This is a genomic window from Azospirillum sp. ST 5-10 (assembly GCF_051225715.1).
Classification (GTDB): Bacteria; Pseudomonadota; Alphaproteobacteria; order Azospirillales; family Azospirillaceae; genus Azospirillum.
This window is the reverse complement of sequence record NZ_JBPJSP010000012.1, coordinates 1-56,383: the sequence shown is the minus strand read 5'-3', so window position 1 is coordinate 56,383 and position 56,383 is coordinate 1. Positions and strand designations below refer to the sequence as shown.

Here is a 56,383-nt window from a genome sequence, read left to right as displayed (position 1 = left end):
CGAGGAACAGCCCGGCCATGGAGTAGGCGAACACCAGCTTGCCGCCGGACAACGCCTGGGTGAGGTCGCCGATCAGCCCCTGGCGCCCGGCCAGCATGATCACCATGAAGCCGATCACCACCCCGGGGAAGGCCAGCGGGAAGGTCAGCATGGCGACCACGAGCGCGTGCCCGGGAAAGCGGTGGCGCACCAGGAACCGGCCGGCGACGGTGGAGACCGCCAGGGTGACGGCGGTGACGCCCGCCGACAGCAGCACCGTGGCGACCAGCCCGTCGCGGTGCGCGGGATCGGTGAGGACCGTCGCGTAGGCCGCCCAGCCCTCCGCGCCGTTGCCGCCGATGACGAAGAGGCGGGCCAGCGGCACCAGGAAGAAGGCGGCGAACACCGCGGCGGCCGGGGCGATCAGCCCGGCCAGCAGCAGCGTGTCGGAGGCGCCGGGCGACCGTCCCCCGCGCTGCGGGGGACGGAGGCGGCGGGCCGGGAGCGCGCTCACCGCACCTCGGCCTGGTAGCGGGCCATGAAGCCCTTCTGGGCCTCGGCCATCTTCGCCAGGTCGACCGCCTTGACGCGGGCGTAGTCGGCGGCCGGCAGGAACTTGGCGGCCATGTCGGGGGACATGGCGTCGGCGCGCACCGGGCGCATGAAGGCGTCGGCCCACAGCGCCTGGCCCTTGTCGGACAGCACGTAGTCCAGGACCTTCCTGCCGTTGTCCGGGTTCGGCCCGTTCTTCACCAGGCTCATGACGTAGGGGACGGAGACCGAGCCCTCGGCCGGGATGACGAAGGCGGCCGGCGCCTTGTCGGTGTGCTTGGCGCGGTAGGCGTTGAAGTCGTAGTCGATGAGGATCGGGATCTCGCCCGACAGGACGCGGGCGTAGGAGGTCTGCTTGGGCACGATGGGCTGGTTCTTCTGGAGCGCCTGGAACCAGCCGATGGCCTTGCCGAAGTCGGCGTAGTCACCGCCCAGCGCCTGGTTGACCGCCACCGCGCCGACGTAGCCGACGGCGGCGCTGGTCGGGTCGAGGTAGCCAACCATGCCGGCGTAGTCCGGCTTCAGCAGGTCGGCCCAGGACCGCGGCACCGGCTTGCCGCCCAGCGCCGCGGTGTTGACGAAGAAGCCGAGCGTGCCGGAGTGGATGGTGAACCAGGCCCCGTCGGGGTCCTTCATGTCGGCCGGGATGTCGTCCCAGTTGGCCGGCTTGTAGGGGGCGACGACGCCGGCCGCCTTGGCCTGGATGCCGACCGGGCCGCCGAGATAGACGACGTCGGCCACCGGGTTGTCCTTCTCGGCGATCAGCGCCGACAGGGACTGGCCCGAGTTCTTGTTGTCGAACGGCACGGCGATGCCGAGGTCGTCCTTGATGGCCTTGAGCTGCGAGGCCCAGTCGGCCCATTCCGGCGGGCAGTTGTAGCAGATGGCCGTCGGCTGCGCGGCGGCCGGCGCCACGACACTGACGGTGGCGGCGACGGTGGCGGCGACCAGGGCGGCGGCGCCCAGGACGAACGGTTTCAACATGGCGGTCTCATCCTCCGGTGTGCGTGGGCTGGCGGGTGTGCGGCGCGGGGCCGAGGGATTCGCCCGCGCGGAGCGTGAAGGGCAGGGTGGTGCGCGTCGCGTGCGCCTCGCCGGCGAGCCGGGCGAGCAGGGTGGCGAAGGCGGTGCGGCCCATGGCCGCCGCCGGCTGCGCCAGGGTGGCGAGGCTGGGGGAAACCAGCGCGCCGACCTCGATTCCGTCGAAACCGGCGACCGACACCGCGTCCGGCACCGACAGGCCGAGGTCGCGCACGGCGCGGATGGTGGCGAGCGCCAGCAGGTCGTTGGAGCTGAACAGCGCGGTGGGGCGTCCGGCGCCCGTCATGTGCGGGGCGAGATGCTGGGCGAGCCGCGTGTCGGCGAAGTCGACCTCGATCAGCGGCCCGGCCGCCAGCCCGGCGGCCCGGAGCGCCGCCGCGTAGCCGGCGTGGCGGCGGCGCGAGCGGTCGGACTGGCGGAAGCGTCCCGCCACCATGCCGATGCGGCGGTGGCCCAGCGCGATCATGCGCTCCACCACGGCGCGGGCCGCGGCGACGTTGTCGACCGACACGAAGGGACGGCCGTCGCGCTCGGGCTCGTTGTAGACGAGCACGTAGGGCATCGCCGCCGCGTCGAGCGTGTCGAGCGCGGCGCTGCGGTCGGCGTCGGCGACGGTCAGCACCAGCCCGTCCACCTGGTTGGACAGCAGCCCGTCGATGGCCTGGGCCTCGCGCTCCGGGCTGTAGTCGGTGGAGGCGATCAGCACGTGGTAGCCGGCCTCGGCCGCCGCCTCCTGGATGCCGACGACGCTGCCGGCGAACACCGGGTTCGCCAGGGTCGGGATGAGCACGCCGACGGTCCGCGTGCGCGCCGCCTTCAGGCTGCGGCCGATGGTGTTGGGCCGGAAGTCCAGCTCGGCGATGGCCGAGCGCACCCGTTCCGCCGTCTCCGGGGCGGCGAGGCCGGAGCCGTTGAGGACGCGCGACACCGTCGCGATGGACACGCGCGCCCGCGCCGCCACGTCCCGGATGGTCGCCCCCTTGGCCATGCCACGCCCTTGCCGTCGATTGAACCCGGCGCAGGGTGCGGGGCGAGCGTTGCAGTCCCGTGACGTCCTGGAAACGTTTTCATGAACTTTGGAAACGTTTCCATCGGCGGTGGGGCGGTGATGGTCGGGCCGGACGCCGGACACGCCGGCGTCGGTGCGGATGCAGGGATCGGATCGAGAATTGACAGCATACTGTCGATATGGCGGTATACACCCATGACAACCGCTTCCGAACGTGTTTTCGCGCACCCCGCCAGCCGCCTCGCCCTTGAGGTCTTCCGGCTGAACGGTGCCCTCACCGCCGCGGGCGACACGTTGGTCGGGCCGCTCGGGCTGACCAGCGCGCGCTGGCAGGTCATGGGGGCCGTCGCGGAGGCCCGTGGAGGGCTGCCGGTCGCCGGCATCGCCCGCAACATGGGTCTCGTGCGCCAGTCCGTGCAGCGGATCGCCAACGAGCTCGAGGCCGAGGGGATCCTGCGTTTCGCGCCCAACCCGCACCACCGCCGCGCCAAGCTGGTTCAGCTCACGGCACGCGGCGACGCGCTCTTCGAGAGCGCAAGCGCGGTGTGGTTGGCCCTTGCCGATACGTTGGTGGCGGGCATCGCCCCGGCCGACATCGAGCAGGTCGCCGATCTGATGCGGTCCTTCCGCAACCGCCTGCGACCGCCACCGGACCAAGGAGGAACGCCATGACCCGGGCTCTGCACGCCGTCGCCGCCGCAACCGGCATGGTGACGGTCGCCGTCTTCTGGATCTCGACGGTCGCGGCCGAGGCGCTCGGCACCGAAGGCGCGGTGTTCGCCGTGAAGACCGCGATCCTCTGGGGTTTGCTCCTGCTGGTGCCGGCGCTGGCGATCACCGGAATGACGGGGTTCCGCATGGCCGGCGGTTCCGGTGCTCCACGCGTCGCCCGCAAGCGTCGCCGCATGCCGCTGATCGCGCTCAACGGGCTGCTGGTCCTCGTGCCCTGCGCCGTCTTTCTTCAGGCCCGTGCCGCGGTGGGCGTGCACGACGGCGCCTTCGCCGTCGTGCAGGCGATAGAGCTGTTGGCGGGAGCCGCGAACCTGACGCTCATGGCACTCAATCTGCGTGACGGACTCGCCCTGACGAGGCGCATCGCTGCGGGATGAGAGCCGCGACCGCCCGGGCGCCGACGTCCGTGCCGCCGCTCGGGCGACAGCGCCCGGGCGCAGGCCGCGTCCGGCAGGGTGGCCCCGGCGGGCCGGGGATCCGGCGCGTCAGGTGGCGCAGAGGCCGCCCCAGAAGACGGAGACGGTGTTGGCGGCGATCGCCAGGAAGAACAGCACGCTGCTCCACAGGCCCCAGATGGCCAGCACGCGCGTCCGCCCCTCGCCCGCGTCCATCACGCCGCCCGAGCGGTGCGCCTCCTCGCCGTGGGTGAGGCGCAGGCTGCGCAACGCGACCAGGAACGCCACGCCGGCGGCGACGAGCGCCACGAGGTTGACGGCGACGATCACGGGATCGGCCCAGGCCCAGCGGGCGACGTCGGCCCGGGCGCCGGTGCCGGTGAGGCAGGCCAGGCCGGCGATGCTGGAATTGACCAGGAGCTGCAGGGTCCAGGCCAGCGGCGCGCCGAACAGCGTGACGAACAGCAGCCACGGGCCGGCCTTGTGGCGCTCGGGTGCGGGATGGCCGATGTCGAACCGGGCACCGTGCTGGGCCATCGTCTCACCTCATCAGATAGGGCGTGACGTAGAAGGTGAAGAACACCGCCAGCCAGACGGCGTCGACGAAGTGCCAGTAGATGGCGCCGATCGAAACGGGGGCGTGGCGTTCGCGGTCGAACAGGCCCAACGCCGACCACACGGCCAGCGCCGCCAGGATCAGCAACCCGGCCACCACGTGCGCCACGTGGAAGCCGGTGACGGTGAAGTAGAGGGAGCCGTAGGAGCTGGTGGCGAGCGTGAAGGGCTTGTCCGCCCACTCCGTCCACTGCACCAGCACGAAGACGGCGCCCATCGCGACCCCCGCCGCCAGGCCGCCGGCGAGCTGCCAGCGCCTGCCCCGGCGCGCCCCGCGCTCGCCGAACCAGACGGCGACGCTGCTCAGCAGCAGCAGCACCGTGTTGGGGCCGGAGAGCCGGAACGACGGCGGGTCCGGCGGCAGCCAGTGGCGTCCCGCCTGGCCCGCCACGTAGTAGTAGCTGAACAGCAGGTTGGCGAAGAGGAACGCCTCCGTCGCGATCAGGGTCAGCATGCCCCACCAGCCGGACGCCCGCGTGCCGACGGACCCGACGGGCAGCCGGGCGATGGTGACGGTGCGGTCGGCCTCGCGGCGGGGGCCGGGACCGAGGTCGGACGGGGTCGCATCAACCATGGGCCGGCCTCGCGGTCTGTTCGAGGCTCCGCCTGGGCCACAGCCACGCCAGCAGGCACAGCAGGGTCGCCACGCCGCCGCCGGCCGCCCACCACCAGCCGTGCAGCAGCAGGCCGGCGAAGCCGACGGTCATGGCGAGGGTGGTGACGAAGGGCCAGGGGGTGTCCTCGGGCATCTTCAGGATCACGTCGGGCTCGGCGTCGAGCACCGACGTGGCGACGATCTCCTTGCCGTCGTCCAGCACCATGCCGCGCCAGGGCGAGGAGCGGCCGGTCCCCTCGTCGAGGCGCTCCTCCCACAGGGGGTGGCGGCTGGCGACCACGGGCACGACGGCGAAGTTGTAGGGCGGCGGCGGCGACGAGGTGGCCCATTCCAGGGTCGGCGCGTCCCACGGGTTGTCGCCGGCCGGCCGGCCGCGCTTCAGGCTGTGGACGACGTTGACGAACAGCAGGAGGATGCCGGCGGCCAGCACGAAGGCGCCGACGGACGTCAGCATGTTGACGGTGTTCCAGCCGAGGTCGCCGGGATAGGTGTAGACGCGCCGCGGCATGCCGAGCAGACCCGTCCAGTGCATGGGCAGGAAGGCCAGGTTGAAGCCGACGAGGGTGATCCAGAAGTTCCAGCGGCCGAGCCGCTCGCTCAGCATGCGGCCGGTGAACTTGGGGAACCAGAAATAGAGGCCGCCCAGCACGCCGAAGAGATTGATGCCGATCAGCACGTAGTGGAGATGGGCGACGACGAAATAGGTGTCGTGGAGCTGCAGGTCCGCCGGCACCGACGCGGTCATCACCCCCGAGACGCCGCCGATCACGAACATGGAGATGAAGGCGGCGAAGTAGAGGAAGGCCGTGGTGACCACCGGCCGCCCGTTCCAGATCGTCGCCACCCAGGCGAACACCGCCACCGCGCTGGGGATGGTGATGATGAAGGAGGCGCCGCTGAAGAAGGACAGGGAGAGGAAGGGGATGCCCGTCGCGAACATGTGGTGCACCCACACCCCGAACCCCAGGACCATGGTGGTGATGGTGCCCAGCACCACCAGCGTGTAGCCCACCAGCGGCCGGCGGCAGAACACCGGCAGCCCGTCCGACACCATGCCCATGGCCGGCAGCACGATGATGTAGACCCAGGGGTGGGCGAAGATCCAGAACAGGTGCTGCCACAGGAGCGGCCGCCCGCCGCCCGTGGTCTCGTAGAAATGGGTGCCGAACTGGCGGTCCATCCACAGGAGGAAGAAGGCGAGGCTGACCGAGGGCACCGCCGCCAGGATGCCGAAGGAGATGGTCGTCGTGCCCCAGACGATGATCGGCATGCGGTTGATCGACATGCCGGGCGCGCGGGTGCGCATCACCGTCACCACGAAGTTGGCCGCCCCCACCGTGGTGGAGATGTCGAGGAAGATCATGCCCAGCGCGTAGAAATCCATGTTCGGGCCGGGGTTGAACGCGCGCAGGGAGTAGGGGGCGTAGTTGAACCAGCCGTCGTTGGGCGCCGCGCCGATCAGGAAGCTGGAGTACATGAACAGGCCCGACGCCAGGTACACCCAGTAGGAGAAGGCGTTGAGCCGCGGGAACGCCATGTCGCGGGCGCCCAGCACCAGGGGGAAGAGATAGTTGCTGAAGCCCGACAGGACGGGCAGGGCGTAGAGGAAGATCATGGTGATGCCGTGCATCGAGAAGAGCTGGTCGTAGACCTCCGGCGGCACCACGGCGGTGTCCGGCCCGGCCAGCTGGATGCGCATGATCAGCGCCTCGACGCCGCCCGCCACCAGGAAGGCGAAGGCGGTGACGATGTAGCGCAGGCCGATCTCCTTGTGGTCGACGGTGGCGATCCAGCCGTAGAGGCCGGGCTTGGTTTCCCATGTCTTGTGGAGCTTGTCCGACAGCGCGCGGTTGACCACGTCGACCTTGGGCATCCGCTCGTATTTTGCGACGGCCACGGCGGGGTCCTCAGTTGAGTGTCAGCAGATAGCTGCGGATGGCGGTCAGCTCCGGCGGGGGGAGGTCGATGTTGGGCATCCGCGTCCCCGGCTTGACGACCCGCGGGTTGGCGATCCAGCCCGAGAGATAGCCGACGGTGTTGGGCAGCATGCCGGCGGCGATGGTGGTGCGGCTCATCAGATGGGTGAGGTCCGGCCCCATGGCGCCGCCGGCCGGCGTGCCGCGCACGGTGTGGCAGGCGCCGCAGCGCAGCACGAACTGCCGGCGTCCGGCGGTCAGCAGCGGCGTCCGCGGTTCCGGCGCGCTGCGCACCTGGCCGTCCCACCACGCCTGGAAGACCTCCGGCGGGTCGGCGAACAGGCGCAGGATCATGTGGGCGTGCTGCTTGCCGCAGTACTCCACGCACTGGCCGCGGTAGACGCCGGCTTGGTCGGCCTGCAGCCAGGTCTCGTTGGTCTGGCCCGGGATGAGGTCGGTCTTGCCGCCCAGCTTGGGCACCCAGAAGGAATGGATGACGTCGGCCGAGCGCAGCTTGAAGCGCACCGGCACGCCGACCGGTATGTGGATCTCGTTGGCGGTCTCGAAGACACGCGAGGCGTCCCGGCTGGTGTAGCGCACCTCCCACCACCACTGGTGGCCGGTGACCTCGATGGTCACCGTGGGCTCGGCCGGCGGCTCGTGGATGGCGGCCAGGGTGGACATGGTCCAGACGACCGAGGCCAGCAGGGCCACGGTGGTCAGCGCCAGGCCGATGTACATCCAGCGCAGGCCGGTCCGTCCGCCCGACCGTTCCACCGGCAGCGGCTCGCCCGGCACCACGCCGCGGCGCAGGCGGCGCCGGAACACGCCGGCCACGACGAGCGCGCTGATGATGGCGACGACGACGACGGACTGGACGATCAGTCCCCAGGTCAGGGCGGCGATCTCGTGGCCGCGGGGGCCGAACGTCTCCAGATAGCCCATGGGCGCGTCGGCGCGGGCGCCCCGGGACAGGAGGCCCAGGACCACTGCGGCGGCGGCGGCATGCCGCATCGGTTTCCGTGCGTTCACCATCGCGCGTACGGTGCCGGGATAGACCCCGGTGACCGGCACGTGCACCAGGGTCGCGGCGGACGCGGTCGGTGACCTCCGTTTCGGCATGGTTCCAGGCTCCGTCTCCCCTGCGTCCACGGCGTTCACAGCACCGGCGCCCCGTACTCCGCCAGAATGGTGATCCGGTCGAGTCCGCTGAAGCGGGTGCTGGTGTGGTTCTTCGCCGGCATCACCCACTCCGCGGGATTCCGGCTCAGCGTGGCGAGGTCCTCTGCGGCCGCCGGCACGGCGAGCGGGAGGAAGGCCTGGAGGACGGGCGTGCGGAAGCGATGGTGGCGCGCTGGGGGCATGACGGACGTCTTCCCGTTGGTCGTCGCAGGGCGGGGTTGCCGGGCGCATGGGGAGGTGCTGCAACCCTCAACGCCGTTCCGGACGCACGGTTCCGGGGCTTTCCCATCGGTGAAGCCCGTGCCTGCACGAACGGTCAGCGGGTCGGCACGGGGCAGGGAATCGTCGGGGGACCGGCGCGCACACCTCCGGGTGGGCCCCGGCGTTCCGACACATCGCGCCGGAGGACCGGCCGCTCCTTTGCCGGAGGCGCGGTCGCCCCATCGCCGGACGAGGGCCTAGGACGGGACGGCGGCGGCGGCGATGTCGACCAGCGCCGCCGGCTCGACCAGGCCGTAGCGGTCGGCCCCGGCCGAGGCCAGGATCAGCACGCCGCAGGCCAGCGCCGCCCCGTCGGCGAGGTCGAACTTCAGCCGCGTGCGCCGGGCGTTGGTGTTGCCGGAGAACGAGAAGCCGCGCATGTCGAGGGCCGACATCATCGCCTGCGCGCGGCGGACCACGGTGAACAGCGCCGGGATCATCAGGTGGGGGATGTTGACCAGCAGGCGCAGCGGCCGGCGCCGGCTGAGCCCCAGCCCCTTGAGGCGCATGGCGTCGGCGATGCGCAGGATGTCGTTGATGCTGAGGTACAGCAGCAGGAACACGTAGCCGACGACGAAGGCGAATCCCTTGGGCAGGCCGACGCCGCGCAGCCCGTCCATCAGCTCGTCGACGTCCATGGTGCACAGCAGGCTGACGCCGATCAGGATCGCGGCGATCCACGCCAGCCCGAGGCGCAGCCCGAACGCCAGCTCCTCGGTCATGGCGAAGGAGCCGGAGGTGAGCGGGCCGAAGGCGGGGATGAGGACGAGGCCGACGACGTTCGGGATCTGCAGCGCCAGCAGGACGGCGAGCCACCGCCAGGGCGCCCGGGCGGCCACCGCGAGGCCGACGCCGACCGCCGTCATGCCGAGCATCCACGGCCAGCTCGGCGCGAGATAGAGGAAGACGACGAGCAGGACGAACAGGCCGATCTTCACCCGCGGGTCGCGGCGATGCAGGAACGAATCGCGGTCGGTGTGCAGGACGGGCACGGCGGTCATGGCGTGGCTCCCCGGATCTGGCCGATCAGCTCGTCGGCGGTGAAGGCGTCGAGGCCGAGGCGGTGCGACAGGCGCGCGGCGCGCGGCGGGGCCAGCGCGGCCTCCTTGAGGCGCTCCCAGGCGGGGCGGGCGAAGACCTCGCGCGGCGGGCCCTCGGCCATCGTCCGGCCGCCCGACAGCGCCAGCACCCGGTCGGCGACGTCGGCGACGAGGTCGGCGTTGTGGTCGAGCACGAGCACCGCCGTGCCCGAGCGCCGCAGGCGTGCCACGACGCCGCGCAGGTGGCGCTGCCCGGCGCCGTCGAGGCCGACCATCGGCTCGTCGAGGATCAGCAGGTCCGGCGCGCGCGCCAGCGCCGTGGCGATCGTCACCAGCTTGCGCTGCCCGAAGGACAGGGCGGTGGGGTCGCAGGCCAGCAGCCGCCGGTCGAGGCGCACGGTCTCGGCCACCTCCTCGACGCGCCGCCGCCGGGCGTCCTCGTCGGCGGCATCGCCGTCGCGGCTCCGGCGCAGCGGAAAGGCGATCTCGTCGGCCACCGTCCGTTCGCTGATGGACTCGTCGGGGTTCTGCACGGCGTAGCCGATCACCGCCGCGCGGTCGCTCACCCCCAGGGCGGCGGCGTCGCGGCCGGCGATGCGGACACAGCCGCGGTCCGGCCGCAACAGGCCGACGGCGAGGCGGGCCAGGGTCGTCTTGCCGGCGCCGTTGGCGCCGAGCAGGCCCACCGTCTGGCGCGCCGCCACCGTCAGGCTGACGCCGTCGATGGTCGGCACGCCGCCGCCGTAGGAGAACGTCACGTCCGCCATGGCCAGCACGGGCGGGGCCTCGGCCGCCTGTCCAACCCCCGCCCGTCCGTCGGCCGGCGGCGCGTCGGCGCCGGGCCGCGCCGCGGCCGCCGGCGGACGGGCGGCGATGCGGGCGCGCAGGGCGTCGAGATCGGCGGTCCCGGCGGCCAGGCCGGCCGCGGCGGCGGCGCGCAGGCGCAGCGGCGCCGCGAAGCCGGCCCGCTCCATCAGGGCCCGGTCGGCGAGGATCTCCGCCGCCGGGCCGATGCCGCACAGCCGGCCGTCCACCATCACCGCCACCCGGTCGGCCAGGTCGAGCAGCAGGTCGGGGTCGTTCTCGGCCAGCAGCACCGCGCGGTTCTCCGCCGCCTCGCGCACCAGCCGGCGCAGATGGTCGCGCGCCTGCGGATCGAAGCCGCCGGCGACGCCGTCCAGAAGCAGCACGTCCGGGCTGCCGGCCAGGGCGGCGGCCAGCACGACCCGGCGCTGCTCGCCGTCCGACAGCTCCCAGACGCGCCGCCGCTCCAGGTCGCCGGTGTCCGCGACGCCGACGCTGCGCAGCACCTCGCGCGCCCTGGCCCGCGCCTCGTCGCGCGCCATGCCGCGGTTCATCAGCGGCGCCGCGACCTCGTCGAGCGCGCGCACCTGGGTGAGCTGGGCGGAGACGTTCTCGGCGACGAAGGTCATCCGCCCCGCCACCGCGTCGCGCGGCGCCGTCTGCGGGTCGATGCCGTCGAGGCGGACGCTGCCGGCGAGGTCGCCGCCGGTGGCGCGCGGCGCCAGCCCGGTCAGGCACAGGCACAGGCTGGTCTTGCCCGCCCCCGCCGGGCCGAGCAGGCCGAGCACCTCGCCCCGCTTCAGGGCGAAGCGGACGCCGTCCACCGCCGGCCGCCCGGTCGCGGGGTAGCGGAAGGTCAGCCCGTCGGCGCACAGGATGCCGTCGAGCGGCTCGCCGGCGGAGGCCTCGCGGGCGCGCTCCCGCAGCGGCTGCGGGTCGTGCGAGCGCGCGCCCTTCGGTGCGAACCCGAGGAGACGCTCGAAGCGCCCGTGCAGGAGCGGCGCCGTCAGGGCCAGCGGCACGGCGCCCCAGAGGACGCCGTGGGTGAGCGTGTTGCCGAGGCCGCTGTAGAGCGCCACGCTGGCGGCCTCGCTGCCGAACAGCAGCAGGGTCGACGCTTCGAACGCCGACTGGACGGCGGCGCCGACGACCGCCGAGAGGGCCGGCCAGGCACGGTTCAGCGGCCGCAGGGCGGCCATGTGGCCGAAGATCAGGACGCCGGCGATGTAGCCGACGAAGCCGAAGGGATCGTCCAGCTCGTAGCCCTCCATCAGGTCGCGGATGCCCTCGCCGAGCGCCATGCCCAGGCCGACGGCGAGCGTCGCCCGGCCGACCGGCAGGAGGGCCGCCAGGAGGAAGGGGATGAAGAACGCCTTCTGGTCGATGTCGACCGGGATTTCCGGAATCACCTCGAGCGGGATCAGCGACAGGAAGAACAGGACGGCGGTGACGCCGAGGATGCCGATGAACTGTGCCGAGGATAGGGTCTGACGGCTTCGCATGTGGCCCCCCGCCCCTTGTCGTCGTGGTTATTACCGACGGGCAAGACAGGCGGCGCGGCCGTGCGTTGCGTGATGGTTCGGTGAATGTTTCGTGTCGCCCCGGCGGCGCGGCGCCGTCACGACGGCGCCAGCCAGCTCACCACGCGGGTGTCGAAGCCCTGCTCCGCGGCGCTCTGGGCCAGCCGCCCGGCCTGGGCGGCGTCGTCCTGCGGGCCGAGCGTGACGGTCAGCCAGCCCGTCGGGTCGGGCGGGTCGGCGACGACGATCACCGGCTGGAAGCCCTTCGCCTGCGCCTCGGCGACGCGGCGCGCGGCCAGGGCCTCCAGCAGGAAGCGGCCGACCGAGACGGAAAAGACGTAGGCCGGCGGCGCCGGTTCCTTGGCCGCCGGCGCCGCCGCCGGGGCGGCCGGGGCGGTGCCGTCCGCCGGCGGCGGGGTGGCCGGCGGCGCGGCCGCCGCCTGGAACAGGGCGCCGCGCAGCGCCGAGGCGGGCGGCAGGTCCAGCGGCGCCCCGAAGGCGAACCCCTTCACCTTGACCGGGGGGACGGCCGCCGCGGCCTTGCCGTCGCCGGACCCGTCGGTCTTGGCGGGCGGTGCGGCGGGCGGTGGGGCGGCCGGCGCGCCCTCCGCCGGCTTGTCCGGGGCGGCCGGAGCGTCCGCCGGAGCAGCGCCCCCCGGAGCGCCCCCCGGAGCGCCCCCCGGAGCGCCCTGCGCGGCCGCGTCGTCCGCCGGCGGCGGCGCCGGATCGGCCGGGGCGGGGCTGGGGGGAGCGTCGGCCACGGGGCCGGACGGCCGCTCCAGGTTGGCGCCGACGACGAGGCCGAGCAGGAACAGCAGCGCGCCGAACACCAGGGCACCGCCGATGACCACCGGCAGGGAGCTGCGGGGAATCGCCATTCAGCGGTCCTTCCCCTCGGGGCCCGGCCGCTTGGCCGCCTCCGGGGCCGGAGGCCGGGCGGCGGGCGGGTGCGTGGCCGCCGGCCTTCCCGGTTCCTCCTTCTTGGCCGGCGCCTCCGCCGCCGCCTGGGCACGGGCGGCGGGCCGGGCCGGCGCGCCGGCGGCGCGCTGGTCGGTCAGCATGCCGCGCTGCATGCCGATGCCCCCCATCTGCAGCTTCTGCCAGGGAACGAACAGCTCGCCGGGAAGCTGCGCCTGGCGGTTCAGGGCGGCGACCGGCTGGTAGGTGCCGGAATAGTTGCTCCACCATTCGAGGCGGCCGCTGTCGAAGCGCGCGGTGCCGGCGTACAGCACCGGCTTGCCGCCGGCCAGCCCGGCGTGGCCGCTGCGCGCCGAGACGTAGGTGTGCGCGTCGTTGCGCGTGGTGCCCTGCACCCGCACGAAGTTGTAGGTGCCGTTGGGCTTGACCCGCAGGCCGCGGTCGGCGGTCTTCAGCAGGAAGTCGTCGCCCTGGATGCGCACCAGCTCGTCGCCGGCCCGGGCGCGCTCGGGCCGGCCGCTGCGCAGGGCGCCGAAGGTGGCCTGGGGCTGCGCCACCGGACGGGCGGCCGGCGCATGGGCGGGCGGGGCGCCGGGGCCGGGCTTCGCCTGCGCGGCTCCCGCCGGCGGGCGGCCGGGCCAGTGGGGCGGCGGCGGGGCGAAGCGTTTGGCCGGGTCGGACATGCGGCGGCGTGCACGGAGCCTGCGGGGAGCGCTGCGCCGACCTTATCGCGGATAACGCCGCGCCCGCAACCGGGATGCGAGAAAGAGGCGGCGCCGCCTCACCGCCCCGTATCGAGGTCCTCCGCCACCGCCTTCAGCAGGTCGTACTGCTCGACGACGATGCTCTGCCGGCCCACCGCGATCAGGCCGCGCTTCTGGAACTTGTCGAGGGTCATGGTGACCCACTGCCGGGTGGCGCCGACGATGGCGGCGAGCTGGTCGTGGGTGACCTTGCGCTCGATCACCAGCCGGTTGCCCTCCGCCCGCCCGTAGGTGTCGGCGAAGATCAGCAGGAGGTGGGCCAGCCGCTCGGTCACCGAGCGGGTGCCCAGCATCTGGATGAGGGCGGAGTAGCACTTGCCCTTCGCCACCAGCCCGTCGATCAGGCAGATGGCGAAGCCCGGCACGGTCTCGATCAGGCGGCGGATGCCGCGGCCGTCGAGGTAGAGCAGGACGGCGTCCTCCTGGACGTCGGCCGACCACATGTGGCTGCCGCCGCCGAAGATCTCCGGCCCGCCGACGAAGTGGCCGGACGTCCAGAAGGCGAGCGTGATCTCGCGGCCCGAGGGGCCGACGTAGAAGGTCCGCACGCTGCCGCTCTCGATCAGCCAGATGCCGTTGTGGGTGTCGCCCTGGAAGAACACGCCCTCGCCGCGCCGGAAGGTGCGGGCGCTGCCGGACGCCCGCACCCGCGCCAGCTCGCGCGGGTCGAGGCGGCCGAGGAAGCCGGCCCCCTCGTCGAGGTGGCCCACCCCCTCGCTGAGGAAGACGGCGGACATCCGGGCGGACTCCGCCTCGCGCGGGCCGGCGCCGGCGCCGGGGGCGGTCCGGGCTGGCGCGCCCATCACCGGCCCTGCGTCTCGAAGGCCTTCAGGCTCTCCGCGCGGATGCGCTCCAGGCAGAGCTTCTTCAGGCGGACGAACTCCTCGCCGGTCGCCATGTCGGGATGGCGCGGCCGCGGCAGGCCGACGGCCAGGTCGTCGATGATGGAGCCGGGGCTGGCGCTCATGATCAGCACCCGGTCGGCGAGGAAGATCGCCTCGTCGACGTCGTGGGTGACGAAGACCACGGTGGTGCCGAACTCGCTCCAGATCCCCAGCAGGCTCTCCTGCATCATCAGCCGGGTCTGCGCGTCGAGGGCGCCGAACGGCTCGTCCATCAGCAGCACGCTGGGGTAGTTGGCGAGCGCCCGGGCGATGCCGACGCGCTGCTGCATGCCGCCCGACAGCTCGGCCGGGTAGGCGTTGGCGAACCGGGTCAGGCCGACCATCTCCAGGAAGGTGTTGGCCGTGGATTCGCACTCGACGGGCCCGAGCCCGGCGACCTTGGGGCCGAAGGCGATGTTCTGGCGGATCGTCTTCCACGGGAACAGCGAATATTGCTGGAACACCATGCCGCGGTCGGGGCCGGGGCCGGTCACCGGCTCGCCGTCGACCCGCACCGCGCCGCCCGACGGGGCGACGTAGCCGGCGATGGCGTTGAGCAGGGTCGACTTGCCGCAGCCGGACGGCCCGAGGATGCAGACGAACTCGCCGGGCCGGATCTCCAGGTCGGTCTCCATGACCGCCGGGCGGGCCTTGGCGCCCGTGCCGAAGGTGATGGAGACGCGGTCGATGGCGATGTGGCCGCGGCCGGGGCCCTTGCGCGGCGGCTGCCGCGGCCGGACGCGGTCCCTGAGGGCGACGACGTTGAGGTTCATGTCCTGGCCTCCCGAAACGGGGCGATGAGGGGGCGGCGGCTGCCGGTCAGCGCGTGCGGCGCTGCCACGCCAGGAAGGGGCGGGTGGCGAGCCTGACCGCGTAGGTGGACAAGGTGCCGAGCGCGCCGATCACCAGCATGCCGACGACGATGTCGGGATAGTTGATCAGCGAGTAGGCGTTCCAGGTGAAGTAGCCGATGCCGTACTGGCCGGAGATGATCTCGCCGGCCAGCAGCGAGAACCAGCTCACCCCCATGCCGATGGCGAGGCCGGCGGCGATCGAGGGCAGGGCGGCCGGCAGGATGACGTTCCAGAAGATCTGCATGCGCGAGGCGCCGAGCGACTTGGCGGCGCGCACCAGGATCTCCGGCGTCTGCTCCACCCCGTGCAGCGTGTTGAGGATGATGGGGAAGAGGGCGCCGAGGAAGGTGATGAAGATGATCGACGCCTCCTCGGTCGGCCACATCAGGATGGCCAGCGGGATCCACGCCACCGCCGGGATCGGCCGCAGGATCTCGATGTAGGGGACGACCATGGCGCGCACCAGGCGCGAGCGCCCCATCAGGGTGCCCAGCACGATCCCCAGCACCGCCGCCGACAGGAAGGCGCTGAAGGTGCGCTGCAGCGACACCAGGATGTGCAGGTAGAACTCGCCGCCGGCGAGGTGGCCGGCCAGCGCCGCGGCCACCGCCGTCGGCGTCGGCACGTTGCGGAAGCTGACGAAGGCCTCGACCCGGTAGAGGGTCGCGAGGTGCCAGATCAGGATGCCGACGAGGATCGAGCCGAGGCTGACGGCGACGTGGCGCAGGTTGCCGGCGGCCCAGGCCCCCGCCGCCTCGCGCAGCGCGCGCAGGGGGGCGGGGCCGCCCGGTGCCGCGACCGGTGCCGCGGCCGGCGCGGCGGTGGTTGCCGCCGGGGGCGTCGCCGGGGCGGCGGCGCCGTCCGGATGCGTCATGGCCAGATGATTGGTGGCCAGATGAGTCGGGGAAGGCGTGCTCATGGAAAACTCCTGCCAAACCGCGGAGGCTGCCGAGGGCGCGGGACGCCGGCGGGGGCGGAGGGCCCCGCCGGGTTGCCCGCGCGTCACGACACCAGCTCGCTCCACCCCGCCAAGGTGCCCTTGTGGGCGGCGGCGTAGGCTTCGGCGTCGCCCTTCTTCATGAAGGGGGTGAGCGCGCCGTCGGCGGTCTTGACGAAGAAGGCGACCTTGCCGAACAGCTTGAGGCCCGTCGCCTTGTCGTAGACGTAGGTGGCGAGCACCGGCTTGCCGGCCTTCTGCGCCGCCAGGTAGGCCTCGGTCATGGCGAGCGGGCTGTCGAAGGTGGTGACACCCTCGCCGTCGACCCACATCTCCGCCGCGGGCAGGCCGGGCGTGTCCGGGGCGGAGGCGACGACCGTCTTCACCGCGGCGTCGTAGTCCAGGCCGCGGGCGGCGAAGGCGGCCTTGACGAAGGTCGGGTCGACCCAGCGGTCGAAGTCGAGCGCGGTGAGGCCGGTCTCCTTGGCCAGCAGCTCGTGGTCGTACTTCAGGGCCTTGAGCCACTCCGGCTTCAGCGACGGCTCGAAGGTGGAGATGCCGCCCTTGGAGAAGTAGAGATAGAGCACCTCCTTCTCCACGCCGGTCCACTCCGCCACCTTGGTGGCGGCGCGCACCGGGTCCTCGGCGATCCATGCCTGGGCCTCCATGGTGGCGTCGAGGTAGGCCTGGACGATCTCCGGGTAGCGCTCGGCGAAGGCCTTGGTGACGACGGTGCCGTGGAAGGTCGGGATGTTCGCTTCGCTGCCGTCGAAGATCTTGCGGCCGGTGCCGCGGAACTCCATGACCTCCGACCAGGGGCAGAAGTCGGCGTGGGCGTCGATCTTGCCCTGGGCGATGTTGACGACGCCGACCGGCGGCGCCTGGTTCTGGATCTTCACCGTGTCGATCAGCCCGGCGTCGCGCAGCGCCTTCAGGGTCATCCCCCAGGCGGCGCTGCCGACGGGGGTGGAGATCGACTTGCCGGCGAGCTGGTCCAGGGCGTAGACGTCGGAGCCCACCGGCACGACGATGCCGTTGCCCGTTCCCTTGAGGTTGTAGCCGGTGACGGCGATCAGCCGCGTCTCGCCGCCGCCCGAGGCCTGGAACTTGGCGCCGTTGACGATCAGCGGATAGTCGCCCATCACGCCGAAGGCCAGCTTGCCCGCCAGCATCTGGTTGGTGATCGGCGGGCCCGACGTGTAGTCCTGGTAGACGACCTCGTAGGTCGCGCCGGCGTACTTGCCGTCCTTGGGCAGGTGCTTCTGGAGAAGGCCGAGCTTCTCCAGGATGATGCCGCCGGGCACGGTGTTGGTCACCGTGCTCTGGTGGCCGATGCCGATCTCGATGGTCTCCGCCGACGCCGCACCGGCCGGCGCCAGCGCCAGCCCGAGAGCGAGAAGGATCGTACAGTGCTTCATGCTTGTACCCTCCCGTGATCGCCGCATGTCCTAGGGATGGGTGCTACGAAGCAAGGCTTGTGCCACTATGCCGCATGTGGCGGAACGCCGCGGGTTCCGGCGAACGGGGGAGGCCGGAGGTGGCGCCTTGTTCGGCATTCGCGGCGGATGCGGGGCGGCCGGGATGCCCGTGTGCGGTGCACATGCCATGGCCGTGGCCCGGTGCCGCGGGGCGGATCTAATACAAGTTGGCGGGGGTGGTGGGGGCGCCTCACCAGCCGACGGCGTGGGCGAGGTGGGGGACCATCCGCCGGACGGTTGCACGGTCCCGATCGGACACGCCGTAGTGATCGAGCCACTCCGGCAGGGCGGCCGCAGCCCCTTCGATGCGCTTCAGGCAGTCCTCGGCCTCGTCCCGCGTCAGGCCGAACCGGTCGTGGGCCGCCATCGCCGTCTGCGGGTCCGCCACCGCGGAGACGCCGCGGGCCGGTCGGAGGACGAGCGCCCTGGGGGCGTGGGGCAGCACGTCGAACACCGGGGAGAGGCGCCACCCCGTACCGTCGTCGATGAAGCCGTGGTTGTGCAGGTGGTCGTCGGTGTTGTTCAGGAAGGCGTTGAGCAACAGCCGCTCGAACAGCAGCTTCGCGCAATCGGCGATTCCCTCCCGCCGTGCCCGGATCGCCAGATCGGCGTAGGAGGCGTTCTCCGGGCGGTAGGTGCCCGGCGGGTGCCCAAGGACGGTGGCCGCGCTGGAATAGGCGAGCCGGCGGCGCCCGGCTCGGTCGAACCGTTTCACCAGCAGGGCCGTGCGGTCCCCGATCTCGATGACCCGGTGTTCCGGCGTCTCGATGCCGGCCTGCCGGGCCACGGACAGGCAGGCCGCCTCGACCCTTTGGTTGTCGAAGGCGTCGTCGCGGCCGCGCAGCTTGGCGATCCATGCCTCGCCATCGATCCGGATGCGCGTCTTCGGCCGTGCGCCACCGATGTCCGCGGCGCTGTCGAGCAGCCGTGTCAGGTGCGACCGGTTGGCGACGCCGTTCTCCACGGCGTCGGCGGCCTCCATCAGCGCCTCCAGATCGTCGGCGTCCGTCGGCAGGACCAGCAGGGCCGGGGCCGGCACCCACACGCCGGGTCCGTCGGCATCGGGACCGAAGCGCAGGTGGCCGATGCGGTCGTCGCCCGCCGCGGCGATGTATTCTGGCGTGCGCAGGGGCACGTCGGGATAGGCCAATCTGAGGATCGCCTTGCCCCAGCCGTCGGGGCTGGCGTCATGGAAGGGCAGGGGGATCTCTTCGGGTGGCACGCTCTGGAAGGCTTTGCGCAGGGGCAGGCCGGCCGCCGCCAGGGGCTTCGCGTCCGGTCGCGCCCTCCAGCCCGGGTCGTAGCGGAAGACGCCTTGCCGTGTCCGGCCGCGCGCACCGCGGAACGTGAGGACTCCCGCCAGGACGGGTTCGCCGGCGACGTCGGCATAGACGGCCATCTCCCGCAGGCGGCCGTCCTCGTCAACCTTCCAGGGACGATGCGCGTTTGCGCCCATGGATCTCCTCCAGGTCCTCACCCAGCGGATCCGAGGCGAGCAGGTCCGCCAGCCGACCGGTGTAGCCGAAGACGGACAGCACCTTCACCAGGACGCCGACGTTCACCGTTTCCTTGCCCCGTTCGAAGGCGATGTAGGTCTTTCTCGTCACGCCGATGCGATCCGCCATCTCCTCCTGCGACAGGTTCCGGCGCAAGCGCGCCAGCCGGACCCGTCGCCCCAGGTGTTCGATGGCATCGGCCTCGTCCGAGGTGAGCAGCACCGGGCGCTTCATAGTGTTCCCTTTAAAGCGCTTAGAGGGCTCTTGAGTACCTTATAGGGGACATTGTGTCAATACGCCGACCATGCGCCACGGTCATCGCATTTGGCTTGATCAACCCTCTCTCCAGGGGGGCTGGCGGATTCACACATTTTGGTGCATTCCCCCCAAGCCACTGATCGGGCAAGAAAAAAGCCCTCGCCCCTCCGGGGAGAGGGAGGGGACCCGCGCCGTCAGGCGCGGGGAGGGTGAGGGGGAATGGCGCGCGTACGCGCGCCGCGAAGGGGCATCCTGCCCCTTCGCCATCCCCTGGCGAGGGCTTGCAGCCCTCGCTGCCCCCTCACCCTGACCCTCTCCCCAGGGGGGAGAGGGGATTCAAAGGCGATCACCCTGCACCCCGCGCCGTCCACCGGCCCGCTGTCAGCCGTGCCCGCCCTACCAGCGCGCCGCGCGCAGCTTGAAGCGGTGGGTTTCCGGGCGGCCGTAGAGGTATTCGAAGTCGATGGGGCGGCCGCCCACCTCGTGGGTCAGGCGCTCGATGCGGATCAGCCGTTCGCCCGGCGGCACGCCGAGGCGGGCGCGCACGGTCTCGTCGGCGGCGACCACGTCCATGGTGATGTCGGCGAAGCCGATCTCGATGCCGAGCCGCGTCTCGATCAGGGTGAAGACGTCGACGTTGGCGAGGTCGAGGCCGAGCAGGACCTCGCCGATGGCCGGCGGGAAATAGCTGACGTCCATCGACATGGCGACGTCGGCGGCGATGCGCAGCCGCTCGATCTTCACCACCGGGGCGCCGCGTTCCAGGGCGAGCGCCGCCGCGGCCTCGGGCGGGGCGGCCACGGTGGCGGCCGACAGCACCTCCGAGCGCGCCGCCACGCCGAGCGGCGCCATGATCTCGCCGAAGCCCTGGAGCCGGCCGAGGTCCTGCACGGCCTTGAGGTTGCGCACGAAGTAGCCCTTGCCCTGGTGCGACTGCACCAGCTCGGCCTCGCGCAGGCAGTCGAGCGCCATGCGCACGGTCACCCGGCTCGCCTGGAAGCTGTTGGCCAGGTCGTTCTCGCTGGGCAGGCAGCTGCCGGGCGGGAAGCGGCCGGCGCAGATGTCGCTCATCAGCGCCGCCTTGATCTGCAGGTATTTCGGCATGCGGCCCGACGCCGTCGGCCGGCCGTCCTTGCCGCGGGGGGTGCGGGGGGCGGCGGTCGCCGGCGATACCCTCATCCTCATGGCGATCTCCCTCTCCCGGGCGGCCCCCGGCGGTGGAAGTCTACACCCCGATCCGCCCCAGCGCCCAGCGCACGTTCTTGCGGACGTCCGGGTCGGGATCGTCGACCAGGGCTTCAAGATAGGGCAGGGCCGCGGCGTCGGCGATCTCCCCCAGCGCCGCCGCCGCCTCCTTGCGCAGGTTGCTGATGTCGTGGTCGAGCGCCGCGGCGATGCCGTGCACCGCCTGGGCCGCCTTGAGCCGGCCGAGGCTGCGCACGGCCTTCACCCGGACCTGCCAGGAGGAGTCGTCGAGCAGCCCCATCAGGCCGGCGACGCCCTGGCGGAAGCCCGACTTGCCGATCACCTCCGCCGCCACCTCGCGCACGGACCAGTCGGCGTCGGCCAGCGCCGCCAGCAGCGCGTCGGCGGCGTGGGGCGAGGCGGAGAAGGCGAGCGCGCCGACCGCGGTGCGGCGCACCTCGGCCACCGGATCGCGGCAGCAGGCGATCAGGGCCGGCAGCGATTCCTCCAGCTTGAGGTAGCCGACGACGCCGATCGCCTGCACCCGCACCGCCGGCTCGGGATCGGACAGGGCGCGGATGCCGGGGCCGAGCGCGTCGGGCCGGCGCAGCTCCTTGAGGCCGCGCAGCGCCCCGGCGCGCACGGCGGCGCTGGGGTGGGCGGTCAGCGGCAGGATCGGCGTGCCGGCGGCCGCGTCCTTCAGCTCGGCCAGGCTGTCGGCGGCGGCCTGGGCGACCCGCGGGTCGGCGTCCTGCAGGCCGCCGGCCAGCGCCTCGGCCGTCTCCGGGCCGTCGAACTCGGCCAGCGCGATGGCGGCCTGCAGGCGCACCTCCGGCGCGGGGTCGCGCAGCGCCGTGGCGATGGCGGCGACGGCGTCGGGGTCGGCGGTGTCGGCCAGCTCCATCACCGCGACCCGGCGCACCGCCGGGTCGGGATCGCCGAGCCGCTCGACCAGGGCGTCGAGGTCGCCGTCGTCCTCGAAGGGCTGGGCAGTCATGGCGTCGGCCTCCGTCACTTCAAGAGGAAGGGGATGTTGACCTTGACCGCGCTGGTCGGGCAGTCGGCCTCGCAAGGCATGCAGTACCAGCACTCGTCGTACTTCATGTAGGCCTTGCCGGTCAGCTCGCTGATGCGCAGCACGTCCAGCGGGCAGACGTCGACGCAGACGGTGCAGCCCTTGTCGGCGATGCACAGGTCGTTGTCGACCACCACGGGAACGGTCGTCGGCGTGTTGGCGAGGGGCATCGGGGATGTCTCCCGTTGAATGCGGTTCCGATTGGTCTCCCTCTCCCCGCCCCGGGAGAGGGCGTTCGAGGCGACGGCGCTACGCCGAGACCTTGACGCGCTGGCGGTAGTAGGCGTCCTTCTCGTCCTCCTCGATGGGGACGATGTAGGGCTTCACCGGCTGCTTCTCGCAGCTCATGACGCCGTCCTTCTTCGACAGCAGGACGTGGCACTTCCAGTCCCGGTCGTTCTTCTCCGGGTGGTCGACCCGCCAGTGGTAGAGGCCCCAGCGGCTCTCGGTGCGGTAGAGCGAGGCGCAGGCGGCCATGTCGGCGCAGTCGAGGATGCTCGCCACCTCGGCGGCGCGCATCAGCTCGTGGGCGTCGCGCACCATCATGCCGCGCTCCATGTCGTCGCGCACCTCGGCCAGGCGGGCCTGGGCGATCTGGTACTTCATGGTGACCTTGGGCGGCTGCAGGTAGTCGTTGACCAGGCGGCGGATCTTGTACTCGAGTTGGTTCGGCGGGATGCCGTCCTCGCGCCGGGTCGGCGCCAGGATGCGCTCGCGTTCGGCCGCCACGTCGGCCGTGTCGAAGGGCTCGAAGTCGACCTCGCCCGCGAAGTCGATGGCGTCCTCGCCGGCGATGGCGCCGTTGGTGAAGGCGCCCAGCATGTAGTTGTGCGGCACGCTCGCCATGTCGCCGGCGGCGTACAGGCCGGACACCGTGGTGCGCGCGCAGTCGTCGACGTACACCCCCGACGCCGAGTGGCCGGAACAGAAGCCGATCTCGGAGATGTGCATCTCGATCATCGACTTGGCGTACTTGGTGCCGCGCCCCTCGTGGAAGCGGCCGCGGCTCGGCCGCTCCACCGTGTGCAGGATGTGCTCGATGTGGCTGGCGGTGTCCTCGTGCAGGTGGTTCAGCTTGAGGAACACCGGGCCGTTGCCCGACTGCAGCTCGTTGTAGAACTCCTGCATCATCTGGCCCGACCAGTAGTCGCACTCGATGAAGCGCTCGCTCTTGTTGTTGGCGGTGTAGCCGCCGAACGGGCCGGCGACGTAGGCGCAGGCGGGGCCGTTGTAGTCCTTGATCAGCGGGTTGATCTGGAAGCACTCGAGGTTCGCCAGCTTGGCCCCGGCGTGGTAGGCCATGGCGTAGCCCTCGCCCGAGTTGGCCGGGTTCTCGTAGGTGCCGAAGAGATAGCCGGAGGTCGGCAGGCCGAGGCGGCCGGCCGCCCCCATGCACAGGATCACCGCCTTGGCGCGCACCACCATCAGCTCGCCGGTGCGGGTGTTGATCGCCATGGTGCCGGCGACGCGGCCCGTCGGGCCGACCAGCAGGCGGGTCGCCATGAAGCGGTTGGAGATCAGGATGCGCACGCGGCGGAGCTGGCGGTAGAGCGCCTTCTTGACGGTGTCGCCGTTGGGCATGGGGAGCACGTAGGTGCCGATGTGGTGCACCTTCTTGACGTCGTACTCGCCGTTCTCGTCCTTCTGGAAGCGGATGCCGAAGCGGTCCAGCTCCTGGATCATGGCGTAGCAGTTCTGGGCGTACTTGTAGACGGCGTCCTGGTCGACGATGCCGTCGTTGGCGATGGTGATCTCCTTGGTGTACTGCTCCGGCGTGGAGTGGCCGGGGATCACCGCGTTGTTGAGGCCGTCCATCCCCATGCTGATGGCGCCGGAGCGCTTGACGTTGGCCTTCTCCAGGAGGATCACCCTGGCGTTGGGGTTCTTCACCTTGGCCTTGTAGGCGGCCATGGGGCCCGCCGTGCCGCCGCCGATGACCAGGACATCGCAGTCCACTTCCGATTGCCCGGACCGGATCTCGTCCATCTTCCCTCTCCGAAATTCCCGTGCGTTGTCGTCAGGCTAGCGGCCGCGGCCGTCGCCGGTCGGTCAAGGAATTGCCTTCACGCCCCGCCGCCCATCGCCCGCAGCAGGGGCCAGGGGTAGATCCCGCGGCGGTGCCCGTCGGAGAAGCCGACGGTGAGTGCGTAGCGGCCGACCGGAGCGACCGAGGCGATGGTCAGCCCGTCCGGCGGCGGCACCGCCAGCCCGGCGAGGCGCAGCCGCGTCGCCCCGGCCGACGGGCAGTGCGCCCGCAAGGTGGCGGCGTCGAGCCGGCTGCGCCGCCCGTCGGCCCAGGCGATCTCCAGCGCGTCGCGCCGTGTCGTCAGGCGCACCTCCAGGGGCGCGCCGCCGTCTTCCTGCATCGTCTTCGGCCTCCGTCCTCGGCGTTTGCGAGCGTCGGGGCCAGCGGACCACGCGGGGGCCCACCGCCGATAGCAACTAGTTGACCGACGCCCCGCGCCGGCCGCGGCAGGCTCCCGGCCAACGAGGGAACCAAGGGGAGACCGGCGATGACCTTTGCCGTCACCGACCAGTGCATCCGCTGCAAGTACACGGACTGCGTCGAGGTGTGTCCCGTCGACTGCTTCTACGAGGGCGCCAACATGCTCGTCATCAACCCGGACGAATGCATCGACTGCGGCGTCTGCGAGCCGGAGTGCCCGGCCGACGCCATCGTCCCCGACACGGCACCGGGTGCCGCGGCGTGGGTCGAGCTGAACCGCACATACGCCGCCCGGTGGCCGAACATCGCCGCCAAGCTCGACCCGCTGCCCGACGCCGAGGCGTGGAACGGCCGGCCGGGCAAGCTGGCCCACCTCGACGAGCGCGCGGCCGAGCCCGCCTGAGAACCGTAAGCCGACAGACGTCTACCCCCTACCCCAACCCTCCCCCGCTTCGCAGGGGAGGGGGCTTTTCTCGCCCTCCCCTGCGAAGCGGGGGAGGGAGGGGACCCGCGGCGCGAGCCGCGGGGAGGGTGGGGGAAAGGCCCGCTTGAGACGAGAAGAGGACGACAGCCCCCATGAACGCGATCACGAAGCCCGCCGAGCTCGCCGGCGCCGTCCCCACCGGCGTGTTCGTCGAGACGGTGACCCACGTCCGGCACTACACCGACCGCCTGTTCGCCTTCCGCACGACGCGGCCGGGCAGCTTCCGCTTCCGCTCCGGCGAGTTCGTCATGATCGGCCTGATGGCCGGGGACAAGCCGCTGTTCCGCGCCTACTCGATCGCCAGCCCGTCCTGGGCGGAGGAGCTGGAGTTCTTCTCCATCAAGGTGCCCGACGGGCCGCTGACCTCGCGCCTCCAGCTCATCCAGCCGGGCGACCCGCTGTTCGTCCGCAAGAAGCCGACGGGCACCCTGGTGCTCGACGCGCTGACCCCGGGCCGGCGGCTCTACCTGTTCTCCACCGGCACCGGCATCGCCCCCTTCGCCAGCGTGGTGCGCGATCCCGAGACCTACGAGAAGTTCGAGGAGGTCGTCCTCGTCCACGGCTGCCGGCAGGTGGCCGAGCTGCGCTACGGCGTCGACCTGGTGGCGGAGACCCTCGCCGACCCGCTGGTCGGCGAGTTCGCCGCCGGGCGCCTGCGCCACGTCACCAGCGCCACGCGCGAGCCGCATCCCTGCCGCGAGCGGGTGACGGCGCTGATCGGCGGCGGCCGGCTGTTCGCCGACCTCGGCGTGCCGCCGCTCGACCCGGCGGTGGACCGGGCGATGATCTGCGGCTCGGTGGAGATGCTGGCCGACACCAAGGCCCTGCTGGAGGCCGCCGGGCTGCGCGAGGGCGCCAACAACGCGCCGGGCGAGTTCGTCATCGAACGCGCGTTCGTGGAATGATCGCCCGGCGGCTGCGCGCGCCGGTGCCGGGCCTGGCGCTGTGCGTCGCCATCGCCGTGGCGGCGATGGCGGTCCAGGCGGTGGAGCGCCGGCTCGCCGGCACGGTCCACCTGGACCCGATGGTGCTCGCCATCCTGATCGGCATGGCCGTGGCGGCGGCGGCGCGCCCCGGCCCCGCCCTGGCGCCGGGGATCGCCGTCGCCGCCAAGCCGCTGCTGGAGCTGACCGTCGCCCTGCTCGGCGTCTCGGTGACCTTCGCGCAGATCGCCGCCGCCGGTCCGTCCCTGCTGGCCGCCATCGTCGCCGTGGTGGCGGCGGCCATCGCCACGGGCTACGCGCTGTCGCGCCTGTGCGGACTCGACCGCCGCATGGCGGTGCTGATCGCCTGCGGCAACGCGGTGTGCGGCAACTCCGCCATCGCCGCGGTGGCGCCGGCGATCCGCGCCGCGCCCGAGGACGTCGCCTCGGCGATCACCTTCAGCGCGGTGATGGGGGTCGCCGTGGTGCTGCTGCTGCCGGTGCTGATGGCGCTCGCCGGCCTGTCGGAATCGCAGTACGGCGTGCTGGCCGGCCTGACCATCTACGCGGTTCCCCAGGTGCTGGCGGCGACGGCGCCGGTGAGCGTGCTCAGCGTCCAGCTGGGGACCGTGGTGAAGCTGGTGCGCGTGCTGACCCTGGGGCCCGTGGTGCTGCTGATGGCGCTGCTGGTGCGGCGGCTCGACGGGGCCGAGGCGGGCGCCGCGCCGGCCGCCGCGCCGGCCGCCGCGCCGGCCGCCTCTGGGCGTTCCCTGGCCCTGCGCCAGGCGGTGCCCTGGTTCGTGCCGGTCTTCCTGGCGCTGGCGGCGCTGCGCAGCGCCGGGGCGGTTCCCGACGGCGTGGCCGCCGACGGGCTGGCGCTGACCCGTGTCCTGAGCGTCGTCGCCATGGCCGGGCTCGGCCTGTGCGTCGACGTCCGCCATCTCTGGCGGCTCAGCGGCCGCCTGTCGCTGGCCGTCACCACCTCGCTGCTCGCCCTGATCGCCATCGGCTTCGCCGCGATCCGCCTGCTCGGCGTCACATGATTCGCCGGCTCGGCGTCGCGTGATCCGCTCACGCCTGGGTCTGGAACTGGCCGGCCATGGAGATGGAGATGACGCCGCCCCAGCTGCACATGCATTTGCAGCTGTTGTTGAGCGTCGGCATGTTGCCGGTCAGCACCTGCGGCACGCCGGGGATCCAGGGTGCGGCGGTGACCGGGATGCAGGGCATCGGCGTCAGCACGCCGAACGCCGCGGCGGTGGCCGCCGCCACCATGGGATTGGCCAGGCTCTGGCACATGCCGAAGGGCAGGATGTTCACCATCGGCGCGTAGTCCATGATGTTGGCGACGGGCGGCCCGCCGGCCATCACCCGGTTGACCGGCAGCACCGACAGCGTGCTGGGCGCCACGCCGAAGCTGCACTGGGTCATCGCCCCCGCCACCACCACCTGTCCCATGGCGTCGCTCCTCGTCCGCCGCGTTTCTTCTATTTGCCGCGCAGCCGCGCCACCAGGCCCTTCCTGCTGGCCGGCGCGTCGGGATCGTCGAGGCGTTCCGGGCCCTCGACCACCGCCCCGGCGCGGTAGAGGGTGCGTTCCGCCGGCGCGCCGCCGGGGTGGAACTCCAGCGCTTCGCCGTCGGGCAGATCGTCCTTGTGGGGGACGCGGCGGCGCACGCTGCCGTCGGGGCGGTACTCCACGAGGTCGCCGTCGAGCCGGTCGTCCTTGTACTCGGCGCTCATCAGCGGCTTGCCCTCGGCGGTGAAGCACTCCATCCGCCCGTGGCGCTTGCCGGCGGCGTAGCGCACCACCGACAGGAGGCGCCCGGCCGGGTCGTAGCCGCGCATCGCGCCGTCCAGCAGCCCGGCGGCGTAGGTCATCTCGGTCTGCGGCACGCCGTTGCGGAAGACGGTGGCCGGGCCGTCGGGCACGCCGGCGCGGTAGAGCATGCGCATGGCGACCGTGCCGTCCGGCGCGTACGCGACGAACTCCCCGTCGGGCCGGCCGTCGGGGCCGAGGGTGGTGGTCGAGACGAGGCGGCCGTCGTCGGCGCGCGCTTCGAGGACGGTGGGCTCGTCCATGGGGCCCTCAGTTCAGCTTGATGATGCCGCCCTTCACCTCGGTCATGCCGCCGCCGTCGATGCTGGCCTGGGCGCTGCCCTTGACGGTGACGGTGGTGCCGCCCTGGAGCGTGGCACCGGTGTCCGCCTTCACGGTGGCGCTCATGCCCTGGACGGTGGCGGCGTTGGTGGCCTTGGCGGTCAGCCCGGCCGAGGAGGTCAGGCTCATGTCGGAGGTGGACTTCACCGTCAGGCCCTTGCCCGCCTCGATGGTGACGGCGCCGCTCGCCTTGATGGTGATGTCGCCGTCCACCGTCAGGGTGAAGTCCTTCGAGACGGTCTGGGTGTACGCGTCCTTGTTGGTGTGCGTCTCCGCCCCCTCCACGGTGACGCCGCGCGTGCCCTTGACCGAGTGCGTCTCGTTGCCCTTGGCGACCGCGCTGGTGCGGTTGCCCTCGCTGATGGTGAGGGTGTCGTTGCCCTTGGAGATGGTGGTGGAGCGGTTGCCCTGGTTCAGGGTCAGGGTGTCGTCGGCGGCGTCCACCGTCGTCGTGCGGCTGTTCTTGATCAGGACGGTCATGTCTTTCTGCGCCTGGACGTAGATCTCCTCCGAATCCGCCTTGTCCTCGAAGCGGATCTCGTTGTAGCCGTTGCCGCCGGTGGAGCTGTTGGTCTTGATGGTGCTCTTGGTCTGGTCGTCGGTCAGGGCGTAGGGCAGGGTGTTGGTGCCGTTGTAGACGCAGCCGGTGACGATGGGCAGGTCGGGGTTGCCCTCCAGGAAGCTGACGACCACCTCCATGCCGATGCGCGGCAGGAAGAAGGCCCCCCAGCTCTTGCCGGCCCAGCCCTGGGCGACGCGGATCCAGCACGAGCTGTTCTCGTCGTTGGTGCCCTGCTGGTCCCAGGGGAACTGCACCTTCACCCGTCCGTACTGGTCGGTGTAGATCTCCTGCCCCGACTTGCCGACCACGGTGGCGGTCTGGGTGCCGGCGATGCGCGGGCGCGGGGTGACGCGCGGCGGCCGGAAGGTGGTGGCCGAGGGCAGGGCGGTGAAGCTGTTGTCGTACTCCCGGAACGTCGCGCGGTGGCTGACGCTGTGCAGCACCCACTCGGCGTTGAGGTCGCTGCGCGGGTGCTTGGACAGGGTGAAGCTCTGCCCCGCCGTGAAGGCGCGCACCACGGAGGCGCCGCTCAGCCGCTTGGCCCCGGCCTGCAGCGCGTCGACCCGCACCTTGGCCAGCGCGTCGCCCTGGTCCTTGGTGGTGTAGTTGCCGGGATACTCGTAGACCTGCGGGGCGCCCGAGGTGCCGGTGACGCTGGCCTTCAGCTCGGTCGCCGGGGTGGTGAAGTTGTAGTCGTCGGTCTGGTAGACGCCGCTGGCGACCGCCTGCTCGAGCGAACAGTTCGTGACGTGCAGCCCGTCGATCCAGTCCTTGCCGGTGGGCAGCGCCAGGTAGGGCACCGTCGCGGTGCCGGAGATCGCCGCGAAGGCCGAGGCGTCGTCGGCCAGCACCAGGGTGTGCTTGCCCGATTCGTGGGTGAAGAAGTAGAAGATGCCCTCGTCCTCCATCAGCCGCAGGACGAAGTCGAGGTGGCTCTCGCCGTACTGCACGCAGTACTCGCGCGTGGTGTAGGTGGCGGTCGTCGAGTCCTTGAAGTCGCTGAAGCCGAGGTTGCCGAACACCGCCTTGATGATGTCGACCGCGGTCTGGTTCTGGAAGATGCGGTGGTCGCTGCTGAAGCCCAGCATCCACAGCCAGGGCCGCAGCTCGGCGACGTAGGCGGTGGCGGTCTGCACGACCCGCGCGCACACCCCGTCGACGATCCGGGTGGCGCCGGCGTCGCCGGTCAGGGTCACCGTGAGGTGCTGGCCCACCAGCGTGCCGAGGTCGACGTCCTGGGCGCCGGTCGCCGACTGCATGACGAGCGTGAAGGCGAACAGGCCCGACACCTCCTCGCTGCCGCTGAACTCCTGCAGGATCAGGGCGTCCTTGCCGAGCGGCGTGGTGACCGCCAGCGACGCCTTGTCCTGGGTGGTGGCCCGGTCGCTCATTCGCCCTCGCTCATGGGCCTTCGCTCATGCGCCCTGTCAGGGCCCGCCTGCGCGGTGGGCGGGCAGGCCGAAGGTGTAGCGCAACCCGCCGCCGGGGTCGAGGTCGACGTGGACGAGGTCGACCGGCAGCCCGTCGGCGAGACGCTCCAGCACCGCCGTCGACAGGTCGGGCAGCAGGGTGTTGGTCAGCAGATGGTCGATGGCCCGCGCCCCGGCGTCGGTGGCGGCGCAGCGCGCGGCGACCTGGGCGACCACCGCGGCGTCGTAGGTCAGCTCCGCCCCGTGCACCTCGGCGAGGCGCGCCTGTATGCGCGCGAGCTTGAGGCGGACGATGGCGCGGACCTGCGCCGGGTCGAGCGGCACGTACGGCACCACCACCATGCGGCCGAGCAGCGCCGGCTTGAAGTGGGCGACCAGCTCCGGCCGGATCGCCGCGGCGATGCGCTCCGCCGTCGCCGGGGCCGGCAGGCGGGCGATGGTGTCGCTGCCGAGGTTGGAGGTCAGCAGGATGACGGTGTTCTTGAAGTCGACCGCGACACCCTCGCCGTCCTCCAGGGTGCCCTTGTCGAACACCTGGTAGAACAGCTCCAGCACGTCCGGGTGCGCCTTCTCCACCTCGTCCAGCAGCACCACCGAATAGGGCCGCCGGCGCACCGCCTCGGTCAGCACGCCGCCGCTGCCGAAGCCGACATAGCCGGGCGGCGCCCCCTTGAGGCCGGAGACGGAGTGCGCCTCCTGGTATTCCGACATGTTGATGGCGACGACGCTGCGCTCGCCGCCGAACAGCGCGTCGGCGAGCGCCAGCGCCGTCTCGGTCTTGCCGACGCCGGACGGCCCCACCAGCAGGAAGACGCCGGTCGGCTTGCCCGGCTCGGCGAGGCCGGCGAACCAGGTGCGGATGCGCCGGGCGATGGTGTCGAGGGCGGCGTCCTGCCCGACCACCCGTTCGGCCAGACGGGCGCGCAGGCCGCGCACGGTGGCGGCGTCGTCGCTCGGCATGCGGCCCACCGGGATGCCGGTCCAGCCCGACACCACCGAGGCGACGGCGCGGCGGTCCACCGCGACCGGCACCATCGGCGCGTCGCGGTCCTGGAACTCCTCCAGTTCCAGCCGCAGCCCGTCCAGCTCGCCCAGCGCGGCGAGGCGGGTGGCGGCGCCCAGACCGGGCAGGGAGTCCTCGAGGGCGCGGATGCGTTCCACCAGCTCGCTTTCCTGGCGCCAGCGGCTGTCCAGGCGGTGGCGCTCGTCCTCGGCCGCGGCGCGCTGGTCGGCGAGGCGCTCGATGCGCTCGGCGTGGTCGCGGCCGGCGGCGCTTTCGCGGCCGAGCAGGGCGATCTCCGCCGCCAGCTCGGCGGAGCGGCGGGCGGCCGCCTGCAGCTCCGGCGGCGGGCCGCTGCGGGCCAGCGCCACGCGGGCGCAGGCGGTGTCGAGGACGCCGATCGCCTTGTCCGGCAGATGGCGGTCGCTGATGTAGCGGTGGGACAGGCGTACGGCCTCCACCACCGCCTCGTCGAGCACGCGCACGGCGTGGTGCGCCTCCAGCTTCGGCGCCAGTGCGCGCAGCATGGTGACGGCGGTGGCCTCGTCCGGCTCGGCCACCTTGACGACCTGGAAGCGGCGGGCCAGCGCCGCGTCCTTCTCGACGTAGCGCTTGTATTCGGCCCAGGTGGTGGCGGCGATGGTGCGCAGCTCGCCCCGCGCCAGGGCCGGCTTCAGCAGGTTGGCGGCGTCGCCCTGGCCGGCCGGGCCACCGGCGCCGACCAGGGTGTGCGCCTCGTCGATGAACAGGATGACCGGCTGCGGCGACGCCGCCACCTCGTCGATCACCCGACGCAGGCGGTCCTCGAACTCGCCGCGGATGCCGGTGCCGGCCTGCAGCAGGCCGAGGTCGAGGACGCGCACGGCGACGGTGCGGAGCGGCGGCGGCACCGCGCCGTCGGCGACCTGCTGGGCGAAGCCTTCGACGACCGCGGTCTTGCCGACCCCCGGCTCGCCGGTGAGGATCGGGTTGTTCTGGCGGCGGCGCAGCAGGATGTCGACCACCTGCCGCACCTCGGCGTCGCGCCCGACGATGGGGTCGAGGCGCCCGGCCCGGGCCTGGGCGGTGAGGTCGATGGTGTAGGCGTCGAGGGCCGGCGTCTTCGACGGCGTGCCGCCGGCGGGTGGGCGGGCGCCACCGGGGCCGCCACCGGGGCCGCCACCGGGACCGCCGGCGGGAGGCGGGGCGCCGCCGGCGTCCTCCGGGCTGTTGCGCAGCAGATCGGGCAGGGTCTCGGCCAGCGCGCCGCGCGGCAGGCGCGCCAATGTCGGGACCGTTTCCAGCAGCAGGCCGCGCAGCCCGTCGTCCTCCAGCAGGGCGGCGAGGATGGCACCGGACCGGATGGCCGGCGCCCCCAGGCGCAGCGACGCCACCATCCAGGCGCGCTCCAGCAGGCGCACGAGGTGTTCGGAGAAGGCGGGGGTCTGCACGTTGCCCCGCGGCAGCCCGTCCAGGGCGCGGGTGAGGTCGGCGGTCACCGTGCCGGCGTCGACGCCGTGGTGGCGCAACAGGCGGGCCACGTCGGTGTCCGCCGCACCGACCAGCGCCAGCAGGAGGTGCTGCACCTCCACGGTGAAGTGGGTCTGCGTCAGGCACTGCTGCGCCGCCGCCTCCAGCGCCCGCTTGGCGGTGGGGTTGAGCTTGCCGACGAGGGGCTTCAGGGAGGACATCGGGCCATTTCTGCGGCCGTGCGCGGTCGCGTCAGATCTTCCGGTAGAAGTCCCGCGGTCCCCGCACCGGCCCGCCGCCGAAGGCGTCGACGCCGGCGGCCTTCGCCACCTCGCCGGCGAAGGCCGTGCACTGGCGCCGGCCGAGGCTGAACTGCACGTTGCCGCCGCCGTACTCGGAGATCTTCGCCATCGCCCGCTGCGCCTGCTCGGCCGAAATGGTGAAGCTGCGGGTGCGCACGCCGGGTTTCGAGAAGGCCGCCTCGTCGCGGTGGAGGCGCCCGGGCACGCCGGTGGTGAGGCGCCCGAGATCGCGCTGGGGGTCCAGGCTCGACAGGTTGGCCGGCGAGAAGCCCCAGGCCTCGCGCTTGCCGCCGGGGCGCTCGACCGCCACGAAGCCGTGCCCGGCCATGGCGTCGGGCAGGCCCTGCTCCTGGTGCAGATAGGCGCCGACGATCAGCCGGTAGCCGGAACCCTGCGCCGGCTTGGCCTGGGCGTGGCGGATGGCCGGTCCGGCCGGCGACGCCGCCTTGGCCTGGAGGGTGGGGGGCAGGGCGTGGGCGGCGGCGCGCATGCCCATGCGGTCGGCCTCGGCCTCCAGCGACGGGTCCTGGACCACGGCGATGCCGCTGCCGAAGGGATTGCGCACGCGTCCGGCCCGCTGCTGCAGCACGTGGGTCAGTTCGTGGCCGAGGAGCTGCTGACCGTGCGGGGTGTCGGGGTTGTACTGGCCCGGTGCGAAGTAGAGGTTCGTGCCCAGGGTGAAGGCCAGGGCACCGATCGCCGGCGCCTGCGCGCCGACGTGCACGCGGACGTCGGAGAAGTCGGCCTTGAAGAAGGATTCCATCTTCTGCCGCACGCCGTCGGGCAAAGGCCGCCCACCGCCGGCGCCGAGCTGGACCAGACCGCTCGGCAGCGGCTGGGCGTTGCCGTCCACCTGGCGCTGCACCGTGCCGCTTCCCGGCATCGGCAGGCGCGGCCCTCCGGCGGCGAAGCGGCCCTGGAGCACACGGGTTCCGCCCGGCGGACCCTGAACGGCATGGGACGGCATGCGCACCCCCGTCGCGATCTGCACAATCATCGGGAAACAACCCGCCGCTGTCAATGCGCGTGTCGGCGTTCACAATCCGTGTCCGTAGGCATCGCCTTGCGCCTTGGCTATGCTGGCGGTGACAACTTGGGAGAGGCGCATGGACCCGCTCAACGACCGTCGGACGGGTCGCGACGGCGGCCTCAAGGGCGCCACGCGGCTGTCCCAGTCACGCCTGTGGGCACGCCAGCGCGCTTGGTTCGAGCGTATGGGGATCGAGGCGTGGCGCGACGGGCGGGTCCCGCACTACGTCACCGGCAACCCGCGCCTCGCCAGCGCCTACGCGGCGGTGCTGCTGGCCTTCCTGCGGGACACCGCGGACGACGGTCCGGCCACCATCGTCGAACTCGGCGCCGGAACGGGGCGCTTCGGCTTCCTGCTGGTGAAGGCGCTGGTGGAACTGCGTGCCCGCTCGCCGCGGCCCGACCTTCCCTTCCGCTACGTCTTGACGGACGTCGCCGAGGCGACGCTGGCCTTCTGGCGCGGCCATCCCCAGTTGCAGCCCTACTTCGACTCCGGCCTGCTCGACCTCGCGTCCTTCGATGCCACCGGAGATGCTGAGCTGCGGCTGGAGCGGACCGGCGCCACGCTGCGGGCGGGCGGCGGCGCGGGTCCCCTGGCGGTGGTCGCCAACTACGTGTTCGACGGCTTGCCCCAGGATGCGTTCGCCGTGCGTGCCGGGGCGCTGGAGCATTGCCTGATCGAGCTGCGCCCCCGGGCGGGATCGGGCGCGGGCGTCCTCGACGGGCTCGATCCGGTCTGGCATGCCGTCCCGGCCGACGGGCCGGTCTACGCGGAGCCGGCCTTCGACGAGGCGCTGGCGGACTATGCGCGCACCTTGGACGATACGGTCCTGCTGTTCCCGTGCGCCGCGATGCGGTGCCTCGACCGTCTGGCGGCGGTCGCCGGCGGCCCCCTGCTGCTGCTGAGCGGCGACCGCGGCGAGGTCGACCTGAGGACGCTCGGCGGCCGCACCGCGCCGGACCTTTCGCTCCACGGGAGCGTGTCGCTTCCCGTGAACTACCACGCGCTGATCCGCCACGCCGAGCGTGCCGGCGGAACGGGCTTGACCGGACGGCACGCGCACGCCGATCTCGCCCTGTGCGCGATTCTCATGGGACGCGCGGCGGAGCGCTTCGCCGAGACGCGCTACGCCTGGGAACTGGCGGTGGAGCACGGCCGCCCCGATGACTTCTTTCACCTGCGGCGCGGTGTCCAGGACCATTACGGCGCGCTCGATGCCGGACGGTTGCTGGCGCTGCTGCGTCTCTCCCACTGGGACCCCCGCGTGCTGAGCCGGATGGCCCCGCACCTGTGGGCGCGCCTGGAGGATCTGGACGGACGCGGCCGCGCGGACCTGGCGGCCAGCATCAAGCGCACGGTCGCCAACCATTTCCACATCGGCGAGACGGTCGACGTCGCCCACGAGGCCGGCCTTCTGCTCCACGCCCTGGGCGCCCACGCCGACGCCCTGGAGCAGTTCGCGCAGTCGCTCCGCCGCCACGGCGACGACCCGCGGACCCTCTGGAACATGGGGCTGTGCGCGTACGCGCTGGGCCGTGGCGACGATGCCGCCGCCCTGTTCGCCGCGGCCCGCGCCGTCGCACCGGGCTTCGTTCCCGTCGGCGCCCTGCAGGGGAAGTAGAGCGGCCGCCACCCGCCCCTATTTCTTCTTGCCCTTCATGATCTTGTCGTTGATGTGCTGGTTGCAGCCGGAGCCGGTGCAGCGGCCGTACGGTACGCTCGGGTCCTTGTCGATCCCCTGCTTTGCGTTCTTCTTAGAGTTGCATTTGCCGCACAGCAGCTGAAGGTTGTTCTGATCGCTGTAATGAGCCTGCGCGTCGGCCCGGGTGATGGCGATCCAGTGCCAGGTTCCGTCACAAGCGACGAACAGGCCGGTGACCGCTTCCAAGTAGTCGCGCAACTCGGTCACGTGATCGCCTTGGAAATCACCGGCGTTGGTGCTCGACCCGACGCATTCCGGATGGTGGTACCAATGCCCGTACGACTGGCAGGTGTATTCTCCGGTGTTCTCGTCCGCCTGTTCTGTTTTCCACGTGCCGTAATCTTTGTCCCAGTGCAGCCATCGACGATTTCCGTCCCACAGCTCTATTCCGCCCACGAGCCGCGGCGGGCGCAACGGCTGCGTGAGGTTCTGCGGCGGCGGCAGCTTGACCTCCTCCTCGTCGCCGATCGGTGCGGAATGGTGCTGCTTGTAGGCGCGCGTCATCGAATGCGTGCCCTTGTAATCGTCATCCTTGTGCCGGCCGGCAACATCGCGCAGAGATCGTCCGTTCACCGTCACGGTGCGCAGGGGTGACTTGCTGTTGCTGCGGCTGCGCGAGCGTTCCTTGTGCTCCTTGCGCCATTTCTTCTTTTTCTTCCTGGAGCCGTCGTCGGACCGCGGCGAGCGCGGCGAGCGGGACCGGTGCGACCCCGGGGACCGATCGCCGTCGCCATCCCCATCTCCGTCTCCGCCCAAGCCGAGAGAGCCCAACATCATCGGTTGCGCGACACCCGGCCCGCCGGGCCTGGCGGGCGGAGACGGGCGCCCCGGTGGCGGCGCCGGGGGACGGCACGGCTGGGCCGTACCGGAGGCGGCGCCGGGCGGCGGAGCGGCGGTCGCGCGGGGGGGCGCCGGAGGGGCCGATGCCGGCCGCCCCGGCCAGGCCGGCGGCGGTGCGCCCGGCGCCGCCGGGCGTCCGGCGGCGTTGGCTCGCTGCGGTTGGACCGCCGCCCCGGCCGGCCCCGGCGGGCGGGGCGGCGGCGGGCTCGGCGGCGGAACCGCGGCCCCCGGCCACGCCGGACGCGGCGCACCCGGCGCCGCGGTGGGCCAGGATGGTCCCGGCGGCCCGGGCGGCCCGGGCGGGGGCGGCCGGCGGCGCTCGCTCACGGCCGCCCTCCCAACGTCACCACCCCCTCCACCGTCCGCGGCCGCGTCGTCAGCCAGGTCGTCCAGCCCAGGCGCGGCGCGTCGGGCGCCGGGCGGGTCAGCAGGCGGCCCGGGCCGCCCAGCCGTGCTCCCGGCGAGCGCGGCCGTTCGGCCAGGGTGCGCGGGCCGTCGAGGTGCAGGCCGTTGACGCCGGCCAGCCGGGTCCCCGGCACCCGGTCCGCCCGCAGGCGCAGGCGCACGTCCAGCTCCGGCCCCGGTCCGACGTAAAAGCGCGCGAGGTCCCGCAGCGCCGCCGCGGCGTGGCCGACCGGCAGGAAGGCGCGGAACGGGTCGAGGTCGAGCGGCCCCAGCTCCAGCACCACCGCCGCCTGCTGGTCCCAGGCGCGGGCGCCGAGCACCGCCCCGTCGGGCCGGGCCGCGCCGAGCCGCGAGTTGCGGTGGCCGAGCGCCGTCGTCTGGCTGGCGTCGAGCCTCAGCCAGCGGCCCTGCAGGGGCAGCGCCCGCACCGGCACCCGGAAATGGTCGGCCAGCAGGCGCTCCAGCCCGTGCAGGCTGCGCGGCTGCTGGGCCAGCACGCCGGCGTGGTGCAGCAGCACCCGGTCGGGCACCGCCATGCGGCCGCGGAGCCCCGCGGTGCCCATGCCGATCAGGCTGTAGAGCCAGCCGGCCATCGGCCCCTGGTCGGGGGTGCCGCGGTTGAGCGCCGGGCGATGCTGGCGCCGCGCCCGGTAGAGCAGCGACACCAGGCGGTGGTTGAAGAGGTCGAGGAAGGCGCGGGTCGCCGTGTCGCCGGCGCGTTCCCGCTGGACGATCGCCTCGGTGAAGGGCGGCGGCAGCGGGCCGAAGCCGCCGGCCAGGCCGAGGAAGTTCACCAGCAGCTCCCACTGCGGCGCGCCGGGACCGGGCGGGCGGGCGGCGGCGAGGTCGCTGGCGGGAAAGGCGGAGGTGAGGCTGGAGCGGAAGCGCACCGCCTCGTGGCTCGGGTCGGCGCCGTCGGCGACGCTGCGCGCCTCCGGCGCCAGCCGCTCGATCACGGCGACGGCCTGGAGGACGTCGAAGCGGTGGGCCTCGGCGGCCAACTGCTCGATCACAGAACGGGGCGATCGCCAGCCAGAGGAGGCCATGTCTTCCAGATCCCGGTGCGCTGCCGACTGGTCAGCACGGTTTGCGTGAAGGCGTTGACCGCCGCGTAGAGGCCGAAGAAGCGGTTGAGCACCGAGGCCAGCAGGAAGGGATGGCTGCCGACGAAGCGCTCCTCGTCGAGCTCCAGCCGCACCTCGGTGCCGCGGCAGAAGCCGCGCCACGCCGCGTCGCCGATGCGCCGCACCACCGGCGTGCAGGCGAGTCCGGAGAGGCCGGCGACCTGGCCGGCCACGGTGGCGTCGTCGAAGGCGGCGTAGAGGCGCAGGATCTCGCGCAGCGCCGTCAGCCCGGCGTCGCCGTCGAGCGACAGATGGTTGAGCGAGAGGTGCGAGACCAGCCGCCACAGGGTCTGGCCGGCGAGCGGCGGCGTCAGCTGGCGGGTCGGCTTGGTCAGGCAGGCGATGCCCCGCAACGGCGCGTCCACCTCGATCTCCAGCCGCGCCCCGGCCGGCATCTGCTCGGCCACGCCGCGGTTGGTGCACAGCGTGTGGGCGAACACCACCTGGGCCGGCGGGCGCAGCGGCCGGAAATCGAGGTCGAGGAACGACAGCATCAGGTCGGTGCCGGGCAGGTCGGCGCGCCCGGTCGCCTGGCGCCGCGCCGTCCAGAACGCCCGGGCGCCGTCGCGCGCCGCCGCATGGTCGAACGAGAAGAAGGGATGGAAGGTCCGGCTGTCGTCCTCGAAGGCGGAACTGGCCGAGACCTTGAGGATCGAATGGATCTCGGTGGAGCGCTCGCGGTGGCTGTCGGGCAGCAGCCGGTACTCCACCTGGGTCTGGTCGAGCCGCACCGGCTCGGTCGTCTTGCGGAACAGGTTGACGATGGGGGCGCAGTTGAGGCGGAAGGTGCCCTGGTCGACCGCCAGATGGCGGGCCGGCGGGGCGGGCAGCAGGAACAGCAGCTCCGCCTCCTTGCCGTCGCCGAAGCCGCCCAGCCCCTCCAGGTCGACGAACAGGAACTTCTCGGGGAAGACGAAGTACTCCTGGATCAGCCGGTAGCCCTGGTGGGCGTGGCGCGGCCAGGGCAGCACGTCCTCCTGCGGCGCGAATCCGACGGGGCGGACGCAGGACGCCGGCAGCTCGCACGCCGGCATCGCGGCCCCGGCCGGGCGCACCGCCAGCCCGCACAGCTGGTTCAGCAGCAGCTCGTACACGGCACCCGCGGTGGTCGCCGCGGCGTGCAGGAAGAGGCGCAGGCGCCGCGGCGCCATGTCGGCGAAGCCCAGTTTGCCGAGGCCGCGCAAGGTCACCCGCAGCACCGCGCCGACGTCGCCACGGTGGTCGAGGAAGGGGAAGGCGGCCGAGGGGCGCAGGGAGGCCTCGGCCACCTCGATCGGCCAGAGCTCGACCGGATAGCCGCTGCGGAAGCGGCAGGTCAGCCCGTCCACCGACTCCGCGAAGAGCGGCGTGTCGTCCGGCAGGGTGAAGCCGGTGGCCGAACGGGCCTGGTCGGGGTCGACCAGGAACTGGGCCACCGCCATGCTGGGAACCGGCGCCACCAGGTGCGGGTAGAGGACCTCCAGCAGCGCCGCCGGGATCTGCGGGAACTCCTGGTCGAGCGTGCGCTGGATGCGGCCGGTGAGGAAGGCGAAGCTCTCCAGCAGGCGCTCGACGTGCGGGTCCGGCGATTCCGCCCCGCCGAGGTCGAGGCGCGCCGCCACCCGCGGGTAGCGGGCGGCGAAGGCCGCCCCCTCGTGGCGCAGGTAGGTCAGTTCGCGCTGGTAGTAGTCGAGCAGCTCGCTGCGGCCCTCAGGCGTCATCGCTCTCGTCCAGGCTGTCGGTCAGCAGGATGGGGAAGCTGACCGGCTCGACCATGCCGTTCAGCTCGACCGCGCCGGAGACGGTGGCGCGCAGGCGGTTGCGCTGGTTGCCGACGCGCGCCACGGCGACCCGCGGCTGCAGCAGGCGCGGCTCGAAGGCGGCCACCGTGTCGGCCACCAGGGCGGCGAGCCGGGTCTCGCTGTCGGAATCGAAGGGCCAGAACAGCGACAGGTCCGGCAGGCCGTAGTCGAGGGTGCCGCGCGGCCGCCGGCCGAGCTCGTCGGCGGCCAGCGGCGTGCGCGTGTTGAGCAGCCGGTCCAGCTCGCGCCGGATCGACTCGTGCAGTCCCTGGCGGTCGAGCATCCGCCACCCGCCGCCGTCCGCGGCGAGGCGGTCGAACAGCGGCGCCCGGACGCCCTGGATGACCCGCGGTCCCGCCACGACGGGACGTTACGACACGCTCTGCGCGGCGAGGTCGTGCTTGACCGGCTGGTTGCCGCCGGGCGTGCCGTCTGCCGACTTCTGCTGGATGTAGGTGTACTGCACCGAGTTGTAGCTCAGGGTCACCGTCTCGGTGGAGATGTCGCCGGTGCCGCCGCCGATCGAGACGTTGGAGACGATGACGCCGGTCATCACGATCTCCAGGTACTTCACCGGCGAGTTGTTGCCGTCGGAGCGGAAGGCGGAGAAGGTGGCGGTGCCGATCTGCTGGCCGTTCCAGCAGTACTTCAGCAGGTCGTCCGTCGCGGCGTCGGTGTACTTGGTGAAGGAGAAGTCGGAGTGGTTGGCCTGCTCCACCGTGCCCGACCCGGCCGAGCTGCGGGTCGGCGAGGTCGGCTGGTTGAAGGAGTGGCTCCAGGACAGGACCTGGATGGCGTTGGTGTTGTTGCTGTCGGCGCTCTCGCCCGTGATGTCGGGCGTCTTGAACGCGATGAACATGTTGGCGGCCATGCGGCGTCTCCCGGTTTCGGCAAGCGGACGTTACAGGCAGGCGGACGAGGGTGTCGGAAGCGGTGCCCGCCCCCGGGCCGCGGGTGCGGCCCGGGACGGGCGGCGGGGCCTTACGCCGCCGGCGGCGGCAGCTCGGCGACCAGGCGGATCGATGCGGTCAGCTCCTCCAGCTGGAAGTGCGGCCGCAGGAAGACGGTGGCGTTGTAGCAGCCGGGCTTGCCGGCGATGTCGGTGACGTCGACGCGGGCGTCGCGCAGCGGGTACTGCGCCTTGAGGTCCTGGCCGGCGTCGTCCTTGGCCAGGACGTAGTCCATGATCCAGGTGTTGAGATAGGTCTGCACGTTCTCCTTGGTCATGAAGCTGCCGATCTTGTCGCGCATGATGACCTTGATGTAATGGGCGAAGCGCGAGGCGTTGAGGATGTAGGGCAGCATCGCCGACAGCCGGCTGTTGGCGTTGGCGGCGGCGGTGTTGTAGAGCCTCGGCTTGTTGGTGGTCTGGCCGCCGAAGAAGGCGGCGTAGTCCGTGCCCTTGCAGTGCACCAGCGCGACGAAGCCGAGGTCGTTCAGCTCCTTCTCGCGGCGGTCGGTGATGGAGATCTCGGTCGGGCACTTCAGCGCGATGTCGCCCTCGTCGGTGTGGAAGGTGTGGGTCGGCAGCCCCTCCACCTTGCCGCCGCCCTCGACGCCGCGGATGGCGGCGGTCCAGCCGAACTTGGCGAAGGCGTCGGTGATGCGCTGGGCCAGCATCCAGGCGGCGTTGCCCCAGAGATACTTGGAATGGTCGCGCCCGTCGGTGTCCTCGACGAAGTTCATGCCCTCCACCGGCACCGTGTCCGGCCCGTAGGGCAGGCGCAGCAGCACGTGCGGCAGGCACAGCGTGACGTAGCGGGAATCCTCGCTGGCGCGGAAGGAGCGCCACTTGATGAGCTCGGCGCTCTCGAAGATCTTGGAGAGGTCGCGCGGCACGCCGAGCTCGGTGAAGCTGCCCATGTCGAACAGCATGGGCGAGGCGGCGGCGATGAACGGCGCGTGCGCCGCGGCGGCGACGTTGGACACCTTCTCCAGCAGCGCCATGTCCTGGGGATGGCGGCCGAACTCGTAGTCGCCCACCAGCACGCTGTAGGGATGGCCGCCGAAGGTGCCGTACTCCTCCTCGTAGATCTTCTTGAAGAGCGCGCTCTGGTCGAACTCGACCGCCTTCTCCAGGTCCTTCAGCAGCTCCGCCTTGGTGATGTTCATCAGGCGCAGCTTGAGGCGGGTGCTGGTCTCGGTGTTGAACACGAGGTAGGCGAGGCCGCGCCACGAGCCTTCCAGCTTCTGGAAGTCGGCATGGTGCAGGACCTCGTTGAGCTGCACCGAGATCAGGTCGTCGATCTCGGCGATGCGGTCGGTGATGGCGGCGACCACGTCGCCGCTGACCGTGCCGCCGGTCTCGGCGAGCACGGAGTTGACGAACTCGTCCACCAGGTCGCGGGCGTAGCTGCGCTGCGTCTCGTCGCGCGCCAGCTTGCCCTCGACGATGATGCGGTCGAGGACGGTCAGGGTCTGCGTCTCGGTGGCCGCGCCGCCGCCGGCGGTCTCGGTCTCGTCAGCCATGGCAAGCGTCTCCTCACGGGTGCGCCACCGGGCGGGCCGGCCGGCGGCGTGTCATGGATCGGGGTCGGGACGGTCGGCCGTCCCGCTCTCAGGGCGTCACGCGCTGGGCGGGGCGGCGTCGGAGCCGGCCGCGGGCTCGGCGGCGGGCGGCGTCGCGGCGCCGTCGCCGGCGGGGGCCAGCAGCTTCTTCAGCTCCGCCTGCTCCTCGGTGTTCTCCATCACCTGCTTGAGCAGCGCGTCGAGGTCGTCGTTGCCGTCGAGCTTGGTCAGCAGGTCGCGCAGGCGGGAGCGGGCCTCGAACAGGCGCTTGAGCTGCGGCACCTGCTTCAGCACCTCCACCGGACCGAAGTCGTCGAGGTGCTTGAAGCGCAGCTCGACGTTGAGGAAGTCCTTGCTGCCGGCCTGCAGGCGGTTCGGCACGCGGAAGGCCAGGCGCGGCTGGGCGGCGGCGAGAACGTCCTGGAAATTGTCGCGGTCGATCTCGACGAACTTGCGGTCCTTGACCGGCGGCAGCGCCTCCGCCGGCTTGCCCGAGAGGTCGGCCATGATGCCGACGATGTAGGGCAGTTCCTTCTTCTCGATGGCGTTGCCGATTTCCACATCGTAGGTGATCTGGACGCGCGGCGGGCGGACTCGGCTGAGTTTGTGCTGGGTGCTCTCGGCCATGGATTTATCCTTCTCCCAGATGTTGCAGCGCACGCCCGATGAGAACCAGGCGCGTCATGTCGCGAATTCTGGCAACAATAAACGCACTTTCGCGCGAGTATGAGACTCATACGCTCGATGAATCAACTCATCCGTTCATTCGCCCCCCTCTCTGTTGCGACATTTCCGCGAAGTTGAATCCGAGCAGGTCGAAGACGGCGGACAGGTCGTTGCGGCCGCGGCTGACGTCGAGCAGCACCTCGTGCAGCGGCTGGTTGGCCCAGCCGAGCGCCCGGTGGATCAGGTAGGGGGTGGGGCTGTGCGGCTCGGTGCGCAGCAGGAAGTCGGCGGCCTCGGCCAGCCAGTAGTAGGCCTCGTCGCGGCTGCGGATCGGGCCGCCGGGGTGCCCGCCGGAGTGGATGTCGGCGTCATCGAGGGCCATCCCGTCCGGGCCCGCGGCCTCCTCCTCGGCGGGCCCGGCGTCGGCCGGCGTCTCGACGGGCATCACGGGCTCCTCCCCCTTGGCGCGCAGCATGGTGTCGACCCAGCCGAGCAGGCCGGTGAGCGCCTCGCGCAGGCCGACCAGCCCGGGCGCCTGGCGGCCGCACAGCTCGTCGAGCAGCGCCGACAGGGCGTCGACGGCGGCGATGGCGTCGCCCAGCTGGTCGTGCTGGGTGCGGTGGAAGGCGACCGGGGTGGCCAGCGCGCTGGCGTCGACGTCCTGGAGCAGCGGCTCGCCATGGATCACCAGCTTGCCGGCGCCGCGCGGGTCGCGGGCGGCGGCGAGGCTGCGGCGCTGGGCGTTCTCGTAGTCGGCGTAGGTGAAGGCGACCACCGGCTGGCTGCCCGACCGGGTGATCGGCTGCAGATGCAGGAGCGGCGGCAGCTTGGCGTTCAGCCATTCCAGCGGGGCGACGCGGGCGGCGAGGTCGCCGTCCTCGGCCTCCGGGTGCAGCCCTTCCCAGAAGGCGCCGCACAGGCCGGCCAGCATGCGCAGGGCCGGCCCCAGCGCGGCGAAGCCGTGACGGTGCAGCAGCGCCTCGACCAGCCAGCAGGCCACCTGGAGGTCCTTGGAGCGGGTCTCCAGCACCGTGCGGCAGAGGCGGACCGCCTCGTCCCAGTCGGCGCGCTTGGGCGCCGCCTGCCACACCCCGACGGGCAGGGTGGGGTCGTCCTCGCGCCGCGCCTCGCGGATCGCGTCGTAGACGGGATCGTAGCGCAGCGACGGCCCGGCCGGCGCGTCGCCGGGCAGCGGCGCCAGGATGGCGGCGAAATCGAAGGGATCGGCGGTCATCGGCTGGCTCCCTGGCCGGCCGGCGCCCGCAGGGACAGCGGACCGGCCGGCGCGAGCGCCGCCTGCGTCCCGCCGTCGAGGCGGGGGGCGGCGTAGGGGAAGGGCGGCAGGACGTGGACGGTCCGCGTCTTGCCGTCGGGGTTGGGCGTGCTCAGCACCAGCCGCACGAAGACGCTGGTGCGGCCGCCGGGCAGCGGCTTGGCCGCCGCCGCGCCGCCGCCGGCCGGGACGTTGCCGGTCTCGGCGGAGAACCTCAGGGTATGCGGCTGCGGGTCGGTCTGCTTGGGGAAGTCGGCGGCGGGGGCGCGGTTGTCCTGCAGCAGGCGCAGCAGCGACCAGCGGTCGGCGTAGGCGAAGCGGATGGTGCGGTCGGGCTCGACGGTGCCGTCCTGGCCGATGATCGACAGCGGCACCACCGGCGCGTCCTTGGCCCAGCGCAGGCTGACCGCGGCCGGCATGCCGGGGCTCCACGGCGCCGAGGCGGTGCCGCCGCCCTGGGTGATCCGCTGGTCCCCGAGGGTGACCGTCCATTCGATGATCTGGTTGCCGCCGCTCTCGCGGGCGCGGTTGACGCGGAACTCGGCGGCGACGTCGAAGCCGGCGGGGGCCGTGGAGTCCGGCGCCAGGAACGGGGCGAAGAAGGCGCGCACCGCCGCCATGCGGTCGACGAAGTCGAGCGCCGCGGCGGCGCGGCTGCCGGCGGCCGGCGTGCCGAGGCCGCGGCGGATCGCCGGCTCGGCGGCGGCGAAGCGCTCGAGGAAGGCGGTCAGCGCGTCGACGCTCGCCTCCGGGGTGTCCGCGCCCTGGCGCTCGGCGAAGGGGTAGCGGCCGGCCAGCAGGGCGTTGAAGTCGTTGGCGAGGGCGGCGTAGTCGCTCGACATGGTGTCGGCCGCCACCCGCTGGCACTGGGCCAGCGCCATGCGCCGCAGCGACTCGCGGCGCTGCAGGAAGAAGTCGCCGGCACCGCCGCCGCCGCCGACCGCCAGCTGCTGCAGGCAGCTCTCCGGCCGCACCGCCTCGCCCAGGTCGAAGCGGATGTAGCGTTCCAGGACCGCCAGCGAGCTGTTCGGGTTGTCGGCCTTGTAGCGCTGCTGTTCGATCAGGATGCGCTGCCATTTCAGGACGTGCGGGTCGCCGCGCAGCGAGGGCGGGGTCTGCTCGCGCACCGCGAAGGCGACGATCGGTCCGGCGATCTCGCTGCCCAGCCAGTCGAAGCGGCCGCGGGTGTTGTCGAGATACTGCGCCAGCTCGACGTCGCTCAGCACCTGCCAGCCCTCGTAGTTCAGCGGCAGGGTGCCGTCCCAGTCGCGGAACGCGTCGTAGGGCAGGTAGGGGGCGCCCTCGTCGGCGATGCGGTCGGCCTGCCCCAGCATCGCCACCAGGTGCTGGTCGAGGATGCCGCCGAGCGTGGCGTAGCCGGTCTGGAACTCGGCGCGGCCGAGCGCGCTCAGCAGGTCGCCCAGCGGGCGCGCGGCGCGGGCGAACTGGCGGACCTCGCGCAGCAGGCCGGTCTCGTCGGCCAGGGTGCGGAAGTCCTGGCCGCGCCGCTCCACCACCATGGCGTCGGCGACGGCGGTCATCATCGACTCCTCCAGCCGTCCGGCGACCAGGGCCGAGATCATCGGCCGCAGCGTGTCGGGGAGGCGCGCCAGGGCGCCCGCCTCCAGCCCCTCGAAGGCGCGGAAGCCGCCGACCGCCGTCTCCAGGGGCTCGGGCGCCCACAGGATGGCGCTGCTCGCCACCGCCGGCGCCTGCGGGCGGCGCACCGCCGCCTCCGCCATGAAGCCGGCGCGCAGGATCTCCGGCAGGGCGCCGGCCAGCTCGTCCAGCGCCGGCACCAGGCGCAGCGCGCCGTCGTTGGCGTCGTCGGCCTGCAGCAGCGATCCCAGGCCCGGCGTGCGCAGGGCCAGCAGGGCGGTGCGCAGCTCCTGCACGTTGACGGTGGCGACCGTCAGCACCTCGTCGGCGGCGGGGGGGCCGAGGAACAGGTTGTCGCGGATGCGCGGCAGCAGGTTCGGCCAGAACGGATGGTCCTGGGGGTGGCGGACGAACAGCCAGCCGAGCTTGGCGTTGCCCAGCAGCGTCCGGGTGCGGACCAGCGCGGTGGCGAGGTCGCGCAGCACGGCGCCGCCGTCGGTGCCGAAGCGGGCGACCTCGGCGCGCTCCAGCGCGTTGGCGAGGGCGCCGAACTCGCGGGCGATCGGCCCGTCGGCGGCCAGCGCCAGGGTCGCCTCGTGGACCAGGCGGACCAGGGTCTCGCGCGACGGGGCGAGGTTGCGCTCGGTGTCGAGCGGGCGCACGGTCACCCGCTTCATCACCTCGCCGTAGAGGCGCGCGTCGTTGCGCAGGGTGTGGCCGAGGTCGATGCCGAGCAGCGATTGGGTGAGCTGGGCGAAGGAGTCGGGCGGCAGGCGCTGGGCGTTGCGGTAGCGGGCGACGTCGGCGGCGAGCTGGTCGATCTCGTCGAGATAGCCGTACATGCGCTGGAAGGCGGCGATGTCGGTGGCCTGGAGCGGCTGCGCCGGCGCCGGCGGCGGCCCGGCGTAGCGGGCCTGGAGGTCGTTCCAGCGGTTGATCAGCTCGTAGCGCATGGGGTCGAGCACGACCAGGCGGAAGCCGGTGACGAGCTGGTCCTTGACGTCGTCGTCGAGCTCGCTGAACCAGGAGGTGGGGATGAACGGCACCAGCAGGTCGCGCCCGCTCACCGTCTTGAAGGCGTCGAGGATGCCCGGCGCCACGTCGCGCAGGTCGCGGTAGGCGGTCAGGCTCTGGCCGGAACGGCGCGCCGTGTCCATGCGCTCGTCGGCCTGCTCGATCACCCACAGCGGCCGCAGCAGGGTCGCCTTGGTGGCCTCCAGCATGCGGTAGGAGTGCCAGAGGCCGACGGCCAGCACCAGCGCCAGCCCGGCCAGGGCGAACTGGGCGTTGCGCACGGCGCGGCTGCGCGCCACCAGGCTGCGCCGCGCCGGCTGCACCACCCGCGCCTCGCGGAAGATCTTCTCGCCGAACAGGTCGGTGACGAACAGCGGGCGCACGCCCTGCGGCGCCAGCATCTCCGGCACCAGGCCGGCGGGCAGCCCCGCCGCCGCCCCGGCCGCCGGCGCCTCCGGCCCGGGCAGGCTGCGTCCGCCGGCCCCCCAGGCGCCGGCGTCGCCGGTGAAGTAGAGGCCACGGAAGAAGTGGGGGTCCTGGAAGCTGTCGCCGCGGAACAGGCGATCGGCGAAGCGGCCGAGCGGCGCTGCCAGCTTCTGCAGCTCGGCCGGGAACAGGAAGGCCATGTCGCCGACGCCGCCGGCGGTCACCGCCGTGCCGATCACCGCCCGGTGCAGGTCGCGCGCGACCGCGTCGAAGGCCTGCGGCACGAGGTGCGGGCCGTAGGTCGTCTCCAGGGTCTGGCCGTTCGACCAGCCGAACATCTCGCGGCCGCGCTGCGCCGCCTGGGGGCCCCAGAAGCTGGTGAAGCCGACCACCGCGTCGCACTTGGTGACCACGAGATAGACCGGCAGGCGCAGGCCGAGCTGCTGCTGCAGCTCGCGCAGGCGCCGGCGCAGCCGCCGCGCCCGCCCGGCGAGCGCGGTGGCGTCGAGGCGGTCGGGGCCGATCAGGTCGGTGCAGGGCACGGCGACGACGACGCCGTCGAGGCCGCGCTCCGGCCGGTGGCGCAGCAGCAGCTGGAGCAGGCGGCGCCAACCGGCCTCGCCGGCCCGCTCGCCGCCGTCGTCGGGGCCGTCGCCCCACAGGATGCCGCCGGCCGGGTCGAGGACGATGCCGCGCTCGAACACGTGCCAGGCGCAGCCCCGCTCCGCCAGCTCGGGGTCGGCGTTGAGGTCGAACGGCCGGTGCAGGTCGATGGCGGCGGCCAGCGCGCTCTTGCCGGACCCCGGGTCGCCCAGCAGCAGCACCCAGGGCGCCTCGTAGCGCCAGCCCGGGCCCGGCACCAGGCCGCGCAGGGCCCGCAGGGTCGCCGTGAAGCTGGCGGCAAGCGCCCGCAGGTCGCCCGGCCGGCGCGCCACCGGATCCGGCGAGCCGGCCATGCCGTCGCGCTCCGTCCGCTCCTCCGCCCCGCGCTCGGCACGGCGCACCGTCCAGCCCACGAGGAGCAGGACGAGGAGCGCCGCCGCGGCCAGCAGCAGGCCGACCGGCACGGGGTTGTCGAGCAGCAGGGCGATGGCGTCCATGGCTCCCCGTCAGTTCTCCGGCGGGCCGGCGTCGGCCCGCTCGATTCGGTCGACCGCGGCGGCGAGGTCGGCGGTGACGCCGATCCACAGCAGGTGGCCGGCGGCGAGGAACACGGCGAACAGCGCGGCCAGCGCCGCGTACCATGGCCGCAGGTAGGGCAGGCGTACGGCGCGGCCCTGGACGATGGTGCGGCCGTACGCCGCTTCGAACAGGCGGGCGTCCTCGCGCGCCAGCTCGGGGTCCTCGCGGGCGATGATGCGGGCCAGGCCGGCGCGGTAGCTGCGCAGCTCGCCGGCGTCCTCGGGGCGCCAGCAGCGGCCGCGGAAGCCCAGCGCGAGGGCCAGCAGGTAGATGGTGGCGAGGTCGGCCGAGGCGCGCGCGCTGTCGGCCAGCAGCGCGTCGAGGCGCTCGAACACGCGCTCGCCGGCGACCCGGGTGCCGAACAGCGCCGTCTCCAGCAGCCGGTCCTGCCAGGCCTCGCGGCCGTCCCAGTCGACCCGCAGCAGCATCGTCTCGTCGGCCAGCGCGGCCATGACGTACTGCGCCTCGCGGTACAGGGTCTCGCCGTAGGTGCCGCCCCAGTGGCGTGCCCGCACCGACTGCGACTCCAGCAGCGTGCGCAGGCGCTGGTGCACCATGCCGGCGAGGTCGGCCGGGGTCAGCCCCTCGACGGCCGCGCCGAGGCGGCCGGCGCCGAGGCCGTATTTCAGGCGCAACAGCTCGGCGAAGAAATCGCCGAACTGGACCAGCAGGGTGTCGCCGCCGCGCGCCCCCGCCAGGAGCGACGCCAGGGCGGCCGGTTCGTCGTCGGCGGCGAGGGCGGGCATCGGCATCGCGGTGGTCACGGGCGGCGGCCTCCTTCGGCGGGCGCGGCTCAGATGTCGGCGGTGTCGGCCGGGCGGTCGCCCGGCGGCGTCACGTACAGGGCGATCTCGGCGGGCCGGCGCCCGCCCTGGCGATCGCCGGGGTGGGCGATCTCCAGCACGCGGTCGGGTTCGACGTAGGCGGGGTCGGCGGCGATCCGGTAGAGCAGCACGCCGCGCTCCGGCACCACGTCCAGGCGCTCGTCGCGCTCCACCCGGGCACGGGCGGCGCCGCGCAGGCGGCGCTCGCGCAGCACCCCCTGGTTCTCCGCCGAGGCGACCAGGGCGTCGGCCATCCAGGATTCCGCCTCCGCCTCGGTCTGGCCGGGGGCGAGGCGGACGCCGATCAGCAGCCCGTCCCCCTCGGCCAGCCACGCCGCCTCGATCTTCAGGCGGAAGCCGCTCTCTTCGGCGGCGAAGCGGACGGCCATGAAGGTCTCGCTGACCGTGTCGATCATGCGGTCGACGAACTCCAGCACCGGGCGGAAGGAGGCCAGCGGGTCGCGGTGGTCGTAGCCGGGGAAGATTGGCGGCAGCAGCCCCGGCCCCAGGGTGGCGACCTGGCCGGCGACGGCGCACAGCGCGCCGTAGAGGGCGAAGGGATGGGCCGGGCCGGCGCCCAGCACCGCCTCGAGCGGCGGCAGGCCGGCGGTCATGCACTGCAGGGCGTGCCGGGTGTCGGCCAGCATGGCGGCGCGCAGGGTGCCGGCCGGGGCGCGCAGCCGGCCGGCGAGGAAGGAGGCCTTCTCGCGCAGCCGCTTGGCGACGGTGCGGCAGGCGTCGGTCAGCGGCGAATCGGCGGCGGCGGCGTAGGCCGGCGGGACGTAGTCGGTCAGCCGGAACGCCTCGTCGCGGTAGACGACGCGGGCGAGCGGCAGCGACACGTATTTCTGCGGCACCTCGTCGCCCACCAGGAGCGCCAGGCGCGGCCGCAGGCGCGGCAGCGGCTGCTCGTTGTCGCCGGTGTTCTCGTCCGCCGCCGGCGGCCCGTCGACCGAGCGGAAGCGGGCCAGGTCGCCGCCGGCGGCGGAGCCCGGCTTGTAGGCCGGCACCACGAGGTGGACGGTGGCCGGGGCGTCCTTCAGGCCCTCGGCGTAAGGCACCAGGCTGCACTGCAGATCGCCGCCGTCGGCGGGATGGACCACCGCCAGCCCGTCGGGCAGCACCGCCTCCAGCGCCAGGACGCGGAAGACGCCGACCACCAGCATCGCCTGGTCGATCTTCAGGGTGCGCACGCCGAACTGGAAGGGCGCCAGCCGTGCCAGATGGTAGTGGAGCAGACCGTCCTGGCGCAGCCAGGCCTGCTGGAAATGCTGCGGTGCCAGCAGCATGCCTTCGTACCACTGGATCGGCTCGGGCGGCGGGGTGGGGTGGCTCATGCCGTCTCGGTCCTGTGGATGGCGGTCAGGAGGCGTGCGGCGTCGCGACCTCGAAGTCCTTGGCGCCGAGGCGCAGCAGGACCTTCTCGATGCCGTCGATGCGCGCCCGGTGCGGGCCGTCGCCGCCGTAGCCGGCGAAGACGAAGGCGGCCCGGGCGTCGCTGGCGCGGCCGCGCACCGCGTGGGGCGGCACGGACTGCCCGGGCATGAATTCGAAGGACTGCACCTGCAGCCCGGTGGGCTGGGCCAGGGTGAGCTGGCCGCGGTTCTTGAACCAGGTCGCCGCCGTCAGCTCGCCGACGGTGGGCAGCAGGGTCTCGTCGTGGACGAACACCAGGTCCACGGCCACGGCGCTGTTGGCGTTGGCGTCGGGCGCCACCTCGAAGGCGACGCTCTCCGTCGCGATGCCGGACGACCACAGCGAGGCGATGGCGGAGCATCCCGTCAGGACGAGGGCGACCGCGGCCAGCAGCGCGTACGTCCAGGCGCGTCCGGAGCGGACGGCGTCGTTCAGGGCGGTGTCGGCCACGCAGTGCGCTCCCATCCGTCCGCATCGGCTGATGCCCGCCGCGCGCTCGCGGCGTTCGAGGACCATATCCGAAAGTGTAGGAAGATATCAGCGCGGAGTCGATTCCCTGAAGCGTTGTCACAGAGCCGATTTTCGCGCCGGCGTGGTTGCGGCGCACAAGAGCGGCGTCCGCAAACGCGGGCCGGCGATGTGAAATTCAGCCGGGAATTATCCGCCGGAGCAATCGGAGCGCATCGAGGATGCGGTCGCCCAGCTTCCGGTGCTGGTCGTCCATGGTGGCGACGAGCCGCGATTCGAGTTCGGCGATCGCCTGCCGCTGGGCCGTCACGGCGGCGGTGAGACGGTCGACCCGGTCGAGCAGGGCGCGGTTCTGGGCGATCAGGTGCTCGACGAGGTCGGCGGCGGCGGGGGCCGGCGGTTCCGGCTCCGGCGCGCGGGCGGTGGCGGCGGCGGCGTGGGGCGGCCGCGGCGCGCCGAGGCGGACGGGGAGCGGCGGCAGCGGCGGGCCGGCGGCCTCGGGTCCGTCGAGCCAGCGGGCGACGGCGGCGTAGCTGATGTTGAGTTCGCTGGAGATGCGGCGGTAGCTCCAGCCCTGGGCGCGCAGGCGCTCGACGAGGGCGCGGCGGTCCTCGTCGCTCAACCGGCGGCGCGCGCTGGGGGGAAGATGGCTGCCGGGTTCCGGCATGCCGGCCACGACATGGGTGTACCCGTCATCGCCCCGTTCCATGGCCGGTCTCCCGTCGGTTGCGCAGCCATGGTAGCCGACGGCGCGCGCGGGCGGAATACCTGTCCCGCCGGTGGAGCGGCGGGGGCGGGTTGTTCGACCCGGCTGCGATGCCCATCTCCTCAACCGAGGCGACGGGCGGCCGCGCATTGGGTGGGCCGCCGACGGCGCCTTCCCGAGCCTCCTGGAAGGGCGGGACACCATAACGGAGTGCCTGATGGACTTCGGTCTCTTCACCGAGCGTGCGCGCGGCGTCATCCAGGCTGCGCAGTTGGCCGCCCTGGCCGGGCGTCACCAGCAACTCAATCCCGAACATCTCCTCAAGGCGCTGGTCGAGGACCGGCAGGGCGTGACGGCGCGGCTCGTGCGCGACGCCGGCGGCGACCCCGATCTCCTGAAGCGCGCCACCGACGAGGCGCTGGCCCACCTGCCCACCGCCACCGGCGAGGGGCCGCACCCGATCTACATGTCGCCGGCGCTGGCCGGCGTGCTGCAGGGCGCCATCGAGACGGCGCGGTCCGCCGGCGAGCGCACCGTCACCGCCGAGCGCCTGCTGGAGAGCCTGGCCGGCCAGGGTGGCGGCGTGCGCGCGCTGTTCCATCGCGCCGGCGTCGACCCCGCCGTGCTGGCCGAAGGCGCCCGCACCCTGCGCCAGGAGGGGACGGGGCCGGAGGCCGGCGACGGCGGGCTGGGCGAGGCGCTCGCCAAGTACGCCCGCGACCTCACCGAGGAGGCGCGGCAGGGCCGGCTCGATCCCGTCATCGGTCGCGACGACGAGATCCGCCGCACCATCCAGGTGCTGGCGCGGCGCACCAAGAACAACCCGGTGCTGATCGGCGAGCCCGGCGTCGGCAAGACCGCCGTCGTCGAGGGGCTGGCCCAGCGCCTGGCCGCCGGCGACGTGCCGGAAGGGCTGAAGGACCGCCGCGTGCTGGCCCTCGACCTCACCGCCCTGCTGGCCGGCGCCAAGTTCCGCGGCGACTTCGAGGAGCGCCTGAAGGCCGTGCTGGCCGAGGTGCAGGCGGCGGAGGGGCGCATCATCCTCTTCATCGACGAGCTGCACCAGCTCATCGGCGCCGGCCGCACCGACGGCGCCATGGACGCCGCCAACATGCTGAAGCCCGCGCTGGCGCGCGGCGAGCTGCGCTGCGTCGGCGCCACCACGCCCGACGAGTACCGCCGCTACATCGAGAAGGACGCGGCGCTGGCGCGGCGCTTCCAGCCGGTGACGGTGGACGAGCCGTCGGCCGAGGACGCGGTGTCGATCCTGCGCGGTATCAAGGGCAAGTACGAGGTGCACCACGGCGTGCGCATCGCCGACGCCGCCGTCGTGGCGGCGGTCTCGCTGTCGGCGCGCTACATCGCCGACCGCCGGCTGCCGGACAAGGCGATCGACCTGGTGGACGAGGCGGCGTCGCGCCTGCGCATGGCCATCGACAGCAAGCCGGAGGCGCTCGACGCCGTCGGCCGCCGCGTCGCCCAGCTCAAGATCGAGCGCGAGGCCCTGAAGGCGGAATCCGACAGCGCGTCGCAGGAGCGCCTGCACAAGCTGGCGGCCGAGCTGGAGGAGGCCGAGTCGAGGCTGGCCGGCATGGAGGAGGAGTGGCGCGCCTCGCAGTCGCGGCGCACCGAGGGCCGTCGCCTCAAGGAGGAGCTGGACCAGGCGCGCACGGCGCTGGAGCGCGCCCAGCGCGGCGGCGACTGGGCCAAGGCCGGCGAGCTCGCCTACGGCATCATCCCCGACCTGGAGAAGCGCCTGGCCGACGCCGAATCGCGGGCCAGCACCGAACGCGAGGAGGTGACCGCCAAGGACATCGCCGCCGTGGTGACGCGTTGGACCGGCATCCCCGTCGACCGCATGCTGGAGGGCGAGCGCGAGCGTCTGAAGGGCATGGAGGAGAAGCTGGGCGAGCGGGTGGTCGGCCAGGCCGAGGCGGTGCGGGCCGTCGCCAAGGCGGTGCGCCGGGCGCGGGCCGGCCTCAAGGACCCGAACCGGCCGACCGGCTCGTTCCTGTTCCTCGGCCCCACCGGCGTCGGCAAGACCGAGCTGGCCAAGACCTTGGCCGCCTTCCTGTTCGACGACGAGAACGCGGTCACCCGCCTCGACATGTCGGAGTACATGGAGAAGCACGCGGTCAGCCGGATGATCGGCTCGCCTCCGGGCTACGTCGGCTACGACGACGGCGGCTCGCTGGCCGAGAAGATCCGCCGCCGGCCCTACCAGGTGGTGCTGCTGGACGAGGTGGAGAAGGCGCACCCCGACGTGCTGAACGTCCTGCTGCAAGCGCTCGACGACGGCCGGCTGACGGACGGGCAGGGGCGCACCGCCGACTTCCGCCACGCCATCCTGATCATGACCTCCAACCTCGGCGCCGACGCCCTGTCGGCCCTGCGCGAGGACGACGAGCTGGAAGGCGTGCGGGTGGAGGTGATGGACGCGGTGCGCCGGGCCTTCCGGCCGGAGTTCCTGAACCGGCTGGACGACGTGCTGATCTTCCGCCGGCTGGGGCGCGACCAGATGGCCCGCATCGTCGACATCCAGCTCGCCCGCGTCAACGAGCGCCTGGCCGAGCACGGCCTGACCCTGGTCGCCGACGACGGTGCCCGCGCCCGGCTGGCCGAGCTGGGCTGGGATCCCGCCTTCGGCGCGCGGCCGCTGAAGCGGGCGGTGCAGAACCTGGTGGAGGACCCGATCGCCGAGCGCCTGCTCGACGGCGCGGTCGCCGAACGGGTGGTGCTGGAGCTGTCGGCGGCCGACGGCCGCCTGACGCTGGACGGCGTGCCGGTCGAGGAGGACCGCGCCACCGGCTTCAAGGCGCCGGAGCGCCCGCCGCTCGGCTTCGCCATCCCGGCCCGCTCGGCCGCGGTGCACTGAGCCGCGGCGGCCGGCCGAACCGGCCGCCGGACCGACGTCCGCCTGAGGACCCTCCCCCCGCGCGGGGGGAGGGTCTTTTCCTGTGCGGGAGAGGGTGTCGCCTCGGGTGCACCCTGGACGTGTAGCATCCCGGAGGGTATCCGGCAACGGGTTGCAAAATGAAACGGTTTGATTCGCTTCCGTTCCAATCAGTTACAATTCAAAGTTGATAAATCGATCGACGACGCGTTGGGCGTCGGGTAGGGTCGCCGCAACCTTCTTTGGGGTTACCCCCGAGCATTGATGGCGCAGCGGACACCCGTCTGCCTGACGAGGACGAAGCGATGGCGAACACGCCGACTTCCGGGACCGACAACCTGACCGGCACGGCCAGTGCCGACACCATCGACGGCCTTGCCGGCGCCGACCTGATCGACGGGCTTGCCGGCGACGACGTTCTCTCCGGGGGCGACGACGCCGACGTCCTTTCCGGCGGCGCCGGCAACGACACGCTGGTGGGCGGCGAGGGCGTCGACCAGCTGTACGGCGGCGACGGCGTCGACACCGCCGACTATTCGGACTCCCCGAGCGTATCGGTGATCATCGACCTGACGCAGTCGACCCAGGGGGAGATCGGTTACGCCGGTTTCGAGCGTCTGGAAAACATCGAGAACGTCATCGGCACGGATTTCAACGACGCTCTGACGGGGGACGGCAACGCCAACCTGCTGGCGGGGGGCGCCGCGGACGACACGCTGTCCGGCGGTGCGGGCGCCGACACGCTGATCGGCGGCGCGGGCGCCGATGTGCTTTCCGGCGGCGACGGCATCGACGCCGCGGACTACAGTGGGTCGGCGGTCGCCGTGACCGTCAGCCTCTCCAACAGCCCGGGATCGGGAACCGGCGGCGACGCGGCGGGCGACGTGCTGGTCGGGGTGGAGAACCTGATCGGCTCCGGTCACGACGATTCGCTGTCGGGCGGCGTGGAGGCCAACCTCCTCTCCGGCGGCGCCGGCAACGACACCCTGCGGGGGGACGAAGGCGCCGACACCTTGTACGGCGGCGACGGCGACGACCTGCTGAACGGCGGCGACGACAACGATCTGCTGTTCGGGGGCGCCGGTGCGGACGAACTCCAGGGCCGCGACGGCGACGACACGCTGGACGGCGGCGAGGGCGACGACAGCCTCAGCGGCGGCGGCGACAACGACCTGCTCTCCGGCGGCGGCGGCGACGACAGGCTGTTCAGCGATCTCGGGGCCGACACCCTGGTCGGCGGCGACGGCGTCGACACCGCCGACTACCGGCAGTCCGGCGAGTACAACTTGCCGGCGTTCGGCGTCGCGGTCAGCCTGGCGACCGGGCTGGGCAGCGGCGAGGATGCCGCGGGCGACGTGCTCCAGGGCATCGAGAACCTGATCGGCTCCGGCTACAACGACACGCTGGCAGGCGACGGCAACGCCAACGTGCTCGACGGCCAGCGCGGCACCGACATCATCGCCGGCGGCGCCGGGGCCGACACCCTGTCCGGCGGCGTCGGCGCCGACACTCTGACGGGCGGCGACGGCGGCGACACCTTCCTCTACAACCCGCCGCCCCCGGTCGGGGACCAGGACGACGACACCGACGGCACGGACACGATCACCGACCTCGCCGTCGGCGACCGCATCCGCGTCGTCAACGCCCAGTTCACCGGCGGTGCCAGCAACGGCACGCTCACCGCCGGCGACGGCAGCAGCGTCGCCGCCCATTCGATCCAGATCGAGGCGGGCAACGGCGTCACCCGTCTCCACATCGACACCGACGGCGAGCAGGACGCCGGTGAACTGACCATCGAGCTGACCGGCGACTACACCGGCGCCACCTTCACGATGGGCGGCGACGACCTCGTCCTCTCGTCCCTGTCGGCGCCGCCGCCGTCGGGCGGCGGCGGCTCGGGCGGCGGCGGGCCGACGACGGTGACGACGCCGGTGCTGGGGACGCCGGTGACCGTCGTCGACAGCACCACCACCAACAGCACGGTGGACGGGGTGACGGTGCAGGAGCAGCGCCTGACCACCTCGAGCGGCGCGGTGATCGACATCGTCGAGGTGCCGATCGTCAGCGCCGGCCGCACCGAGGAGGACGCGGCCACCCCGGCGGCCGACATCCCGCTGGTGCGCGACGGGACGACCGGACAGACGGTGCTGCAGGCCAGCGTGCCGACCGGCGTCGGCCTGCGGGTGGAGGGGGTGGCCGCGGCGCAGACGCCGGCCGACGCGCTGGCCGGCCTGATCCAGGCGATCCAGGCGCGCACCG

Annotated in this window: 49 protein-coding genes (1 of these 49 cut by a window edge); 8 read left to right on the top strand and 41 right to left on the bottom strand. The window is 72.7% G+C overall.

The window, feature by feature from the left end:
- The 3 genes in view from ACSBPG_RS15205 to ACSBPG_RS15195 are tightly spaced (at most 7 nt apart) and all read right to left on the bottom strand, a layout consistent with a single transcriptional unit that may run on beyond the window.
- Positions 1–493 carry the 5' portion of an ABC transporter permease gene (locus tag ACSBPG_RS15205; protein WP_435538026.1) on the bottom strand. It extends 383 nt beyond the left edge of the window, so 493 of the gene's 876 nt are visible here — the first part of the coding sequence; it begins with the start codon at positions 491–493; its stop codon lies off the left edge, out of view.
- On the bottom strand, positions 490–1,515 hold the full coding sequence (locus tag ACSBPG_RS15200; protein ID WP_435538025.1) for an ABC transporter substrate-binding protein: 1,026 nt from the start codon (positions 1,513–1,515) through the stop codon (positions 490–492). The genes ACSBPG_RS15205 and ACSBPG_RS15200 overlap by 4 nt, the downstream gene beginning before the upstream one ends.
- Before the next feature lie 7 nt (positions 1,516–1,522).
- Entirely contained in the window at positions 1,523–2,560 is a 1,038-nt protein-coding gene (locus ACSBPG_RS15195; RefSeq protein WP_435538024.1) for a LacI family DNA-binding transcriptional regulator, read from the bottom strand.
- An 81-nt stretch (positions 2,561–2,641) separates the two neighbouring features.
- On the opposite strand from ACSBPG_RS15195, the gene ACSBPG_RS15190 reads away from it, so the two are divergent.
- Together ACSBPG_RS15190 and ACSBPG_RS15185 are read left to right on the top strand one after the other, a co-directional pair.
- Positions 2,642–3,253, top strand: coding sequence for a MarR family winged helix-turn-helix transcriptional regulator (locus ACSBPG_RS15190; protein WP_435538023.1), 612 nt, complete (start codon positions 2,642–2,644; stop codon positions 3,251–3,253).
- Positions 3,250–3,690, top strand: coding sequence for a hypothetical protein (locus ACSBPG_RS15185; protein WP_435538022.1), 441 nt, complete (start codon positions 3,250–3,252; stop codon positions 3,688–3,690). The genes ACSBPG_RS15190 and ACSBPG_RS15185 overlap by 4 nt, the downstream gene beginning before the upstream one ends.
- A gap of 108 nt (positions 3,691–3,798) precedes the next feature.
- Here ACSBPG_RS15185 and ACSBPG_RS15180 read toward each other — a convergent pair whose 3' ends face one another.
- From ACSBPG_RS15180 to ACSBPG_RS15085, 20 genes are all read right to left on the bottom strand, one after another.
- The gene (locus tag ACSBPG_RS15180; RefSeq protein ID WP_435538021.1) at positions 3,799–4,245 is read right to left on the bottom strand and encodes a hypothetical protein; all 447 of its coding nucleotides are present in this window, start codon (positions 4,243–4,245) and stop codon (positions 3,799–3,801) included.
- 4 nt (positions 4,246–4,249) lie between these two features.
- Positions 4,250–4,897 carry a cytochrome c oxidase subunit 3 gene (locus tag ACSBPG_RS15175; protein WP_435538020.1) on the bottom strand — a complete coding sequence of 216 codons (648 nt, stop codon included), beginning with the start codon at positions 4,895–4,897 and terminating at the stop codon, positions 4,250–4,252.
- Positions 4,890–6,836, bottom strand: coding sequence for a cytochrome c oxidase subunit I (gene ctaD / locus ACSBPG_RS15170; protein WP_435538019.1), 1,947 nt, complete (start codon positions 6,834–6,836; stop codon positions 4,890–4,892). The genes ACSBPG_RS15175 and ctaD overlap by 8 nt, the downstream gene beginning before the upstream one ends.
- A 10-nt stretch (positions 6,837–6,846) precedes the next feature.
- A complete protein-coding gene (gene coxB / locus ACSBPG_RS15165; protein ID WP_435538018.1) occupies positions 6,847–7,977 on the bottom strand; it encodes a cytochrome c oxidase subunit II in 1,131 nt (376 codons plus the stop codon).
- 35 nt (positions 7,978–8,012) lie between these two features.
- The gene (locus tag ACSBPG_RS15160) at positions 8,013–8,219 is read right to left on the bottom strand and encodes a hypothetical protein (RefSeq protein ID WP_435538017.1); all 207 of its coding nucleotides are present in this window, start codon (positions 8,217–8,219) and stop codon (positions 8,013–8,015) included.
- A gap of 276 nt (positions 8,220–8,495) precedes the next feature.
- The gene (locus ACSBPG_RS15155) at positions 8,496–9,299 is read right to left on the bottom strand and encodes an energy-coupling factor transporter transmembrane component T family protein (protein WP_435538016.1); all 804 of its coding nucleotides are present in this window, start codon (positions 9,297–9,299) and stop codon (positions 8,496–8,498) included.
- Positions 9,296–11,644 (bottom strand): ABC transporter ATP-binding protein, encoded by a 2,349-nt coding sequence (locus ACSBPG_RS15150; RefSeq protein WP_435538015.1) that lies wholly within the window; start codon positions 11,642–11,644, stop codon positions 9,296–9,298. The genes ACSBPG_RS15155 and ACSBPG_RS15150 overlap by 4 nt, the downstream gene beginning before the upstream one ends.
- A gap of 116 nt (positions 11,645–11,760) precedes the next feature.
- Complete coding sequence (locus ACSBPG_RS15145; protein WP_435538014.1) at positions 11,761–12,540, bottom strand: hypothetical protein; 780 nt, start codon at positions 12,538–12,540, stop codon at positions 11,761–11,763.
- The gene (locus ACSBPG_RS15140) at positions 12,541–13,263 is read right to left on the bottom strand and encodes a hypothetical protein (RefSeq protein ID WP_435538013.1); all 723 of its coding nucleotides are present in this window, start codon (positions 13,261–13,263) and stop codon (positions 12,541–12,543) included.
- Between the two features lie 98 nt (positions 13,264–13,361).
- Positions 13,362–14,081 carry a Crp/Fnr family transcriptional regulator gene (locus tag ACSBPG_RS15135; RefSeq protein WP_435538012.1) on the bottom strand — a complete coding sequence of 240 codons (720 nt, stop codon included), beginning with the start codon at positions 14,079–14,081 and terminating at the stop codon, positions 13,362–13,364.
- A 65-nt stretch (positions 14,082–14,146) separates the two neighbouring features.
- Entirely contained in the window at positions 14,147–15,001 is an 855-nt protein-coding gene (locus ACSBPG_RS15130; protein WP_435538011.1) for an ABC transporter ATP-binding protein, read from the bottom strand.
- A gap of 46 nt (positions 15,002–15,047) precedes the next feature.
- Complete coding sequence (locus ACSBPG_RS15125; RefSeq protein ID WP_435538010.1) at positions 15,048–16,001, bottom strand: ABC transporter permease; 954 nt, start codon at positions 15,999–16,001, stop codon at positions 15,048–15,050.
- Positions 16,002–16,084: 83 nt separating this feature from the next.
- Complete coding sequence (locus ACSBPG_RS15120) at positions 16,085–17,437, bottom strand: ABC transporter substrate-binding protein (RefSeq protein WP_435538009.1); 1,353 nt, start codon at positions 17,435–17,437, stop codon at positions 16,085–16,087.
- Between the two features lie 250 nt (positions 17,438–17,687).
- A complete protein-coding gene (locus ACSBPG_RS15115) occupies positions 17,688–18,953 on the bottom strand; it encodes a type II toxin-antitoxin system HipA family toxin (protein ID WP_435538008.1) in 1,266 nt (421 codons plus the stop codon).
- Complete coding sequence (locus ACSBPG_RS15110; RefSeq protein WP_435538007.1) at positions 18,919–19,227, bottom strand: helix-turn-helix transcriptional regulator; 309 nt, start codon at positions 19,225–19,227, stop codon at positions 18,919–18,921. The genes ACSBPG_RS15115 and ACSBPG_RS15110 overlap by 35 nt, the downstream gene beginning before the upstream one ends.
- Positions 19,228–19,647: 420 nt before the next feature.
- Complete coding sequence (locus ACSBPG_RS15105) at positions 19,648–20,436, bottom strand: GntR family transcriptional regulator (RefSeq protein ID WP_435538006.1); 789 nt, start codon at positions 20,434–20,436, stop codon at positions 19,648–19,650.
- 40 nt (positions 20,437–20,476) lie between these two features.
- Complete coding sequence (locus ACSBPG_RS15100; RefSeq protein ID WP_435538005.1) at positions 20,477–21,433, bottom strand: HEAT repeat domain-containing protein; 957 nt, start codon at positions 21,431–21,433, stop codon at positions 20,477–20,479.
- A 14-nt stretch (positions 21,434–21,447) separates the two neighbouring features.
- Complete coding sequence (locus ACSBPG_RS15095; protein ID WP_435538004.1) at positions 21,448–21,681, bottom strand: 4Fe-4S dicluster domain-containing protein; 234 nt, start codon at positions 21,679–21,681, stop codon at positions 21,448–21,450.
- 79 nt (positions 21,682–21,760) lie between these two features.
- Positions 21,761–23,497 carry a fumarate reductase/succinate dehydrogenase flavoprotein subunit gene (locus tag ACSBPG_RS15090; RefSeq protein ID WP_435538003.1) on the bottom strand — a complete coding sequence of 579 codons (1,737 nt, stop codon included), beginning with the start codon at positions 23,495–23,497 and terminating at the stop codon, positions 21,761–21,763.
- 77 nt (positions 23,498–23,574) lie between these two features.
- Positions 23,575–23,877, bottom strand: coding sequence for a DUF971 domain-containing protein (locus ACSBPG_RS15085; protein ID WP_435538002.1), 303 nt, complete (start codon positions 23,875–23,877; stop codon positions 23,575–23,577).
- Between the two features lie 147 nt (positions 23,878–24,024).
- Between ACSBPG_RS15085 and fdxA the strand changes: the two genes are divergently transcribed.
- The 3 genes from fdxA to ACSBPG_RS15070 all read left to right on the top strand — a co-directional run bounded on the left by fdxA (position 24,025) and on the right by ACSBPG_RS15070 (position 26,407).
- Entirely contained in the window at positions 24,025–24,360 is a 336-nt protein-coding gene (gene fdxA, locus ACSBPG_RS15080; protein ID WP_435538001.1) for a ferredoxin FdxA, read from the top strand.
- A gap of 173 nt (positions 24,361–24,533) precedes the next feature.
- A complete protein-coding gene (locus ACSBPG_RS15075) occupies positions 24,534–25,346 on the top strand; it encodes a ferredoxin--NADP reductase (protein WP_435538000.1) in 813 nt (270 codons plus the stop codon).
- A complete protein-coding gene (locus tag ACSBPG_RS15070) occupies positions 25,343–26,407 on the top strand; it encodes a YeiH family protein (RefSeq protein WP_435537999.1) in 1,065 nt (354 codons plus the stop codon). The genes ACSBPG_RS15075 and ACSBPG_RS15070 overlap by 4 nt, the downstream gene beginning before the upstream one ends.
- Positions 26,408–26,435: 28 nt before the next feature.
- Here ACSBPG_RS15070 and ACSBPG_RS15065 read toward each other — a convergent pair whose 3' ends face one another.
- From ACSBPG_RS15065 to ACSBPG_RS15045, 5 genes are read right to left on the bottom strand one after another with little or no spacing between them, the layout of a single operon-like run.
- Positions 26,436–26,822, bottom strand: a complete 387-nt coding sequence (locus tag ACSBPG_RS15065; protein WP_435537998.1) for a DUF4280 domain-containing protein — start codon at positions 26,820–26,822, stop codon at positions 26,436–26,438.
- 29 nt (positions 26,823–26,851) lie between these two features.
- Positions 26,852–27,445: a toxin-antitoxin system YwqK family antitoxin gene (locus ACSBPG_RS15060; protein ID WP_435537997.1), complete on the bottom strand. Its 594-nt coding sequence runs from the start codon at positions 27,443–27,445 to the stop codon at positions 26,852–26,854.
- A 7-nt stretch (positions 27,446–27,452) separates the two neighbouring features.
- Complete coding sequence (locus ACSBPG_RS15055) at positions 27,453–29,477, bottom strand: type VI secretion system Vgr family protein (RefSeq protein WP_435537996.1); 2,025 nt, start codon at positions 29,475–29,477, stop codon at positions 27,453–27,455.
- A gap of 36 nt (positions 29,478–29,513) precedes the next feature.
- On the bottom strand, positions 29,514–32,186 hold the full coding sequence (gene tssH / locus ACSBPG_RS15050; RefSeq protein ID WP_435537995.1) for a type VI secretion system ATPase TssH: 2,673 nt from the start codon (positions 32,184–32,186) through the stop codon (positions 29,514–29,516).
- Between the two features lie 31 nt (positions 32,187–32,217).
- Positions 32,218–33,192 (bottom strand): eCIS core domain-containing protein, encoded by a 975-nt coding sequence (locus ACSBPG_RS15045; RefSeq protein WP_435537994.1) that lies wholly within the window; start codon positions 33,190–33,192, stop codon positions 32,218–32,220.
- Positions 33,193–33,373: 181 nt separating this feature from the next.
- Between ACSBPG_RS15045 and ACSBPG_RS15040 the strand changes: the two genes are divergently transcribed.
- Complete coding sequence (locus tag ACSBPG_RS15040) at positions 33,374–34,918, top strand: tetratricopeptide repeat protein (RefSeq protein WP_435537993.1); 1,545 nt, start codon at positions 33,374–33,376, stop codon at positions 34,916–34,918.
- 18 nt (positions 34,919–34,936) lie between these two features.
- Here ACSBPG_RS15040 and ACSBPG_RS15035 read toward each other — a convergent pair whose 3' ends face one another.
- The 13 genes from ACSBPG_RS15035 to ACSBPG_RS14975 all read right to left on the bottom strand — a co-directional run bounded on the left by ACSBPG_RS15035 (position 34,937) and on the right by ACSBPG_RS14975 (position 51,234).
- Entirely contained in the window at positions 34,937–35,776 is an 840-nt protein-coding gene (locus ACSBPG_RS15035; RefSeq protein WP_435537992.1) for a hypothetical protein, read from the bottom strand.
- A gap of 386 nt (positions 35,777–36,162) precedes the next feature.
- Positions 36,163–37,257: a type VI secretion system baseplate subunit TssG gene (gene tssG, locus ACSBPG_RS15030; protein ID WP_435537991.1), complete on the bottom strand. Its 1,095-nt coding sequence runs from the start codon at positions 37,255–37,257 to the stop codon at positions 36,163–36,165.
- Positions 37,254–39,068, bottom strand: a complete 1,815-nt coding sequence (gene tssF, locus ACSBPG_RS15025; protein WP_435537990.1) for a type VI secretion system baseplate subunit TssF — start codon at positions 39,066–39,068, stop codon at positions 37,254–37,256. Before tssF ends, tssG begins: the two co-directional genes overlap by 4 nt.
- Positions 39,058–39,510: a type VI secretion system baseplate subunit TssE gene (gene tssE, locus ACSBPG_RS15020; protein WP_435537989.1), complete on the bottom strand. Its 453-nt coding sequence runs from the start codon at positions 39,508–39,510 to the stop codon at positions 39,058–39,060. The genes tssF and tssE overlap by 11 nt, the downstream gene beginning before the upstream one ends.
- A gap of 9 nt (positions 39,511–39,519) precedes the next feature.
- The gene (locus ACSBPG_RS15015) at positions 39,520–40,020 is read right to left on the bottom strand and encodes an Hcp family type VI secretion system effector (RefSeq protein ID WP_435537988.1); all 501 of its coding nucleotides are present in this window, start codon (positions 40,018–40,020) and stop codon (positions 39,520–39,522) included.
- A gap of 110 nt (positions 40,021–40,130) precedes the next feature.
- The gene (gene tssC, locus ACSBPG_RS15010) at positions 40,131–41,618 is read right to left on the bottom strand and encodes a type VI secretion system contractile sheath large subunit (protein WP_435537987.1); all 1,488 of its coding nucleotides are present in this window, start codon (positions 41,616–41,618) and stop codon (positions 40,131–40,133) included.
- Positions 41,619–41,714: 96 nt separating this feature from the next.
- Positions 41,715–42,284 (bottom strand): type VI secretion system contractile sheath small subunit, encoded by a 570-nt coding sequence (tssB, locus tag ACSBPG_RS15005; RefSeq protein ID WP_435537986.1) that lies wholly within the window; start codon positions 42,282–42,284, stop codon positions 41,715–41,717.
- 127 nt (positions 42,285–42,411) lie between these two features.
- Entirely contained in the window at positions 42,412–43,557 is a 1,146-nt protein-coding gene (gene tssA / locus ACSBPG_RS15000) for a type VI secretion system protein TssA (protein WP_435537985.1), read from the bottom strand.
- A complete protein-coding gene (locus ACSBPG_RS14995) occupies positions 43,554–47,735 on the bottom strand; it encodes a type VI secretion protein IcmF/TssM N-terminal domain-containing protein (protein WP_435537984.1) in 4,182 nt (1,393 codons plus the stop codon). Before ACSBPG_RS14995 ends, tssA begins: the two co-directional genes overlap by 4 nt.
- Before the next feature lie 9 nt (positions 47,736–47,744).
- Positions 47,745–48,581 carry a DotU family type IV/VI secretion system protein gene (locus tag ACSBPG_RS14990; protein WP_435537983.1) on the bottom strand — a complete coding sequence of 279 codons (837 nt, stop codon included), beginning with the start codon at positions 48,579–48,581 and terminating at the stop codon, positions 47,745–47,747.
- 29 nt (positions 48,582–48,610) lie between these two features.
- Complete coding sequence (gene tssK, locus ACSBPG_RS14985) at positions 48,611–49,978, bottom strand: type VI secretion system baseplate subunit TssK (RefSeq protein ID WP_435537982.1); 1,368 nt, start codon at positions 49,976–49,978, stop codon at positions 48,611–48,613.
- A 25-nt stretch (positions 49,979–50,003) separates the two neighbouring features.
- On the bottom strand, positions 50,004–50,507 hold the full coding sequence (locus tag ACSBPG_RS14980) for a hypothetical protein (protein ID WP_435537981.1): 504 nt from the start codon (positions 50,505–50,507) through the stop codon (positions 50,004–50,006).
- 196 nt (positions 50,508–50,703) lie between these two features.
- Positions 50,704–51,234 (bottom strand): helix-turn-helix domain-containing protein, encoded by a 531-nt coding sequence (locus tag ACSBPG_RS14975; protein ID WP_435537980.1) that lies wholly within the window; start codon positions 51,232–51,234, stop codon positions 50,704–50,706.
- Between the two features lie 214 nt (positions 51,235–51,448).
- Here ACSBPG_RS14975 and ACSBPG_RS14970 point away from each other — a divergent pair, with 214 nt between their 5' ends.
- Positions 51,449–54,106, top strand: coding sequence for an ATP-dependent Clp protease ATP-binding subunit (locus tag ACSBPG_RS14970; RefSeq protein ID WP_435537979.1), 2,658 nt, complete (start codon positions 51,449–51,451; stop codon positions 54,104–54,106).
- A 323-nt stretch (positions 54,107–54,429) separates the two neighbouring features.
- A partial coding sequence (locus ACSBPG_RS14965) for a calcium-binding protein (protein ID WP_435537978.1) occupies positions 54,430–56,383 on the top strand: 1,954 nt, incomplete at its 3' end.

Coding starts and splice junctions, on each gene's coding strand:
- ACSBPG_RS15015 (WP_435537988.1), bottom strand. CDS start 40,020: ATGGCCGCCAACATGTTCATCGCGTTCAAGACGCCCGACATCACGGGC.
- ACSBPG_RS14970 (WP_435537979.1), top strand. CDS start 51,449: ATGGACTTCGGTCTCTTCACCGAGCGTGCGCGCGGCGTCATCCAGGCT.
- ACSBPG_RS14995 (WP_435537984.1), bottom strand. CDS start 47,735: ATGGACGCCATCGCCCTGCTGCTCGACAACCCCGTGCCGGTCGGCCTG.
- ACSBPG_RS15040 (WP_435537993.1), top strand. CDS start 33,374: ATGGACCCGCTCAACGACCGTCGGACGGGTCGCGACGGCGGCCTCAAG.
- fdxA (WP_435538001.1), top strand. CDS start 24,025: ATGACCTTTGCCGTCACCGACCAGTGCATCCGCTGCAAGTACACGGAC.
- ACSBPG_RS15070 (WP_435537999.1), top strand. CDS start 25,343: ATGATCGCCCGGCGGCTGCGCGCGCCGGTGCCGGGCCTGGCGCTGTGC.
- ACSBPG_RS15155 (WP_435538016.1), bottom strand. CDS start 9,299: ATGACCGCCGTGCCCGTCCTGCACACCGACCGCGATTCGTTCCTGCAT.
- ACSBPG_RS15085 (WP_435538002.1), bottom strand. CDS start 23,877: ATGCAGGAAGACGGCGGCGCGCCCCTGGAGGTGCGCCTGACGACACGG.
- ACSBPG_RS15135 (WP_435538012.1), bottom strand. CDS start 14,081: ATGTCCGCCGTCTTCCTCAGCGAGGGGGTGGGCCACCTCGACGAGGGG.
- ACSBPG_RS15065 (WP_435537998.1), bottom strand. CDS start 26,822: ATGGGACAGGTGGTGGTGGCGGGGGCGATGACCCAGTGCAGCTTCGGC.
- tssH (WP_435537995.1), bottom strand. CDS start 32,186: ATGTCCTCCCTGAAGCCCCTCGTCGGCAAGCTCAACCCCACCGCCAAG.
- tssA (WP_435537985.1), bottom strand. CDS start 43,557: ATGACCGCCGATCCCTTCGATTTCGCCGCCATCCTGGCGCCGCTGCCC.
- coxB (WP_435538018.1), bottom strand. CDS start 7,977: ATGCCGAAACGGAGGTCACCGACCGCGTCCGCCGCGACCCTGGTGCAC.
- ACSBPG_RS15190 (WP_435538023.1), top strand. CDS start 2,642: ATGAACTTTGGAAACGTTTCCATCGGCGGTGGGGCGGTGATGGTCGGG.
- ACSBPG_RS15095 (WP_435538004.1), bottom strand. CDS start 21,681: ATGCCCCTCGCCAACACGCCGACGACCGTTCCCGTGGTGGTCGACAAC.
- ACSBPG_RS14975 (WP_435537980.1), bottom strand. CDS start 51,234: ATGGAACGGGGCGATGACGGGTACACCCATGTCGTGGCCGGCATGCCG.
- ACSBPG_RS15150 (WP_435538015.1), bottom strand. CDS start 11,644: ATGCGAAGCCGTCAGACCCTATCCTCGGCACAGTTCATCGGCATCCTC.
- ACSBPG_RS15110 (WP_435538007.1), bottom strand. CDS start 19,227: ATGAAGCGCCCGGTGCTGCTCACCTCGGACGAGGCCGATGCCATCGAA.
- tssK (WP_435537982.1), bottom strand. CDS start 49,978: ATGAGCCACCCCACCCCGCCGCCCGAGCCGATCCAGTGGTACGAAGGC.
- tssF (WP_435537990.1), bottom strand. CDS start 39,068: ATGACGCCTGAGGGCCGCAGCGAGCTGCTCGACTACTACCAGCGCGAA.
- tssC (WP_435537987.1), bottom strand. CDS start 41,618: ATGGCTGACGAGACCGAGACCGCCGGCGGCGGCGCGGCCACCGAGACG.
- tssB (WP_435537986.1), bottom strand. CDS start 42,284: ATGGCCGAGAGCACCCAGCACAAACTCAGCCGAGTCCGCCCGCCGCGC.
- ACSBPG_RS15060 (WP_435537997.1), bottom strand. CDS start 27,445: ATGGACGAGCCCACCGTCCTCGAAGCGCGCGCCGACGACGGCCGCCTC.
- ACSBPG_RS15115 (WP_435538008.1), bottom strand. CDS start 18,953: ATGGGCGCAAACGCGCATCGTCCCTGGAAGGTTGACGAGGACGGCCGC.
- ACSBPG_RS15120 (WP_435538009.1), bottom strand. CDS start 17,437: ATGAAGCACTGTACGATCCTTCTCGCTCTCGGGCTGGCGCTGGCGCCG.
- ACSBPG_RS15140 (WP_435538013.1), bottom strand. CDS start 13,263: ATGTCCGACCCGGCCAAACGCTTCGCCCCGCCGCCGCCCCACTGGCCC.
- ACSBPG_RS15130 (WP_435538011.1), bottom strand. CDS start 15,001: ATGAACCTCAACGTCGTCGCCCTCAGGGACCGCGTCCGGCCGCGGCAG.
- ACSBPG_RS15075 (WP_435538000.1), top strand. CDS start 24,534: ATGAACGCGATCACGAAGCCCGCCGAGCTCGCCGGCGCCGTCCCCACC.
- ACSBPG_RS15035 (WP_435537992.1), bottom strand. CDS start 35,776: ATGATGTTGGGCTCTCTCGGCTTGGGCGGAGACGGAGATGGGGATGGC.
- ACSBPG_RS15180 (WP_435538021.1), bottom strand. CDS start 4,245: ATGGCCCAGCACGGTGCCCGGTTCGACATCGGCCATCCCGCACCCGAG.
- ACSBPG_RS15185 (WP_435538022.1), top strand. CDS start 3,250: ATGACCCGGGCTCTGCACGCCGTCGCCGCCGCAACCGGCATGGTGACG.
- ACSBPG_RS15175 (WP_435538020.1), bottom strand. CDS start 4,897: ATGGTTGATGCGACCCCGTCCGACCTCGGTCCCGGCCCCCGCCGCGAG.
- ACSBPG_RS15125 (WP_435538010.1), bottom strand. CDS start 16,001: ATGAGCACGCCTTCCCCGACTCATCTGGCCACCAATCATCTGGCCATG.
- ACSBPG_RS15090 (WP_435538003.1), bottom strand. CDS start 23,497: ATGGACGAGATCCGGTCCGGGCAATCGGAAGTGGACTGCGATGTCCTG.
- ACSBPG_RS15145 (WP_435538014.1), bottom strand. CDS start 12,540: ATGGCGATTCCCCGCAGCTCCCTGCCGGTGGTCATCGGCGGTGCCCTG.
- ACSBPG_RS15100 (WP_435538005.1), bottom strand. CDS start 21,433: ATGACTGCCCAGCCCTTCGAGGACGACGGCGACCTCGACGCCCTGGTC.
- ACSBPG_RS15195 (WP_435538024.1), bottom strand. CDS start 2,560: ATGGCCAAGGGGGCGACCATCCGGGACGTGGCGGCGCGGGCGCGCGTG.
- ACSBPG_RS15200 (WP_435538025.1), bottom strand. CDS start 1,515: ATGTTGAAACCGTTCGTCCTGGGCGCCGCCGCCCTGGTCGCCGCCACC.
- ACSBPG_RS15105 (WP_435538006.1), bottom strand. CDS start 20,436: ATGAGGATGAGGGTATCGCCGGCGACCGCCGCCCCCCGCACCCCCCGC.
- ACSBPG_RS15055 (WP_435537996.1), bottom strand. CDS start 29,477: ATGAGCGACCGGGCCACCACCCAGGACAAGGCGTCGCTGGCGGTCACC.
- ACSBPG_RS15160 (WP_435538017.1), bottom strand. CDS start 8,219: ATGCCCCCAGCGCGCCACCATCGCTTCCGCACGCCCGTCCTCCAGGCC.